The sequence below is a fragment of the Spirillospora sp. NPDC029432 genome, assembly GCF_040703975.1.
Lineage (GTDB): Bacteria > Actinomycetota > Actinomycetes > Streptosporangiales > Streptosporangiaceae > Spirillospora.
The window spans coordinates 1-55,991 of record NZ_JBEZWH010000053.1; the positions used below are offsets into that span (position 1 = coordinate 1).

General features: G+C 74.2%; 56 protein-coding genes and 6 tRNA genes. 37 read left to right on the forward strand and 25 right to left on the reverse strand.

Features of this window, described 5'->3' with window-relative positions; translation table 11 throughout:
• From AB0881_RS30785 to AB0881_RS30810, 6 genes are all read left to right on the forward strand, one after another.
• The coding region (locus AB0881_RS30785) for a cellulose binding domain-containing protein (protein WP_366622521.1) at positions 1–827 on the forward strand (827 nt) is incomplete at its 5' end.
• A gap of 29 nt (positions 828–856) precedes the next feature.
• Positions 857–1,621, forward strand: coding sequence for a fumarylacetoacetate hydrolase family protein (locus AB0881_RS30790; protein ID WP_366622523.1), 765 nt, complete (start codon positions 857–859; stop codon positions 1,619–1,621).
• An 83-nt stretch (positions 1,622–1,704) separates the two neighbouring features.
• The gene (locus AB0881_RS30795; RefSeq protein ID WP_366622525.1) at positions 1,705–2,340 is read left to right on the forward strand and encodes a DUF2461 domain-containing protein; all 636 of its coding nucleotides are present in this window, start codon (positions 1,705–1,707) and stop codon (positions 2,338–2,340) included.
• Between the two features lie 89 nt (positions 2,341–2,429).
• Positions 2,430–2,501 (forward strand) — tRNA-Gln (locus tag AB0881_RS30800).
• 29 nt (positions 2,502–2,530) lie between these two features.
• Positions 2,531–2,603, forward strand: a tRNA-Glu gene (locus AB0881_RS30805).
• Positions 2,604–2,766: 163 nt separating this feature from the next.
• Positions 2,767–2,839, forward strand: a tRNA-Glu gene (locus AB0881_RS30810).
• Positions 2,840–2,979: 140 nt separating this feature from the next.
• Here AB0881_RS30810 and AB0881_RS30815 read toward each other — a convergent pair.
• Genes AB0881_RS30815 through AB0881_RS30860 form a run of 10 tightly spaced genes read right to left on the reverse strand, consistent with a single transcriptional unit; the run spans position 2,980 to position 10,816 of the window.
• The gene (locus AB0881_RS30815) at positions 2,980–3,591 is read right to left on the reverse strand and encodes a TetR/AcrR family transcriptional regulator (protein ID WP_366622527.1); all 612 of its coding nucleotides are present in this window, start codon (positions 3,589–3,591) and stop codon (positions 2,980–2,982) included.
• The gene (locus AB0881_RS30820) at positions 3,588–4,430 is read right to left on the reverse strand and encodes an LLM class F420-dependent oxidoreductase (RefSeq protein WP_366622529.1); all 843 of its coding nucleotides are present in this window, start codon (positions 4,428–4,430) and stop codon (positions 3,588–3,590) included. Before AB0881_RS30820 ends, AB0881_RS30815 begins: the two co-directional genes overlap by 4 nt.
• A gap of 8 nt (positions 4,431–4,438) precedes the next feature.
• Positions 4,439–5,101, reverse strand: coding sequence for a PaaI family thioesterase (locus AB0881_RS30825; protein WP_366622531.1), 663 nt, complete (start codon positions 5,099–5,101; stop codon positions 4,439–4,441).
• 58 nt (positions 5,102–5,159) lie between these two features.
• A complete protein-coding gene (locus AB0881_RS30830; protein WP_366622533.1) occupies positions 5,160–5,555 on the reverse strand; it encodes an NUDIX domain-containing protein in 396 nt (131 codons plus the stop codon).
• A 4-nt stretch (positions 5,556–5,559) separates the two neighbouring features.
• Entirely contained in the window at positions 5,560–6,342 is a 783-nt protein-coding gene (locus tag AB0881_RS30835) for an SAM-dependent chlorinase/fluorinase (protein ID WP_366622535.1), read from the reverse strand.
• A gap of 12 nt (positions 6,343–6,354) precedes the next feature.
• A complete protein-coding gene (locus AB0881_RS30840) occupies positions 6,355–6,651 on the reverse strand; it encodes a DUF202 domain-containing protein (RefSeq protein ID WP_366622537.1) in 297 nt (98 codons plus the stop codon).
• Positions 6,648–7,013, reverse strand: a complete 366-nt coding sequence (locus tag AB0881_RS30845; protein ID WP_366622539.1) for a DUF202 domain-containing protein — start codon at positions 7,011–7,013, stop codon at positions 6,648–6,650. The genes AB0881_RS30840 and AB0881_RS30845 overlap by 4 nt, the downstream gene beginning before the upstream one ends.
• Positions 7,014–7,060: 47 nt before the next feature.
• Positions 7,061–7,690 carry a MerR family transcriptional regulator gene (locus AB0881_RS30850; RefSeq protein ID WP_366622542.1) on the reverse strand — a complete coding sequence of 210 codons (630 nt, stop codon included), beginning with the start codon at positions 7,688–7,690 and terminating at the stop codon, positions 7,061–7,063.
• A gap of 59 nt (positions 7,691–7,749) precedes the next feature.
• Positions 7,750–10,083 (reverse strand): glycoside hydrolase family 3 C-terminal domain-containing protein, encoded by a 2,334-nt coding sequence (locus tag AB0881_RS30855; RefSeq protein ID WP_366622544.1) that lies wholly within the window; start codon positions 10,081–10,083, stop codon positions 7,750–7,752.
• Positions 10,084–10,093: 10 nt separating this feature from the next.
• Positions 10,094–10,816 (reverse strand): IclR family transcriptional regulator, encoded by a 723-nt coding sequence (locus AB0881_RS30860; protein WP_366622546.1) that lies wholly within the window; start codon positions 10,814–10,816, stop codon positions 10,094–10,096.
• Positions 10,817–10,913: 97 nt separating this feature from the next.
• Between AB0881_RS30860 and leuC the strand changes: the two genes are divergently transcribed.
• The 4 genes from leuC to AB0881_RS30880 all read left to right on the forward strand — a co-directional run bounded on the left by leuC (position 10,914) and on the right by AB0881_RS30880 (position 13,673).
• Complete coding sequence (leuC, locus tag AB0881_RS30865) at positions 10,914–12,311, forward strand: 3-isopropylmalate dehydratase large subunit (RefSeq protein WP_366622548.1); 1,398 nt, start codon at positions 10,914–10,916, stop codon at positions 12,309–12,311.
• Positions 12,312–12,325: 14 nt separating this feature from the next.
• Positions 12,326–12,919, forward strand: coding sequence for a 3-isopropylmalate dehydratase small subunit (leuD, locus tag AB0881_RS30870; RefSeq protein WP_366622550.1), 594 nt, complete (start codon positions 12,326–12,328; stop codon positions 12,917–12,919).
• Positions 12,920–13,003: 84 nt separating this feature from the next.
• Entirely contained in the window at positions 13,004–13,237 is a 234-nt protein-coding gene (locus AB0881_RS30875) for a hypothetical protein (RefSeq protein ID WP_366622552.1), read from the forward strand.
• 157 nt (positions 13,238–13,394) lie between these two features.
• Positions 13,395–13,673 (forward strand): HU family DNA-binding protein, encoded by a 279-nt coding sequence (locus AB0881_RS30880; RefSeq protein WP_131758296.1) that lies wholly within the window; start codon positions 13,395–13,397, stop codon positions 13,671–13,673.
• Positions 13,674–13,757: 84 nt separating this feature from the next.
• Here AB0881_RS30880 and AB0881_RS30885 read toward each other — a convergent pair whose 3' ends face one another.
• Together AB0881_RS30885 and cofC are read right to left on the reverse strand one after the other, a co-directional pair.
• Complete coding sequence (locus AB0881_RS30885; protein ID WP_366622555.1) at positions 13,758–13,976, reverse strand: hypothetical protein; 219 nt, start codon at positions 13,974–13,976, stop codon at positions 13,758–13,760.
• A gap of 39 nt (positions 13,977–14,015) precedes the next feature.
• Entirely contained in the window at positions 14,016–14,705 is a 690-nt protein-coding gene (gene cofC / locus AB0881_RS30890; RefSeq protein ID WP_366622557.1) for a 2-phospho-L-lactate guanylyltransferase, read from the reverse strand.
• An 82-nt stretch (positions 14,706–14,787) separates the two neighbouring features.
• On the opposite strand from cofC, the gene AB0881_RS30895 reads away from it, so the two are divergent.
• The 3 genes from AB0881_RS30895 to AB0881_RS30905 all read left to right on the forward strand — a co-directional run bounded on the left by AB0881_RS30895 (position 14,788) and on the right by AB0881_RS30905 (position 17,848).
• A complete protein-coding gene (locus AB0881_RS30895; RefSeq protein WP_366622559.1) occupies positions 14,788–15,579 on the forward strand; it encodes a lysophospholipid acyltransferase family protein in 792 nt (263 codons plus the stop codon).
• 109 nt (positions 15,580–15,688) lie between these two features.
• Entirely contained in the window at positions 15,689–16,678 is a 990-nt protein-coding gene (locus tag AB0881_RS30900) for an NAD(P)H-dependent glycerol-3-phosphate dehydrogenase (protein ID WP_366622624.1), read from the forward strand.
• Between the two features lie 57 nt (positions 16,679–16,735).
• Positions 16,736–17,848, forward strand: a complete 1,113-nt coding sequence (locus tag AB0881_RS30905) for a D-alanine--D-alanine ligase family protein (protein WP_366622561.1) — start codon at positions 16,736–16,738, stop codon at positions 17,846–17,848.
• 72 nt (positions 17,849–17,920) lie between these two features.
• Here AB0881_RS30905 and AB0881_RS30910 read toward each other — a convergent pair whose 3' ends face one another.
• Positions 17,921–18,088, reverse strand: a complete 168-nt coding sequence (locus tag AB0881_RS30910) for a hypothetical protein (protein ID WP_366622563.1) — start codon at positions 18,086–18,088, stop codon at positions 17,921–17,923.
• Between the two features lie 23 nt (positions 18,089–18,111).
• Positions 18,112–20,028: a beta-propeller domain-containing protein gene (locus AB0881_RS30915; RefSeq protein WP_366622565.1), complete on the reverse strand. Its 1,917-nt coding sequence runs from the start codon at positions 20,026–20,028 to the stop codon at positions 18,112–18,114.
• A gap of 150 nt (positions 20,029–20,178) precedes the next feature.
• On the opposite strand from AB0881_RS30915, the gene AB0881_RS30920 reads away from it, so the two are divergent.
• Complete coding sequence (locus AB0881_RS30920; protein ID WP_366622567.1) at positions 20,179–20,811, forward strand: acetamidase/formamidase family protein; 633 nt, start codon at positions 20,179–20,181, stop codon at positions 20,809–20,811.
• 59 nt (positions 20,812–20,870) lie between these two features.
• Positions 20,871–21,350 (forward strand): GNAT family N-acetyltransferase, encoded by a 480-nt coding sequence (locus tag AB0881_RS30925; protein ID WP_366622569.1) that lies wholly within the window; start codon positions 20,871–20,873, stop codon positions 21,348–21,350.
• Here the strand turns inward: AB0881_RS30925 and AB0881_RS30930 are convergent.
• Genes AB0881_RS30930 through AB0881_RS30945 form a run of 4 tightly spaced genes read right to left on the reverse strand, consistent with a single transcriptional unit; the run spans position 21,347 to position 24,832 of the window.
• Positions 21,347–21,769, reverse strand: coding sequence for a carboxymuconolactone decarboxylase family protein (locus tag AB0881_RS30930; protein WP_366622571.1), 423 nt, complete (start codon positions 21,767–21,769; stop codon positions 21,347–21,349). The two genes, AB0881_RS30925 and AB0881_RS30930, sit on opposite strands and share 4 nt — an antisense overlap.
• Before the next feature lie 2 nt (positions 21,770–21,771).
• Positions 21,772–22,635 carry an NAD(P)-dependent oxidoreductase gene (locus AB0881_RS30935; protein WP_366622573.1) on the reverse strand — a complete coding sequence of 288 codons (864 nt, stop codon included), beginning with the start codon at positions 22,633–22,635 and terminating at the stop codon, positions 21,772–21,774.
• Complete coding sequence (locus tag AB0881_RS30940; RefSeq protein WP_366622575.1) at positions 22,632–23,375, reverse strand: SDR family oxidoreductase; 744 nt, start codon at positions 23,373–23,375, stop codon at positions 22,632–22,634. The genes AB0881_RS30935 and AB0881_RS30940 overlap by 4 nt, the downstream gene beginning before the upstream one ends.
• On the reverse strand, positions 23,372–24,832 hold the full coding sequence (locus AB0881_RS30945) for an aldehyde dehydrogenase (protein ID WP_366622577.1): 1,461 nt from the start codon (positions 24,830–24,832) through the stop codon (positions 23,372–23,374). The genes AB0881_RS30940 and AB0881_RS30945 overlap by 4 nt, the downstream gene beginning before the upstream one ends.
• Positions 24,833–25,010: 178 nt before the next feature.
• Between AB0881_RS30945 and AB0881_RS30950 the strand changes: the two genes are divergently transcribed.
• The 7 genes from AB0881_RS30950 (at position 25,011) to AB0881_RS30980 (ending at position 30,191) form a co-directional block, all read left to right on the forward strand.
• On the forward strand, positions 25,011–25,874 hold the full coding sequence (locus tag AB0881_RS30950) for a metal-dependent hydrolase (RefSeq protein ID WP_366622579.1): 864 nt from the start codon (positions 25,011–25,013) through the stop codon (positions 25,872–25,874).
• On the forward strand, positions 25,871–26,887 hold the full coding sequence (locus AB0881_RS30955; protein WP_366622580.1) for a PDR/VanB family oxidoreductase: 1,017 nt from the start codon (positions 25,871–25,873) through the stop codon (positions 26,885–26,887). The genes AB0881_RS30950 and AB0881_RS30955 overlap by 4 nt, the downstream gene beginning before the upstream one ends.
• Positions 26,888–26,973: 86 nt before the next feature.
• Complete coding sequence (locus tag AB0881_RS30960; protein ID WP_366622582.1) at positions 26,974–28,569, forward strand: protein kinase; 1,596 nt, start codon at positions 26,974–26,976, stop codon at positions 28,567–28,569.
• Between the two features lie 235 nt (positions 28,570–28,804).
• Positions 28,805–28,881 (forward strand) — tRNA-Leu (locus AB0881_RS30965).
• 1 nt (position 28,882) lies between these two features.
• Positions 28,883–28,957, forward strand: a tRNA-Leu gene (locus tag AB0881_RS30970).
• Between the two features lie 53 nt (positions 28,958–29,010).
• Positions 29,011–29,093 (forward strand) — tRNA-Tyr (locus tag AB0881_RS30975).
• A 126-nt stretch (positions 29,094–29,219) separates the two neighbouring features.
• Positions 29,220–30,191 (forward strand): glycosyltransferase family 2 protein, encoded by a 972-nt coding sequence (locus AB0881_RS30980; protein ID WP_366622583.1) that lies wholly within the window; start codon positions 29,220–29,222, stop codon positions 30,189–30,191.
• A gap of 7 nt (positions 30,192–30,198) precedes the next feature.
• Here the strand turns inward: AB0881_RS30980 and AB0881_RS30985 are convergent, their stop codons facing one another.
• On the reverse strand, positions 30,199–31,029 hold the full coding sequence (locus AB0881_RS30985) for a glycosyltransferase family 2 protein (protein ID WP_366622585.1): 831 nt from the start codon (positions 31,027–31,029) through the stop codon (positions 30,199–30,201).
• Between the two features lie 62 nt (positions 31,030–31,091).
• Here AB0881_RS30985 and AB0881_RS30990 point away from each other — a divergent pair, with 62 nt between their 5' ends.
• From AB0881_RS30990 to AB0881_RS31045, 12 genes are all read left to right on the forward strand, one after another.
• Complete coding sequence (locus AB0881_RS30990; RefSeq protein WP_366622587.1) at positions 31,092–31,700, forward strand: acyltransferase; 609 nt, start codon at positions 31,092–31,094, stop codon at positions 31,698–31,700.
• A 185-nt stretch (positions 31,701–31,885) separates the two neighbouring features.
• Positions 31,886–36,769, forward strand: a complete 4,884-nt coding sequence (locus AB0881_RS30995; protein ID WP_366622589.1) for a DUF4082 domain-containing protein — start codon at positions 31,886–31,888, stop codon at positions 36,767–36,769.
• Positions 36,770–36,782: 13 nt separating this feature from the next.
• Complete coding sequence (locus AB0881_RS31000; protein ID WP_366622591.1) at positions 36,783–37,874, forward strand: Gfo/Idh/MocA family oxidoreductase; 1,092 nt, start codon at positions 36,783–36,785, stop codon at positions 37,872–37,874.
• The gene (locus AB0881_RS31005) at positions 37,871–38,866 is read left to right on the forward strand and encodes an SDR family NAD(P)-dependent oxidoreductase (protein ID WP_366622593.1); all 996 of its coding nucleotides are present in this window, start codon (positions 37,871–37,873) and stop codon (positions 38,864–38,866) included. Before AB0881_RS31000 ends, AB0881_RS31005 begins: the two co-directional genes overlap by 4 nt.
• A complete protein-coding gene (locus tag AB0881_RS31010) occupies positions 38,815–40,041 on the forward strand; it encodes a glycosyltransferase (RefSeq protein WP_366622595.1) in 1,227 nt (408 codons plus the stop codon). The genes AB0881_RS31005 and AB0881_RS31010 overlap by 52 nt, the downstream gene beginning before the upstream one ends.
• Positions 40,038–41,204, forward strand: coding sequence for a DegT/DnrJ/EryC1/StrS family aminotransferase (locus AB0881_RS31015; protein WP_366622597.1), 1,167 nt, complete (start codon positions 40,038–40,040; stop codon positions 41,202–41,204). Before AB0881_RS31010 ends, AB0881_RS31015 begins: the two co-directional genes overlap by 4 nt.
• Position 41,205: 1 nt before the next feature.
• Positions 41,206–42,462 carry a glycosyltransferase gene (locus tag AB0881_RS31020; protein ID WP_366622598.1) on the forward strand — a complete coding sequence of 419 codons (1,257 nt, stop codon included), beginning with the start codon at positions 41,206–41,208 and terminating at the stop codon, positions 42,460–42,462.
• Between the two features lie 26 nt (positions 42,463–42,488).
• On the forward strand, positions 42,489–43,937 hold the full coding sequence (locus AB0881_RS31025) for a lipopolysaccharide biosynthesis protein (protein WP_366622600.1): 1,449 nt from the start codon (positions 42,489–42,491) through the stop codon (positions 43,935–43,937).
• Positions 43,938–43,992: 55 nt separating this feature from the next.
• Entirely contained in the window at positions 43,993–44,328 is a 336-nt protein-coding gene (locus tag AB0881_RS31030; protein WP_366622626.1) for a hypothetical protein, read from the forward strand.
• On the forward strand, positions 44,253–44,627 hold the full coding sequence (locus tag AB0881_RS31035; protein ID WP_366622602.1) for a hypothetical protein: 375 nt from the start codon (positions 44,253–44,255) through the stop codon (positions 44,625–44,627). Before AB0881_RS31030 ends, AB0881_RS31035 begins: the two co-directional genes overlap by 76 nt.
• On the forward strand, positions 44,627–45,718 hold the full coding sequence (locus tag AB0881_RS31040; RefSeq protein ID WP_366622604.1) for a DegT/DnrJ/EryC1/StrS family aminotransferase: 1,092 nt from the start codon (positions 44,627–44,629) through the stop codon (positions 45,716–45,718). Before AB0881_RS31035 ends, AB0881_RS31040 begins: the two co-directional genes overlap by 1 nt.
• Positions 45,719–45,736: 18 nt before the next feature.
• A complete protein-coding gene (locus AB0881_RS31045; RefSeq protein WP_366622606.1) occupies positions 45,737–46,720 on the forward strand; it encodes a hypothetical protein in 984 nt (327 codons plus the stop codon).
• 19 nt (positions 46,721–46,739) lie between these two features.
• On the opposite strand, the gene AB0881_RS31050 is transcribed toward AB0881_RS31045, so the two are convergent.
• Both AB0881_RS31050 and AB0881_RS31055 read right to left on the reverse strand, forming a co-directional pair.
• On the reverse strand, positions 46,740–48,083 hold the full coding sequence (locus AB0881_RS31050; protein WP_366622607.1) for an O-antigen ligase family protein: 1,344 nt from the start codon (positions 48,081–48,083) through the stop codon (positions 46,740–46,742).
• Between the two features lie 2 nt (positions 48,084–48,085).
• Complete coding sequence (locus AB0881_RS31055; protein ID WP_366622609.1) at positions 48,086–49,018, reverse strand: hypothetical protein; 933 nt, start codon at positions 49,016–49,018, stop codon at positions 48,086–48,088.
• A 188-nt stretch (positions 49,019–49,206) separates the two neighbouring features.
• Here AB0881_RS31055 and AB0881_RS31060 point away from each other — a divergent pair, with 188 nt between their 5' ends.
• Positions 49,207–49,947, forward strand: coding sequence for a hypothetical protein (locus tag AB0881_RS31060; protein ID WP_366622611.1), 741 nt, complete (start codon positions 49,207–49,209; stop codon positions 49,945–49,947).
• Here AB0881_RS31060 and AB0881_RS31065 read toward each other — a convergent pair.
• From AB0881_RS31065 to AB0881_RS31080, 4 genes are all read right to left on the reverse strand, one after another.
• Positions 49,839–50,681 carry a WecB/TagA/CpsF family glycosyltransferase gene (locus AB0881_RS31065; RefSeq protein ID WP_366622613.1) on the reverse strand — a complete coding sequence of 281 codons (843 nt, stop codon included), beginning with the start codon at positions 50,679–50,681 and terminating at the stop codon, positions 49,839–49,841. The two genes, AB0881_RS31060 and AB0881_RS31065, sit on opposite strands and share 109 nt — an antisense overlap.
• Positions 50,678–51,862, reverse strand: coding sequence for a hypothetical protein (locus AB0881_RS31070; protein ID WP_366622615.1), 1,185 nt, complete (start codon positions 51,860–51,862; stop codon positions 50,678–50,680). Before AB0881_RS31070 ends, AB0881_RS31065 begins: the two co-directional genes overlap by 4 nt.
• Positions 51,859–52,485 carry a class I SAM-dependent methyltransferase gene (locus AB0881_RS31075; protein ID WP_366622617.1) on the reverse strand — a complete coding sequence of 209 codons (627 nt, stop codon included), beginning with the start codon at positions 52,483–52,485 and terminating at the stop codon, positions 51,859–51,861. Before AB0881_RS31075 ends, AB0881_RS31070 begins: the two co-directional genes overlap by 4 nt.
• 262 nt (positions 52,486–52,747) lie before the next feature.
• Positions 52,748–53,764: a hypothetical protein gene (locus AB0881_RS31080; protein WP_366622619.1), complete on the reverse strand. Its 1,017-nt coding sequence runs from the start codon at positions 53,762–53,764 to the stop codon at positions 52,748–52,750.
• A gap of 198 nt (positions 53,765–53,962) precedes the next feature.
• Here AB0881_RS31080 and AB0881_RS31085 point away from each other — a divergent pair, with 198 nt between their 5' ends.
• Positions 53,963–55,465: a sugar transferase gene (locus tag AB0881_RS31085; RefSeq protein ID WP_366622620.1), complete on the forward strand. Its 1,503-nt coding sequence runs from the start codon at positions 53,963–53,965 to the stop codon at positions 55,463–55,465.
• Positions 55,465–55,991 (forward strand): UDP-N-acetylglucosamine 2-epimerase (locus tag AB0881_RS31090; RefSeq protein WP_366622622.1); only part of this gene is annotated, 527 nt, incomplete at its 3' end. The genes AB0881_RS31085 and AB0881_RS31090, both read left to right, overlap by 1 nt.

Sequence of the window (55,991 nt, forward strand, 5' to 3'; positions counted from 1 at the left end):
CGCCCGCCGCGCACCACGAGTCGGCGCCGCCCGCCGAGGCCGCGCCGCCGCCCGTGCCGCCGGTGCCTTCTGAGGCGCCCACCCCGCCCACCGGCGCCCCGCCGCCGCTCCCGGTCGGCTTCCCGCAGCCCGCCGCGTCCCCCTCGGGTGGCCTCCCGCCGGGACCGCCGCCCGCCGCGTCCCCGTCCGGCGGCGTGCCGCCGTCCCAGGGCAAGGGGAGGCGGCCGCTCCTGCTGGCCGCCGCCATCGCCGCGATGCTGATCGTGGGCGCCGGCGCCATCGTCGCCGCCATCGTCCTGTCCGGCGAGGACAAGCCCGCGACCCGCGGCGGCCCCGCCGCCGGGCCCGCGGAGTCCACCGCACCGCCCGCCACGCCCACCGGCACGGCCGCGCCGACCGGAACGGCCGCGCCCGCCGCATCGCCCGGCGCCACGGCCCCCGGCGCGGCACCCGCGCCGACGCAGTCCCCGGGCGCCCCCATACCGGCGCCCACCACCGCCCCGGTCGGCCCCGTCGTCCCGGGCAAGGGCATCAGCTACCAGCTCGTCCAGCGCGACCCCGGCTACTACGAGGGCAGGTTCGTCATCACCAACCGGTCGAGCAGGCCCCTGAAGGACTGGAAGATCACTTTCACCGCCCCGGGCGGCAACGTGAAGAACATCTGGGGCGCGCGGCTCGTCCGCAAGGGCGGCACGGTCGAGATCCGGCCCCTCGAGAACGCCCCCGCGATCCAGCCCGGCGCCACCTGGGACGTCCAGTACGGAGCCGAGGGCGCCGCGGCCGACCCGAAGGACTGCGAGCTCAACGGCAAGCCCTGCGGCTTCTGACAAACGACACCCGTACTAGGCTCGACGCCATGCGTATCGCGAGGTTCTCCACCGACGAGGGCATGTCCTTCGGGGTGGTGGAAGAGAACACCATCGCCGCGGTCGCGGCCCACCCCTTCGGGGAGCTGACGTTCACCGGGCAGCGGTTCCCGCTCGCCGACGTGCGGCTGCTCGCCCCGATCCTGCCCAGCAAGGTCATCGCGATCGGCAAGAACTACGCCGATCACGCCCGCGAGATGGGCGGTGAGCCGCCGGCCGAGCCGGTGATCTTCAGCAAGCCGTCCACCGCGGTGATCGGCCCCGGCGAGGCGGTCGCCTACCCCGAGAAGCTCAGCGAGCGGGTCGACTTCGAGGGCGAGCTGGCCGTGGTCATCGGCCGGATGTGCCGGGAGGTGCCCGCCGCCCGCGCCGCCGACGTCATCCTCGGCTACACCGTCGCCAACGACGTCACCGCCCGCGACCTGCAGAGCAGGGACGGGCAGTGGACGCGGGCCAAGGGCTTCGACACCTTCTGCCCGCTCGGCCCCTGGATCGAGACCGAGGCCGACCCGGCCGACCTCGCGATCACCACCACCGTCAACGGGGAGACCAGGCAGGACGCCAGGACGTCCCTGCTGCTGCACGACGTGCCCGCGCTCGTCGAGTACGTCAGCCAGGTCATGACGCTGCTGCCCGGCGACGTCATCCTGACCGGGACCCCCGCCGGCGTCGGCCCCCTGGAGATCGGGGACGAGGTCACCGTCACCGTCGAGGGCATCGGCAGCCTCACCAACCGCGTCGTCGCCCGCGACTGAACCCGGCACACTCCGCCGTCCCCGGCGCGCTTGTCGTACGGCCTCCCTACCCTGGTACGGAGGCCGTACGGCAAGGAGAGATCATGGCATTCGCGGGTTTCAGTGACGAGACCTTCGCCTTTTACGAAGGACTGCTCGCCGACAACTCCAAGACTTACTGGACCGCGCACAAACCCGTCTACGAGAGCAGCGTCCGCGAGCCCCTGGCCGAACTGTGCGCCGAACTCGAAGCGGAATTCGGCCCCGCCAAACTCTTCCGCCCGTACCGCGACGTCCGGTTCTCCCACGACAAGACCCCGTACAAGACCCACCAGGGCGCGCACGCCCTCGGCGGCCTGTACGTCCAGGTCGACGCGGACGGCCTCATGGTCGCCGGCGGCATGTTCGCCCCCGATCCCGACCGGCTCCGCCGCTACCGCGCCGCCGTCGACGCCGACTCCAGCGGCAAGGAGCTGGAGGCCATCGTCGACCGCCTCCGCGCCGCCGGCCTGGAGATCGCCGGCGACCGCCTCAAGACCCGCCCCCGCGGCACCGACCCCGGACACCCGCGCCTCGACCTGCTGCGGCACCGCTCCCTCTACGCCCACGAGGGCTGGCCCGCCGACCCCTGGATGCACACCCGCGAGGTCGCCGACCGCGTCCGCGACTCGTGGCGCCGCCTCCGCCCCCTCGTCGAGTGGGGCAACACCCACCTGGACCCGCCGGGCGACGGCGCCTAATCGTTTTGGTCGAACTCCCAAGGTCCTGTATTCTCTTCGAGGCGCGAGCGACCCGGAGGATCCCGATCCGAAGGGCCCGCTTACCGCACTGGGGTATGGTGTAATCGGCAGCACGACTGATTCTGGTTCAGTTAGTCTAGGTTCGAGTCCTGGTACCCCAGCTGTTCCGGCCGCTTGACGGGCCGGACACGCCCCCGTCGTCTAGTGGCCTAGGACGCCGCCCTCTCAAGGCGGTAACGGCGGTTCGAATCCGCTCGGGGGTACGCGGGACATCCTGCTCGTCGCCTTGATCGGCGACTTCGCCGGGTCTCGGTGTTTGCCCAGGGGGGCGACCCCCTGGAACCCCCGGGTGAAGGCTTCGCCTTCATGTGAGGGGTTGCGCAGGTCGTTCGAGTCGATCCCAGGTTTTCCTGGGGTCGGTTGCATGCCCCCGTCGTCTAGTGGCCTAGGACGCCGCCCTCTCAAGGCGGTAACGGCGGTTCGAATCCGCTCGGGGGTACTTCGGATCTCCTGCTCGTCGCCCTTGCGGGCGACTTCGCCGGAGGATGTGTTCTCCCAGGGGACGACCCCTGGAACCCCGATGTGAAGGCTCCGCCTTCACCACGGGCCGGGATCGTGATCCCGGCCCTTTCGCGTTGGTCAGGACAGGTACGCGGTGATGGCCTCGGAGAGGCCGCGGCGGGACTCGTCCACGTCGGTGAAGGTGCTGAGGTTCTGCTCGTCGCGGAGGCCGCGCAGGGCCGCGGGGAGCAGGCCGCGGATGCGGGCGAGCCTGGTCCTGTCCACCAGGACGCCGTCGAACGCGCGGTCGCAGGTGGCGGACCACTCGGCGTCCCAGGTGGCCAGCGCCGACGCCGTGCGGGGGTACGCGGCCTCCAGGTCCCGCGGGCGGTGGGGGAGCGCGGTGCGCAGGTTGGTCACCGCCTTCGAGGCCGGGCGTTCCAGGGCGTTCCAGAGCATCTCGACCACGGCGTCGACGCGGGCGGCGAGGGTGGCGTTCTCGGGGACCTCGGGGAGCACGGTCTCCCACTTGGTGCCGATGTACTCCAGCATCGCCGCCCACAGGCCGTCCGCGTCGCCGAACTGGTGCTGGATCGTGCCCCACGTCACGCCCGCCTCGCGGGCGACCAGGTTGGCGCTGACCGCGTCCGGGCCGCCCTCCGCCAGGCAGCGGATGGCGAGCCTGAGCAGTTGCTCCCGGGTCTCCAGGCCCCGGCGGTTGAGCTTGGTCCCCTTGGCGCTCAGCGTCATCGGACGCGGCCGGCGAGCCGGCCGATGAACGCCGTCACGTCGTCGGGGGACTTGTCGGGCAGGCCCCAGATGACGTCGGTCACGCCGGCGTCCGCCCAGCGGGCGATCTCGTCGCGGTCGGGACGGCTGGTGGCCAGTAGGGCGATGTCGGGCGCGCCCGCGCGGCCGGCGGCCGTCCAGGCCTTGTGGAGGTCGGCGGCCTTGGCGGGGACGTCCTGCTCGATCGGGGTGGTCATCCAGCCGTCGGCGTTGGCGGAGATCCACTCGAAGGTCTTGGGGCCGGCTCCGGCGCCGATGAGGACGGGGACGTGCGCCTGGGCGGGCTTCGGCCAGGCCCACGAGGGGCCGAAGGCCACGAACTCGCCTTCGTAGGAGGCCTCCTCCTGCGTCCAGAGGGCGCGCATGGCCTCCAGGTACTCGCGCAGGACGGTCCTGCGCTTCTTGGCCGGTACGTGGTGGTCGGCGAGCTCGTCGGTGTTCCAGCCGAAGCCGGCGCCGAGGGTGACGCGGCCGCCGGAGAGGTGGTCGAGGGTCGCGATCGCCTTCGCGAGCGTGATCGGGTCGGACTCGACGGGGAGGGCGACCGCGGTGGCGAGCCGGATCCGGGTGGTGACGGCGGCGGCGGTGGCCAGCGAGACCCAGGGGTCGAGGGTGCGCGTGTAGCGGTCGTCGGGGAGCGTCTCGTCGCCGGTGCCGGGGTGGGCGGCGTCGCGGCGGACGGGGATGTGGGTGTGCTCGGGGACGTAGAAGGTGTCGAAACCGGCGTCCTCGGCCGCCTTGGCGGCCCGTGCGGGCGCGATGCCGCGGTCGCTGGTGAACAGGACGATTCCGTGGCGCATGGTTCTCCCTAGAAGTGGCCGCGGGCCCAGCGCGGGACGATGAAGACGCCCTCGGCCTCGACGGTGGGGCCCTCGGCGTCGGCGATGGAGGCGGTCACGTAGGACTTGAGGCCGTCGACGCGGTCGACGCGGCCCTCGGCCCGGAGCGGGCCCAGCGGCGTCCCCCGCAGGTAGCGGAGCGTCAGCGTGCCGGTGGCGGTCGGGCGGCCGCCCTGGCTGGCGGTCTCGCCCATGAGGTGGTCGAGGATCATGGCGAGGACGCCGCCGTGGACGTTGCCGGGCGGGCCCTCGTACGCGGCGCCCAGCTCGAACGCGGCGCGCGCGCCGTCGGGGCCGTGCTCGATCACCAGCGGCGGCGCGATGGCGTTGCGCAGCCCGATGACCGCGTTGCCCCACGACCAGCTGCGGCCCGACCGGTTGAACCTGATGCCGAACGGTCCGTCGGTCTGCCGTTCCCGCAGGCGGGCGGTGACGGCGTCGATCTCGGCGCGGGCCCGCTCGATCGCCGCGTCGTCGACCTGGGTGCGGATGACGGCGTCCATCAGCTCCCGGACGCTGCCGGCCAGGGGGCCGTAGAGCGCCTCCAGCCGGTCGACCTCCTCGGAGGGGATGTCCTCGACGTGGAAGCCGCTGCCGCTGAGCGCGCTCAGTTCCTGCTCTGTCAGATTCATGGTCCGAGCATCATCACATTGAACCCTCGATGTGAAAAGGGGGACAAGTGGGGAAGTCTCAGGAGAGCAGGCCCTTGGCGGTGGCCAGGTCCAGGGCGGCCCGGGCGGCGGGGGCGAGGAGGGCGCGGTCGGGCGTGCCGATGTAGCGGAACTCGTCCACCTCGCCGGTGGCCCGGATCTCGCCCGCGTACGCGGCGGTGAAGCAGGCCATCCGGACGTGCGTGTGGGCGGGCTGGTCGTGCGCGGCGGCGCGGACGACGCCCAGCTCGCGGAACGAGGCGGGGTCGAGGTCGAGGGCCAGCTCCTCGCGCACCTCGCGGGACAGCGCCGACCAGTCGTCCTCGCCGGGCTCGCGCTTGCCGCCGGGGAGGTAGAGCAGGTCGCGGCCGCGGGAGCGTACGGCCAGCATCCGGTCCCGGGAGACGTGCACCCAGGCGACGACGTCGAGATCCATGCGATCAGTCTGCCCGGCGGAGGGTGAGGACGGCGCCGGCGGCCAGGCCGTAGCGGTCGGCGGCGGAGCCCTGGTTGACCGCCAGGCCGAGCTGTCCCGAGGAGTCCTCCCAGATGAGCGGGGTTCCGGTGGGGACGTCGCCGTAGGTGGAGGCGAACGGGACCGTCTCGGTGGCGGCCAGCGGTGTGCCGGGTGCCACGGGGCCGAGGGCCCGTTCGAGGTCCGCGGGGGTCGCGGAGAGGATCAGGCTGCCGAAGCGGTCGGTGTAGAGGACCGTGGTGCGGAGTCCGCCGTCCTCGATCTCGGGGGCCGGGATGTCCGGCCGTACGAGGTCGCCGGCGCGGGGGCCGAGGTCGGCGATGTCCGTGCCGGTGGCGAGGTGGGCGGCGGCGGGGGAGAAGATGTCGCGGCCGTGGAAGCTCGCCGAGATCTCGGGCAGGCGGTACGCGGGGTTCGCGAGGACGTGCGCCCGCTCCAGGCCGCCGAGCCGCTCGGCGGCGGGGACGAGCAGGCCGTTGTCGGGGCCCACGAGGGTGTCGCCGCGCCCGGTGCGGACCGCGACCGGGCGGCGGGGCGTGCCGACGCCGGGGTCCACGACGGCGACGTGCACGCCCACCGGCAGGTACGGGAGGGACTGCCGCAGCAGCAGCGCGCCCTCGACGATCGCGTACGGGGTGACCTCGTCGCTCAGGACCAGGACGGTGCCGCCGGGCGCGATCCGGTGGATCACGCCGGCGCAGACGGCGGTGTACGCGTGCCCGAAGTCGGTGGTGAGGCTGACGAACATGGCCCCAGGGTCTCAGGCCAGCGCGAGGAGCAGGCCGGTGAGTCCCAGCAGGACGGTGACGGCCGTGGCCAGGGCGACCGAGACGGGGTCCACGGCCGGCGGCGCGGAGGTGCGCCTGACGTGCTGCTTCTGGGTGCGCCGCAGCTGGAGGGAGACGGCGCCGCAGACGGCCGCGGCGGCCAGCGCGGCGCTGGGGGCGGTGGGGGCGAAGCGGACGCAGAGCAGCCCCGCGACGATCAGCGAGAGCGTGGTGCGCGACCAGGCCAGCGCGGTGCGCTCGGGCTGGGCGCCGGGGTCCCAGAGCCTCATCGGGTGGCCAGCAGGGCCGCCAGCAGCACGACGGCGGCCGCGGCCAGGCCGTACGACATGATCGGGGCGAGCCGGGGCGGCGGCAGCGTCTGGCCGCGGCGCAGGGCGCGCTCGGTGCGCAGCCAGCGGCGGAACGCCAGCGCGGCGATCAGCGCGCCGGTGGCGGAGAACGTGATCGCCAGGCCGTTGCGGAGCGGGGCGGCGAGCGCGTCGCCCGCCACCGCCAGTCCGATGCCGCCGGCGATCACGGCCAGCGCGGTGCGGATCCAGGCGAGGAAAGTGCGCTCGTTGGCGAGGGTGAATCGAGGATCGGGGTCCTCGCCCTCGCTGAGGAGCCGGGCGGTCCATCGGGTTTCGGGCATCGAACGTATTTTATGCGACCCAATTCCGACTAATCCGGGTGAAATTCTTAATTCCCATCAAAGTGCCGGGAGGCGGCGTCCTCCTGGGCCAGCCGGTGCAGGGCGGTGAGCACCTGCTCGTACAGGAGCGTGGAGACCAGCAGCGCGTGCACGGAGCGCGTCCCGGGGCCGTCGCGGGCGACCCGCCCGACCTCGTGCTCGGCCATGTCGGCGGCCGCCCGCACGTACGGCCGCAGGTCGGTCAGGGTGATCGGGAAGCCGAGCCGGCGGAGCGCCACGAACGTGCGGGCGAGCAGGTCGCGGGCCGGCGCGTGCGGGCTGACCTGCCAGCCCAGCTCCCGGACGAGCGCGTCGACGTCCTCCCGGGCGGCCCGCCAGTGCGGGTCGTCGGGCACCGCGACGTGCGGCCCGATGGCGTGCTGGGCGGCGCCTAACAGCTCGTGCGGCCCGGCGCCGCCGTCCTCCACCGCCGCCAGGATCCGCCGGATCGCGGCGACCGGCAGGTCGCCGACCTCGCGCAGCGCGCGGATGAGGCGCAGCCGCTCCAGGTGCCCGGCGCCGTACTCGGCCCGCGTGGCCCCCGCGGCCGTGCCCCTGGGCAGCAGCCCCTCGCGGATGTAGAACTTGATCGTCTGAACGGTGAGCCCGCTGCGGTCGCTCAGTTCCGAAATCTGCATGCCCGAGAACCCCCTTCGGCACCCCATTCCTAGCGCCATTCCGGTGCTCGGTACCCGCACTATCCAAAGGGGGTCGCGGGTATCTCCGTGTCGAGGCGGAGGTCGGCGACGGAACGGCCGGCGTGGAGGCGGTACGGGCCTTCCAGGCGCGGGTCCAGGGCGACCGGGACGGTGATCGTCTCGCCGGGACCGGCCGTCGCGGCGGCGAAGCCGGCGAGGCGGACCGGAAGGGCGGGGCCCGAGGCGTAGCACTGGACGATCTCGCGCCCCGGCCGGTTGCCGGTGTTGCGGACCGTCACCTCGGCGGCGCCGCCGGCCGCGGTCACCGACTCGTACTCCCAGGTGGTGTAGCCGAGGCCGTGGCCGAACGGGTACGCGACGTCCTCGGGGACGTAGTGCCGGTAGCCGATCGCGGTGCCCTCGGCGTACTCCAGGGTGCCGTCCGGGCCGGGGAGCGGGGACAGCACGCCCGTCCGGGTGACCGGGAACGTGGTCGGCAGCCGGCCGGCGGGCTCGGCGGCGCCGGTCAGCACGTCCGCGATCGCGTCGCCGCCCTCCTGGCCGGGCAGCCAGGCCCACAGGACGGCGGCGACCTCGTCCCGCCAGGGCATCAGCACCGGGGCGCCGGCGTTGACGACCACGACCGTGCGGGGGTTGGCGGCGGCGACGGCCGAGACCAGCTCGTCCTGGCGGCCGGGCAGCGCCAGGTCCGTCCGGTCGAAGCCCTCGCTCTCCACGTCGTCGTTGGTGCCGACGACCACCACGGCGGTCCCGGCGGCGCGGGCGGCGGCGACGGCGGCGGCCAGCTCCTCGTCCTCGGACATGCGGGGCTCGTGGTGGCCGATCCCGAACGCGACGGCGAACGCCTCCCCGGGCAGGGTGTGGCGCAGCTCGACCGGCACGGGGCGCCCGGCGGGCAGCTCCACCCGGACGCGGTGCTCCGGCGGCTTCATCAGCGCCTCGACCATGTCCCCGCCCACGGGGTCGAGCGTGACCCGGTGGACGTCGTCACCGACGCGCAGCTCGAAGTCGCCCGTCCCGGCGGCGGCACAGGTGTGGACGCCGCCCGCGGCCGGGGTGAGCGTCGCGCTGATCGTGATCTGGGCCGTGCCCTCGGGGATGCTCTCGGCGAACGCGAGGAGGTGCGCGGTCCGGCGCTCCTCGGAGCGCAGGACGGCGCCGGCGGCGTCCAGGTAGTCGACGCGGGCGGGGGCCCGCAGCGGCGCGAGCCGCTCGTGCGGGAACACGCCGGCGTGGACGGTGATCTCCGCGTCCGGGCCGAGCGCGCGGCGGAGCCCCTCGTACGGCGTCACGACATGGTCCGGGTCCACGTGCGCGCTGCCGCCGCCCTGCGGGTTGAACCGGACGGCGTTGGGCCCGATCAGCGCGACGCTCCGGGTCGCCCGCAGGGGCAGCGTGCCGTCGTTGCGGAGCAGGACCATCGACGTGGCGGCCAGCCGGCGGAGACGGTCGCGGGCGTCGTCCGGCGTGGTGGCGGGCGGCGGGGCGGGGACGCCTTCGAGGGCGCCGACGCGGGCCGCGAGGCGCAGCACGCGCAGGACCTTGTCGTCGATCAGCTCCTCGGGGACGCGCCCCGCGCGGACGGCGGCGGCCAGATTCTCCCGCCACGGGCTCCACGGCAGGCCCGGCATCTCCAGGTCCGTGCCGCCCAGCGCGGCGGCCTCGGTGGAGCGGACGGCGGTCCAGTCGGAGACCACCACGCCGTCGAAGCCCCACTCCTCCTTGAGGAGACCGGTCAGCAGGGGGCGGTTCTCGGTCATGGTGGCGCCGTTGACCCGGTTGTACGCGGCCATCACCGCCCACGCGCCGGCCCGTACCGCCTCCTCGAACGGGCGCAGGTACAGGTCGGCGAGCGTGCGGTCGTCGATCCGGGCGTCGTACGACATCCGGCCGGTCTCGGAGTCGTTGCCGACGAAGTGCTTGACGGTGGCGGCGACCCCGGCCGACTGGACGCCGCGGACGAACGCCGCCGCGATCCGGGCGGTGAGCAGCGGGTCCTCGGAGTAGTTCTCGAAGTGCCGGCCGCCGAGCGGGGTGCGGTGCAGGTTGAGTGTGGGCGCCAGCAGGACGTGCACGCCCTTGTCGCGGGCCTGGGCGCCGGTGAGCCGCCCTGCCTCCGCGGCGAGTTCGGGGTCCCAGGTGGCGGCGAGCGCGGTCGGGTTGGGGAACAGCAGGCTCGTGTCCCGCCCCCAGACGGTCCCGCGCACGCCGGACGGGCCGTCGGACAGCACGATCCGGGCGAGGCCGATCTTCCCGGCCGGGTGCAGGGTCCAGAAGCCGTCCCCGGTCAGGAGGCGCACCTTCTCGTCGAGGGTGAGGAGCGCGACCCGCGCGCGCAGGTCGGCCTCGGCCCCGCCGGTCTCGCCCTTCATGGCCGCCTCCTCAGCGGACGGTGGTGCGGCGCATCGACTCGGAGATCTTCTCGGCGGCGGCCATCACCGGCCCGGCGTGCATCCGGCCGGGGGAGCGGGAGAGCCGTTCGAGCGGGCCGGAGACCGAGACCGCCGCGATCACCCGGCCGCCGGCGCCGCGGACCGGCGCCGAGACAGAGCCTACTCCCTGTTCGCGCTCGCCTACGCTCTGTGCCCACCCGCGCCGCCGTACGGACGAGAGCGTCGTGGCCTCGAACTTGGCGCCGCGCAGCCCCCGGTGCAGCCGGTCGGGCTCCTCCCAGGCCAGCAGGATCTGCGCGGCCGACCCGGCGGTCATCGGCAGCGCCGCCCCGACCGGGATCGTGTCGCGCAGGCCGCTGCTGCGCTCGGCGGCGGCCACGCAGACCCGCACGTCGCCCTGGCGGCGGAACAGCGAGGCGCTCTCGCCCGTGAGATCGCGCAGCTGCGCCAGGATGGGCTGCGCGATGGCCAGCAGCCGGTCCTCGCCGGCCGCCACGGCCAGCTCCGCCAGCCGCGGGCCGAGGACGAAGCGGCCCTGGCCGTCGCGGTGGACGAGGCGGTGGTGCTCCAGCGCGACGGCGAGCCGGTGGGCGGTCGGCCGGGCGAGCCCGGTGCTCTGGACGAGCTGTGCGAGCGAGGCCGGACCGGCCTCCAGCGCGTTCAGAACGAGAACGGCTTTGTCAAGTACGCCGACTCCGCTAGAGTTGTCCATGCCTTGATATTGTCGTCTCGCAGATTGAGATGCAAGCCGAGGTGACCGAGACCACGGAGCCCCGTGGCGCCAGTTTCAAGCAGACGAGGTGGGAGCGATGGGCCGCACACTGGCCGACAAGGTGTACGACGCGCACGTCGTACGACGTGCCGAGGGCGAACCGGACCTCCTCTACATCGACCTGCACCTGGTCCACGAGGTCACCAGCCCGCAGGCGTTCGACGGGCTGCGGATGAACGGCCGCAAGGTCCGCCGCCCCGAGCTGACGATCGCCACCGAGGACCACAACGTCCCGACCACCGACCTGCTCAAGCCGATCGCCGACCCGGTGTCGCGCACCCAGGTCGAGACGCTGCGCAAGAACTGCGCCGACTTCGGCGTCCGGCTGCACCCGATGGGCGACGACGGCCAGGGCATCGTGCACGTCATCGGCCCGCAGCTGGGGCTGACCCAGCCGGGCATGACCGTGGTGTGCGGCGACTCGCACACCTCCACGCACGGCGCGTTCGGCGCGCTCGCCCACGGCATCGGCACCAGCGAGGTCGAGCACGTCCTGGCCACCCAGACCCTGCCGCAGATCAAGCCGAAGATGATGGCCGTGACCGTGGACGGCGCGCTGCCCGAGGGCGTCACCGCCAAGGACCTGATCCTGGCGATCATCGCCCGGATCGGCACCGGCGGCGGCCAGGGCCACATCATCGAGTACCGCGGCGAGGCGATCCGGTCGCTGTCGATGGAGGGCCGGATGACGGTCTGCAACATGTCCATCGAGGCCGGCGCCCGGGCCGGGATGATCGCCCCGGACGAGACCACGTTCGAGTACCTCAAGGGCCGCCCGAACGCCCCCCAGGGCGAGGACTGGGACCGCGCCGTCGAGTACTGGAAGTCGCTGCGCACCGACGACGACGCGGTCTTCGACAAGGAGGTCGTGATCGACGCGGCCGAGCTGACGCCGTTCGTCACCTGGGGCACCAACCCGGGGCAGGGCCTGCCGCTGGGCGAGTCCGTCCCCGACCCCGCCTCGTTCGCCGACCCGGTCGACCGGCAGGCGGCCGAGCGGGCGCTGGAGTACATGGGCCTGACCGCCGGCACCCCGCTGCGCGAGATCAGGGTCGACACCGTCTTCGTCGGCTCCTGCACCAACGGCCGCATCGAGGACCTGCGCGCCGTCGCCGGGATCCTGGACGGCCGCAAGGTCGCCGACGGCGTCCGGATGCTGGTCGTCCCCGGCTCGATGAAGGTCAAGAAGCAGGCCGAGCAGGAGGGGCTGCACGAGGTCATCTCCGCGTCCGGGGCCGAGTGGCGCGAGGCCGGCTGCTCGATGTGCCTGGCGATGAACCCCGACAAGCTCACGCCGGGCGAGCGCAGCGCCTCGACGTCCAACCGCAACTTCGAGGGCCGGCAGGGCCCGGGCGGCCGCACCCACCTGGTGTCGCCCGCCGTCGCCGCCGCCACCGCCGTGACCGGCACCCTGACCGCGCCCGCCGACCTCTGAGGGATCCCACGACCATGGAAGCGTTCACCACCCACACCGGCCGCGGCGTGCCGCTGCGCCGCAGCAACGTCGACACCGACCAGATCATCCCGGCCGTCTGGCTCAAGCAGGTCAGCCGCACCGGCTTCGACAAGGGGCTGTTCTCGGCCTGGCGCGAGGACCCGGAGTTCGTGCTCAACAGGCCCGAGTACGCGGGCGCCAGCGTCCTGATCGCCGGGACCGACTTCGGCACCGGCTCGTCCCGCGAGCACGCCGTCTGGGCGCTCCAGCAGTACGGCTTCAAGGTCATCATCGCGCCGCGGTTCGGCGACATCTTCCGCAACAACTCCACGAAGATGGGGCTGCTGCCGGTGGTCCTGCCGGTCGAGACCGTCGAGGCGCTGCAGGCCCGCGCCGAGGCCGACCCGGCCGCGGAGATCACCGTGGACCTGGCGGCCCGCGAGGTGCGGGCCGGCGACATCACGGCGCCGTTCGAGATCGACGACTACACGCGCTGGCGGCTCATGGAGGGCCTGGACGACATCGGCCTGACGCTCCGGTACGCCGACGACATCGCCGCGTACGAGCGCGACCGCGCGCCCTGGATGCCGGTCACCGCGGACCGGTAGGACCCCCGCCTGTACGAGCGTGTCTCCGCACAGAGGACAATTCCTTGTAGTGCGGAGACACGCTCGACGCTTTGGAGGGTTGCATTGAGCACGGTCCCATGGACCGGACCCGAGTACGACGATCCGGCGCTGGCGTGGCTGGCCGAGCAGCTGAAGGTGGCCCACCGGCTGGTGGCGCCGCTGCCGCCCGAGCCCCGGCGGCGGCTGATCCGCCAGCTCCTGGCGATCACCGATCTGGCCAAACGCGACCCCGGCCTGGCCTCCCGCAGGCTGGAAACATTCCTCGCCGATTTCCGCCGGGCGCCGGAGGGCCGCTAGCGTGCGGGGTGGCCGGATCCGGTCCGGCGCCCGGCGAGACGGGGGCGAGACCGACCAAAACGCCTGCGACACGGCAACTATTGCTTGCAGGTGATTGTGTCGGTGCTATGGGTCCCTTAGTTTCGTTCGGGCAAGGGGGGAACTAGAGGAGTAACCCATGAACAAGCGTGAGCTGGTCGACGCCATCTCTGACCGGCTGGGCAGCAAGAAGGCCGCAGCCGAGGCCGTCGACGCGATCCTGGAGACGATCCAGACCGCCGTCGCCAAGGGCGACAAGGTCGCGATCACGGGGTTCGGTTCGTTCGAGAAGGCCGACCGGCCTGCCCGTACGGCTCGGAACCCCGCGACGGGCAAGACCATCGACGTTCCCGCGACGTCCGTGCCCAAGTTCAAGGCGGGCGCGGACTTCAAGAACCTCGTGGCGGGCAAGAAGTAACGCCCTCGTCAGCGCCCGGGGCCGCACTGCGCGGCCCCGGGCGCTCGCGTGTGTCCGGGGTCCGCCGCGGCCCGTCCCGGCCGGCTACCCGGGCCGTTCGGGAAGCGGGAACGTCGACAGGGTGATCGCGCGGACCCGCCCGTCGTCCTCGCCCACGGCCAGGTTGACGCGCTGGCCGAAGCGCAGCAGCCGCAGCCCGCCCGCGGCGAACGCCGCGGCGTCGAAGGGCAGCTCGGTCCCGTCGTCGAGCAGGACGCTGCCCGTACGGGTCTCCGCGTCGTAGGTGCGCACCGTCCCCTGCATGCCGGCCAGCCTAGCCGGGCGGAGTCCGGCGGCGGGGGCTCACGCCGGGGCGCGCAGCGCGGGCAGCAGCGCGGCGACCGCGGCCGTCCGCGGGCCGGTGCCCAGCTCCAGCGCGGCGCGCAGATCGTCCAGGGTGTCCACGTCCCGCCGGACGCTGTCGATGCCGTCCGGCCGCAGCTCCCGCGCCCCGCGCGCCCGGTGCGCGGCCCGCGAGCCGCCGCCGAACGCGGGCGCGAACGGGACGCCCGGCCGCGCCGCGTACAGCGTGGTCCCCACCCCGGCCGCGTCCGGCACGAACGATTCGGGCGCGCGCGCCGCCCCGTCCAGCACCCGGCCCAGCTCGCCGGGGCGCAGCGCGGGCAGGTCCGCGGAGATCGCGCCGATCCCCGTCGCGGGGGCGGCCTCGCGGGCCCGGCGCGCCCCGTAGACCAGGGCGGGGTTCAGCCCCGCGTCCGGCTCGTCGGGGACGATCCGCGCCCCCAGCGCGCCCAGCTCGGCCGCCGGTACCGGGTCGTCGGTGACAACGATCACATGCCGGACCCGGTCGCAGCGCAGCGCCGCGGCCACCGTGTCGGCCGCGACCGCCAGGGCCAGATCCGCGCGGTGCGGGCCGGCCGCGGCCGCCAGCCGGGACTTCGCCCTGGCCAGGACCTTGACCGGGACGACGAGCGACCACTGGAGATGAGGCGCGCCGCGCTCTGCTGTAGAACTGCGCTCTGCTGTAGACATGGCGACTCGACACTATGCGCAGTCGAGCACGACACTTGAGGACGCCCCACGCACACGTGGGCCCGACCGAGGAGGGATGGGCATGAGCCACGCCTATTCGCCGGCATGGCGAAGGTTCACCATCGTCATCCTTCGCCCCCTGCTCCACGGGCTGCTGAAAAGGGACTGGCGGGGGCAGGAGAACGTGCCCCGGGAAGGCGGCGTCATCATCGCCGCCAACCACATCTCCGAGGCCGACCCCCTCGCGCTGGCCCACTTCGTGTACGCGTCGGGCCGCTACCCGGTCTACCTGGCGAAGTCCACGCTGTTCGACGTGCGCTTCATCAGGGCCGTGCTGCGCGGCACCGGGCAGATCCCCGTCTACCGGGACCGGGCCGACGCGGCGCTCGCGCTGGAGGACGCCGCCGAGGCGCTGCGCAACGGCCAGTGCCTGATGTTCTACCCGGAGGGCAGCTGCACCCGCGATCCGGAGCTGTGGCCGATGACCGGGCAGACCGGCGCGGCGCGGATGGCGCTGACCACCGGCGCCAAGGTCGTCCCGGTGGCGAGCTGGGGCGCGCACGAGCTGCTGCCGTACAAGAAGGCCGAGCAGCGCGGGCTTGCGGGTAGTTTGAAGAAGGGCTTCCATCCGTTCCCGCGCAAGCGGATGCGGGTGATCGCCGGTCCGCCGGTCGACCTGTCGCGGTACGAGGGCAGGCCCCTCGGCAAGGACACCTTGCGCGAGGCCACCGACGAGATCATGCGCGCCATCGCCGGGCTGCTCGGAGAGCTGCGCGGCGAGACGCCGCCCGAGGAGCTGTACGACCACCACAAGGTCCTCGAACAGCGCCGGGGGGCGGCGGGCAGGGCGGGCACTGGAGAGGAGGCGTCATGACCGAGCGGAGCGAGGGAATGATCGCGGTTCTTGCCGGCGGTTCTCGGGGGGCGTCTCCCGAGGGGGAGGCACTGTGAGCCTGGCAGCTCGGCCGGCGCGGGCGGCCGTCATGGGCGCGGGTTCGTGGGGGACCACGTTCGCCAAGCTGCTGTGCGACGCCGGGAGCGAGGTCACGCTCTGGGGCCGCCGCCCCGGCCCGGTCCGGGCGGTGAACGAGCGGCACGAGAACCCCGACTACCTGCCCGGCGTCGAGCTGCCGGCGGGCCTGCGCGCCACCACCGACGCGGCCGAGGCCCTGGACGGCGCCGACTTCGTGGCGCTGGCCGTGCCCGCCCAGACGCTCCGGGAGAACCTCGCCGCCTGGGTGCCGCTGCTGCCGCCGGAGTCGGTGCTGGTGAGCCTGATGAAGGGGATCGAGCTCGGCACGTCCCGCCGGATGTCGGAGGTCATCGGCGAGGTCGCGGACGTGCCCGCCGAGCGGGTCGCGGTCTTCAGCGGCCCCAACCTCGCCCGCGAGATCGTCGCCGGCCAGCCCGGCGCCGCGGTGGCCGGCTGCGCGGACGAGGACGCGGCGCTGCGCCTGCAGGCGGCCGCGATGACGCCGTACTTCCGCGTCTACACCAGCACCGACGTGGTCGGCTGCGAGCTGGGCGGCGCGGTCAAGAACATCGTCGCGCTGTGCGTCGGGATGGCGGTCGGGCTGGGCTTCGGCGACAGCACCCAGGCGGTGCTGATGACCCGCGGGCTGGCCGAGATCACCCGGCTGGGCGCCGCGCTGGGCGCCGACGAGCACACCTTCGCCGGGCTCGCCGGGATGGGCGACCTGGTCGGGACGTGCAGCTCGCCGCTGTCGCGCAACCGCACGTTCGGCGAGAACCTCGGCCGCGGCATGACGCTGGACGAGGTGATCGCGGTGACCAGGCAGACCGCCGAGGGCGTGAAGTCCTGCACGCCGGTGCTGGAGCTGGCCCGCAAGCACAACGTGGAGATGCCGATCACCGAGGCGGTGGTGTCGGTGCTGTACGGCGGCGTGCCGCTCAAGGACGCCGCGATGGCGCTGATCTCCCGCTCGCCGAAGGCCGAGCGCTATGGCATGTGAGCCGGCGGCGGGGCGCTCGTGGCCGGTACCGGCTGGGCAGCGGTAGGGTCGGGCGTCATGGCGCAGCCTTCATCCAAGATCCGAGTGGCCGTGGTGTTCGGCGGGCGCAGCTCCGAGCACGCCATCTCGTGCGTGACCGCGGGCGCGGTCATGGCGGCGATCGACCGCGACCGCTACGAGGTGGTGCCGGTCGGGATCGCCCGCGACGGCCGCTGGGTGCTGGCCCCGGCGGACCTTCCGCTGGCGATCGAGGACGGCCGGCTGCCCGAGGTGACCGGGGAGGGCGAGGCCCTCGCGCTGCCGTTCGACCCCGACAGCCGCGGCCTGATGGTCGTCGAGCCGGGGCAGGTGCCCCGGACGCTCGGCGAGGTCGACGTGGTGCTGCCGCTGCTGCACGGCCCGTACGGCGAGGACGGCACCATCCAGGGCATGCTCGACCTGGCCGGGGTCCGCTACGTCGGCGCGGGCGTGCTGGCCAGCGCGGTCGGCATGGACAAGGGCTTCATGAAGCTGGTCTGGCAGTCGCGCGGCCTGCCGGTCGGCCCGTACGTCCTGGTCGGCGACCGGGAGTGGCGGCGCGAGCGCAAGCGCAAGATCGACGAGATCAAGGAGCTGGGCTGGCCGGTCTTCGTCAAGCCCGCCCGCGCCGGCTCCAGCATGGGCATCACCCGGGTCGTCCGCGAGGAGGACCTGGAGGCCGCGGTCGAGACCGCCCGCGAGCACGACCCCAAGGTGATCGTCGAGGCGGCGGTCGAGGGCCGCGAGATCGAGTGCGGCGTGCTGCAGGGCCTGGACGACGGCCCGCCCGAGGCGAGCCTGCCCGCCGAGGTCGTGATAAGCGGCGACCAGGGGTTCTACGACTTCGAGACCAAGTACCTCGACAGCTCGCTGCGGCTGGACATCCCGCCGCGGCTCGACCCGGCCGCGATCGAGGAGGTCCAGCGGCTGGCGGCGCAGGCGTTCGAGGCCCTGGACTGCGAGGGGCTGGCCCGCGTCGACTTCTTCCACACCCCCGACGGCCGGTGGGTCCTGAACGAGATCAACACCATGCCGGGCTTCACCCCGGCGTCGGCGTTCCCGCAGATGTGGGCGGCGAGCGGCGTGGACTACCCGGCCCTCGTCGACCGGCTCATCCAGACCGCGCTCCAGCGCTCGACCGGCCTGCGCTAGCCGCCGCCGGCCGGCCCGCCGGCGTGCTCGGCCCGGTCCCCGGCACCCCCACGGGCCGGGGACCGGGCCGGGTCAGGTGGTGACCGCCGCGATGGCCACGAACAGCTCCACGCCGTTCTCCAGCTCGACGCTGAACACGCCCGGCTCGCCCGGGACGGCGCTCGCCCGGACGGCGCCGGGGAAGCCGGCGGCGGCCTCGACGAGGTAGCGGAGCAGATCGTCGATGTTCTCCCTGGCCACGTGCGGTCCCTTCTTCCGGTGCGTCAGAATTCCAGCCGGCCGCGGTCGGCCAGGGTCGCGGCGTCGCTGGCCCGCGCGCCGCCGTCCGACAGCGTCCACAGGGTGTCGCCGACGACGAGCGAGCGCAGGATTCGGCCGGCGGGTCCGCCGTCCGGGGGCTCGACCGCTCCCAGATGATGGACGCCCGTACCGTCCACCCGGAGCACGAGGGCGCCGCCCGAACCCGTCCGCCGGGTGACGGGGACGACCGTCAGCCCCGTCTTCGGCCAGTAGAGGAACGCGTGCGGGTCGAACTCGGCCGCCGCGCTGGAGCCCGGCAGCCGGAATGCCCCCACCCGCTTCGGGGCGCCGGCGACGTCGAACAGCGAGATCTGCGTGCCCTTCGTCCGGCCCTGGCCGTCGGCGTCCTGCCCGACCCCGATGAGCCGGCCGTCGGCGGTGGGGTGCAGGTACGCCGAATAGCCGTTGATCTTGAGTTCGCCGGTCGTCCGCGGCCGCCGCGGATCGCGGAGGTCGATCACGTACAGCGGATCGACCTGCCGGAACGTCACCACGTACGCGGTGGGGCCGATGAAGCGGACCGAGTAGATCCGCTCGCCCTTGCCGAGCCCGTCCACGTCCCCTATCCGGGTGAGGCGGGCGCCGCGCTGCGCCAGCACGTACACCGCGCTCTGCGAGGACCGCCGCTGCGAAGGCGGCGCCTCTCTGAGACGCGGCTCCGCGGCGCTGCCCGGGGATGTGGTGGCGATGCGGAGGTTCCCGCCGTGCTCGGACAGCGAGTACTGGTTGAGCAGCAGGCCGGGCACCGAGCCGGACGCCGCGTACCGGGGACGCCCCGGGCCCGCCGTCGCGAACTTGTGCACGTCCGTGCTCGCCGCCGGCTCTACGGAACCGCCGGACTGACCGGGCTCGCCGAGCCGGTGGCTGGTGACGTACAGGCTCGACCCCGTGCCGTAGACGGTCTGGCCGTCGGCGGCGACGCTCACCGCGGCCGGGTCGCCGAGGTCCCGGGCCAGGTCGAGGGTGAGCACCGACAGCATGGTGGTGCCGGTGTACGACGCGGGCCGGCTCACCTGCTCGCACGGCGTCCGGTACGCCTTCGCCGGGCCGGTCCCGTTCCGTATCTCGAAGGACGGGAGCCAGGCGTCGAGCGGGGCGGACCGGACGATCGCCCGGTTGCGCTCGGTCGCGGCCCGCTCGGACTCCGGGCCCTCGGGCAGCGCGGGGAAGTCGATCCTTGGCGTGGACGTCACCACGACGCGCGCGATCGAGCCGGTCTGCCGGGCGTCGAGGTAGCCGGCGGGCGTGGTCAGCGAGCCGACGACCTTCGGCTCGGCGGCCAGATCGACCAGCGTCAGTTCCGTCCGCCCGTGCGGCGCGACGGGCTTGCCTCGCGCCGCGAATCCCGGGTCCAGCGGCGTTCCGCCCCGCGACAGGACGAGCGCGCGGTCACCGCTGAGCAGCAGCCGCTTCTCGCCGGAGAGACCGGAGAGACCGGAGCGGCCGGGGAGGTCGAGGCTGTGCACGAGCTCGCGGGTGGCCGGGTCGATCACGTGCAGCCGCCCCTTGGCCAGAGCGACGATGCGGCGGCCGTCGGTCTTCACCAGGTCGGGCTCGTCGGCGCCCGCCTCGTGCGCGTTCGTCCGCGAGTGCTCGGGTGCCTTCCGCGCGGCGGCGGGCGCCTCCGGCGCGGCGAGCGCGCGCTCCTGCCCGCCGCCCGCGTCCGGGAGCACGCCGGGCCGGGGGCGGTGCTCGCCGAGGCCGTACGGGCCGACCCGGCGTCCGGCGGCGGCGCGCAGGTCCGCCAGCAGGCCGGCGCAGCCGTCGTACGCGACCAGGCGCATGGGCGGCGGCCCCGGGTCCGGTGCGGACACCGGCTCGCCGGAGCAGGCCGTGAGGAGGACGGCCAGCGGCACCGCCACCGTCCATCGGGCACGCATGGGCCTTAGATGCACGGCCGCAGCGAAAGGTTCCCGCCGATTCCGGTGAACCGGTCCTAACCCGTTCGTCAGCACGCGGAAACCGGTCCGAAACAGCGGCAACGCAAGATCATTCCTGTTCGCCGCCGACCGTTCCCGGAAGGACCCGCCTTGGCGCCCACGCTCGCCGCAGCCGCCCCGCCCTCCGTGCGCTTCTCCGAAGCCCACGGAGCCCACGGAACCCACGGAGCCCGCGAACGCTGGCACCCCGACGTCCCGGCCACCCGCGCGGTGCCCGGCCACGACCGCTGGCATCCGGACATCCCCGCCGTGGCCGAGATCATCACGGGCGGCTCCGTGCGGCTGGAGTGCGAGCCCGCCGGGCCGGGGGAGGAGCCGCTCCTGTGCGGGCCGCTGGCCGTGGTCGGCGCCGAGCCGGGCGACGTGATCGTGGTCGACGTCGTCGGGGTGGGCCGCTCGGACGGCGTGTACGCCCCGTACGGCCACCCGGGCGTCATCGGCTGCGCGCCCGCCGCGGGGGAGCCGGTGGGCTCCCGGGCGCGGGGCCGCGACGTCGGCGGCTGCGGCATCGCGCCGCTCGGCCCGGGCGCGCGCATCCTGCTGCCCGTGCACGTCCGCGGCGCCAAGCTGTCGGCCGGCGACCTGCACTTCCCGGCGAGCGGCGCGGCCGACTGCCGGACCGAGGGGCGGCCGGGCTGGATCGACCTGCGGGTCAACCTCACGCGGCAGGGCGTCGCCCGCTTCGGCGTCGCCGGCCCGCTGCTGATGACGGGCCCGGTGTGACCCGGAACGCGTGCCGCCGGGGGCAGCGCCGGACCGGCACGGTCGCCTAGGGTGGCACTGTGATCGTTCGCCCGGCCGCCACCGCCGACATCCCCGAGCTGACGCGCCTGCGCGAGCTGCTCTTCCGGCGCGCCCTGGAGACAGCCGAGTCCACGGAGTCCGACGAGCCCGCCGCGGGCGCGGACTGGCGCGAGGAGTTCGCCCGCGACGTCAAGGAGCGGCTCGGCGACACCCTCGGCGTCTTCGTCGTGGACGGCGACGAGGGCGGGCTGGCGGCCTGCGGCCTCGGCGTCGTCGAGTACCGGCTGCCGGGCCCGTACCAGGGCGGCGCGCTGGCCGGGTACGTGCTCGGCATGGTCACCGATCCGGCCTACCGGGGCCGCGGCTACGCCCGCATGATCATGCAGGAGCTGCTGGCCTGGTTCGGGAACCGCGGCGTCACCCGGGTCGACCTGCACGCCCCGGCCGAGGCGGCCGCGCTGTACCGGTCGATGGGCTTCCGCGAGCACCAGGTCGCCCTCACCTGGCACGCGCCCTAGCCCGCCTGGCCAGCCCCGCCCGCCTCGCCCTCTTTCGCCTCGGTTTCCTTCTCCTTCTTGCGCTGGGCCCGCTCGTGCTTGGCGATCAGCGTGTCGATCTGCACGCAGAGCTTGGAGCCCAGCGGCCAGCCCACGTAGTGCAGCAGGAAGATCCCGATCTCGCGCAGCTCGTCCGCGGACACCTCGCCGTTGGCGAGCGCGGCCGGGATCTGGATGTCCAGGACGTCGTTGAGGCCCTGCCCGGCGAGCATCCCGATGAGCAGGAGCCGCCGGTCCCGCAGGCTCAGGCCGGGCCGGGTCCAGATCTCGCCGAACAGGTGGTCGGCGGTGAGGGCGAAGAAGTCGCCGTGCCCGTCGCCGACCTCCCAGCCGTACACCCGCCCCATCATGTCCAGGCCGCGCCGCCGCCGCTCGTCCACGCTCAGTCTCCGTTCTCGTCGGTGTTCCCGGCGGTGTCCCCGGCGACGAGGCCGAGGCCCGCGGCGAAGCGGTCGAGGGCCAGCCGCGCGAACGGCGCGTCCACCCCCAGCTCCTCGGCCAGCTCGATCGCCAGCGACAGGTCCTTCTCGCCGAGGCCGCGCACGTTGGCGAGGATCCCGTACAGCTCGTCGTCCGGCTCCATCGGCGCGGTGGTGCCGCGCAGCATGATGGAGCCGGGCCCGCCGGTGATCGCGTCGGTGTGCCGGACGACCCGGCCGAGCTTGCGCAGCGACACCCCGGACGCCTCCGCCAGCCGCTGCGCCTCGGCCGCGGCCGTGAACGCCACGAAGTGCAGCAGGTTGCGGGCCAGCTTCGTGCGGGTGCCGGACCCGACCGGGCCCATGTGCAGGACCAGCTCGGCCCACGTCCCGAACGGCTCGCGGCACTTCTCGAACGCCTCGTCCGTACCGCCGACCATGACCGCCAGCGTCCCGGCGCTCGCGCCCATGAACCCGCCGCTGACCGGCGCGTCCACCACCTCGATGCCGTACGGCGCGGCGCGCCCGGCGAGCTCCTCGGCGGTACGGGCGCCGATCGTGGAGTGGATCGCCAGCACGCTCCCGGCCCGCGCGGACGCGAGGATCTCCGCGCCGACCTCGCGGACCTGCGCGTCGTCGCGGACCATCACCGAGATCAGGTCGGCGTGCCGGGCGACCTCGGCGACGCTGCCCGCCGCCCGCGCGCCCGCCTCGACCAGCGGCCGGACGGCGTCCGCCGACACGTCGTACACGACCAGCCCGTGCTCGACCAGGTGCCGCGCCATCGGCGCGCCCATCTGGCCGAGCCCGACGAACCCGACCGTCATGCGCGGAACACCTCGCCGCCGTCGACGTTCACGATCTGCCCGGTGATCCAGCCGGCCGCGTCCGAGAGAAGGAACAGGCAGGCGCCCACCAGGTCCTCGGGGGTGCCCATCCGCTTGATCGCCATCTTGTCGCGGACGATCTTCTCCGACATCCCGCCGGGGACCGCCTTGCGGTTGGCGGGCGTGTCGATCGGGCCGGGCGCGATCGCGTTCACCCGGATGTTCATGCTGCCCAGTTCGTGCGCCAGCTGCTGGGTGATGCCGTTGACCGCGACCTTGGCGAGGCCGTAGAAGCCGGAGTACTGCCACGCCGCCGTGGACGACTGGTTGACGATCGACCCGCCGCCGCGCGCCTGCATGTGCGGGTAGCAGGCCCGCGCGCACAGCAGCGCGCCGTCCATGTTCACCGACATGAACTTCTTGTAGTAGTCCCAGTCGACGGTGAACAGGAAGTCCAGCTTCATGCCGCCGAAGATGGCCGCGTTGTTCACCAGGTGGTCGATGCCGCCGTAGGTGTCGACGGCGGCGCGCGCCATCGCCTCCACCGACTCGGGGTCGGACACGTCGGTGCGCACGAACAGGCCCTTGACCTCCTCGGCGACCTCGCGGCCCGTCTCGTCGACGTCCGCCACCACGACCGACGCGCCGGCGTCGGCCAGCGCCCGCGCGTAGGCCGCGCCGATGCCCTGCGCCGCCCCGGTGACGATCGCCACCTTGCCCTCGAAGCCTCCGCCGCTCACTGCACGCCCTCCGCGATCGCCTTGATCTCCAGGTACTCCTCGAAGCCGGCCGCGCCCATCTCGCGGCCGATGCCCGACTGCTTGTAGCCGCCGAACGGGACGTCCGCGCCGTACCAGACGCCGCCGTTCACGCCGACCGTCCCGGTGCGGAGCCGCGCCGCGACGCCGCGGGCGCGCTCGACGTCGGTGCCGTACACCGCGCCCGACAGGCCGTACGGCGAGTCGTTCGCGATCCGCACCGCGTCGTCGTCGCCGTCGTGCGGGAGCAGCACCAGGACGGGGCCGAAGATCTCCTCGCGCGCGGTGCGGGCGTCGTTGGTGAGGCCGGTGATGAGCGTCGGCTCGATCCAGAAGCCCCGGTCGCGGCCCTCGGGACGGCCGCCGCCGCACGCGAACTCGCCGCCCTCCTTCAGGGCCAGCTCCAGGTAGCCCTCGATCCGGTCGCGCTGCCGCGCCGAGATGACCGGGCCGCACATCGTGCCGTCGTCGTTCGGGTCGCCGGCGCCCACCGATCGCAGCGTCCGGGAGATGATCTCCGTGGCCTCCGCGTACCGGTCCCGCGGCACCAGGATGCGGGTGGTGAGCGCGCAGCCCTGCCCGGCGTGCGCGACGCTGGAGAACGCGGCGTACGAGCAGGCCGCCTTCAGGTCCGCGTCGTCCAGCACCACGAACGCCGACTTCCCGCCGAGCTCCAGGAAGACCTTCTTCAGGGTCGCGGCGGCGGAGGTCATGACGGCGCGGCCGGTCGCGGTCGATCCGGTGAACGACACCAGGTCCACCCGCGGGTCCTCGGCCAGCTGCGCGCCCAGCGCGTGGTCGGACGAGGTGACGATGTTGACGACGCCGGGCGGGATGTCGGTCTCGTTCGCGATGAGGACGCCGAGCACGGCCGCGCACCAGGGGGTGTCGGGCGCCGGCTTGAGCACCACGGTGTTGCCCGCCGCCAGCGCCGGGCCGAGCTTGGCCAGGTTGATCTGGTGCGGGAAGTTCCACGGCGTGATGGCGCCGACCACGCCGACCGGCTCGCGGACGATGCGGCGGTGGCTGGGCATGCCCATCGGCTCCGCGCGGCCGAGGTCCCGCGTCCATTCGTACGACTCGGCGAGGTCGGCGAACCAGCCCAGGTCGTCCACCGGGCCGTCGAGCTGCGCGCCGGTGGTCAGGAAGCGGGGCGCGCCGACCTCGGCGATCGTCATCTCGCGCAGCTCGTCGGAGTGCCGCCGGAGGGCGTCGCGCAGCTGCCGCAGGCAGCGGACCCGGAGCGCGACGTCCCGCGCCCAGCCGGACTCGTCGAACGCCCGCCGGGCCGCGGCGATGGCCCGGTCCATGTCGGCGGCGGTCGCGTCGGCGGCGGCGCCGAGGACCTCGCCGGTCGCGGGGTTGAGGGTGTCGAACGTGCCGCCGGACCCGCCGGTCAGCCGCCCGTCCACGAGGAGGGGGGAGGGAAGGGGAAGCAAGCGATCGGTAGTTCTGGACACTTGTCCAGACTACAGTTCAGTCCCCGCCGGAACGCAAGGGACCGCTTCGTGTGATTCGCTCCGGCCGTACCGGCGGAGTGAGTAGCGTCACGGAGGCGGATCCCCGGGTCGGTGCTACCGTGTTGGACGAAGTGTCAATAGCCCCCGGGGAGGTCTCATGTCCCTCGCCGAGCCGGAGAACATCGTTCTGCGCGCCCGTGACGTCCGCTTCGACTGGTCGGACGTGCCGCTGCACTGGATCCCCGGGGATCCCGCGGCCACCCACCTCATCAACGTCCTGCACCTGCTGCTGCCCGCCGGCGAGGAGTGGTTCGTCCGGGTGTTCACCCAGGCGCTGCCGCACGTCCGGGACGAGCGCCTCAAGCAGGACGTGCTCGGCTTCATCGGCCAGGAGGCCGTGCACGCGGCCTCCCACGACGCGGTGCTCGACCACCTGGTGGAGCAGGGCCTCGACGTGCGGCCGTTCGTCCGGCAGATCGAGTTCATGTTCGAGGGCCTGCTCGGCGACCGCGACCTCGACGGCGACCGGGCCCGGGTCTGGCTGAACGAGCGGGTCGCCATCATCGCCGCCATCGAGCACTTCACCGGCGTGCTCGGCGACTGGATCCTCAACGCCGGGGCGCTCGACCGCGCGGGCGCGCACCCGATGATGCTCGACCTGCTGCGCTGGCACGGCGCCGAGGAGGTCGAGCACCGGCACGTCGCCCACGACATGTTCATGCACCTGGACGGCTCGTACCCGGCGCGGGTGCGGGCCATGGCGCAGGTCTGCGTGATGTTCGCGAGCCTCTGGCAGCGCGGGCACCGGTTCATGATGGCCCGCGACCCGCTGGTGAAGGGGCGTCCCAAGGGCGGCCTCCACCACCTGCGCCGCGCCGGCCGGGCGGGCCTGACGCCCGACCGGAAGATGGTCGCCGCGTCGGTCGTGCGGTACCTCAAGCGCTCCTACAGCCCCCTGAACGAGGGGTCCACCAGCCAGGCGCTGGCGTATCTGGCCTCGTCCCCGGCGGCGCGCGGATGATCCCGCCCGACCTGCGCGGGCGGCGCGCCCGCGACCCGTTCTGGGTGACGGTGAACGCGGTCTTCAACGGCATCCAGCGGGTGCGGTCGGTGCGCGCCCCCGTGATCCCGTACGTGCGGCCCGTCGACCGGACGTTCCCCCTGGTCGTGCGGAAGGTCCGGGCGGAGGCGGCGGGCGTGGTGAGCCTCCGGCTGGCCGCACCCGACGGCCGGGTGCTGCCGCGCTGGCAGCCGGGCTCCCACCTGGACCTGCGGCTGCCGTCCGGCCTGCGCCGCCAGTACTCGCTGTGCGGCGACCCCGCGGACCGGCGCGCGTACCGGATCGCCGTACGGCGGATCGCGGACGGCGGCGGCGGATCCGTCGAGATGCACGGGCTGGCGGAGGGGGCGCCGCTCGTCGCTGAGGGGCCGCGGAACGCGTTCCCGTTCCTGGCGAGGGAGCGCTACCTCTTCATCGCGGGCGGCATCGGGATCACGCCGATCCTGCCGATGGTGGAGGCGGCGCGGGCGATGGGCGCCGACTGGCGGCTCGTCTACGCCGGGAGGACGCGCGCGTCGCTGCCGTTCCTGGACGAGCTGCCCGCCGGCCGCGTCACCGTCCGGACCGACGACGAGCACGGCGTCCCCGGTGCGGAGGAGCTGCTGAAGGACGCGCCGGGCGCGGCCGTCTACTGCTGCGGGCCCGCCCCGATGATCGACGGCGTCCGGGCGGCGTTCGACCACGGGAGCGCGACCCTGTTCTACGAGCGGTTCGCGCCGCCCGCCGTGTCCGGGGAGCCGTTCGAGGTGGAGCTGCGGCGCAGCGGGCTGACGCTGGCGGTGCCCGGCGACCGGTCCGCGCTCGACGTGATCAGGGAGGCGCTGCCGGACGTCCCGTACTCCTGCCGCCAGGGCTTCTGCGGCACGTGCCGCACCGGGCTCCTGGAAGGCGCGACGGACGCCCCCGGCGAGGACGGCTCCACGCTGATCTGCGTGTCGCGCTCCCGGGGCGGGCGGATCGTTCTCGATCTGTAGAAGGCGCCGCGTCAGGGCCACCGCTGTCTCTCCGGTATGCGAACCTTGTGGGGCTTGCCGCGCGCCGACCAGGAGGAGAACGCATCGTGCCGGGCCCGTCGTACCAGGAACGCCTGCCGGCGCGCATCGGCCCGTACACGGTCGAGGACCGCCTGGGCGAGGGCGGCATGGGCACGGTGTACCTGGGCGCCGACGACTCCGGCCGCAAGGTCGCGATCAAGGTCATCCGGTCCGAGCACGCGGCCGACCCGATGTACCGGGCGCGGTTCGAGGCCGAGGTCGCCGCGGCGCAGCGGGTCCGCCCGTTCTGCACCGCGCCGGTGCTGGACGCCGACCCGCACGCCGACCCGCCGTACCTCGTCACCGAGTTCGTCTCCGGCTCCAGCCTCAAGGACGCCGCGCCGCTGCACGGCGCCGACCTGGAGGCGCTCGCCGTCGGGATGGCCTCCGCGCTGACCGCGATCCACGACGCCGGCGTGGTGCACCGCGACCTCAAGCCCGCGAACGTGCTGCTGTCGCCGTACGGCCCCCGCGTCATCGACTTCGGCATCGCGCGCGGCGTCGAGTCGACCCGGCTGACCATGACCGGCGGGCTGGTGGGCACCCCGGCGTTCATGTCGCCCGAGCAGCTCAACGGCAAGGACGTCACCGCCGCCTCCGACGTCTTCTCCTGGGGCGCCACGCTGGCGTTCGCGGCCAGCGGCGCCCCCTGCTTCGGCGGCGACACGCTGCCCGCGATCATCCACCAGATCATCAGCGGCGAGCCGAACCTGAACGGACTGGACGGCACCCTCCGGTCCGTCGTCGAGGCCGCCCTGGCCAAGGACGCCGCGGACCGCCCGACCGCCCAGCGCCTCCTGGAACGCCTCGTCTCCAGCGCCGGCTCGCAGCGCGACGGGAACGGGCAGGGGAACGGGCACGGAAACGGGAACGGCGCCGGGCCGAGCACCCAGCCGGGACGGCACCGGGCCACCGACCCGGGCACCGGCCCAGGCGCCGGGCCGGGCACGTCGTCGTTCCAGGCGGGGGCGCCGCTGCCGCCGCCCGCGCTGGGGTCGGACGAGTCGGCGGCGCTGGTCGAGCGGCAGTACCGGCTGGCCGCCGAGGCGGGCGACATGGCGGCCATGTACAACCTGGGCGTCCTGCTCAACTGGCGAGGCCAGACGGCCGAGGCCGAGTACTGGTACCGCCGGGCGAACGGGGCCCAGACGTACGGCGGCCAGGGCCACGCGCAGCAGCCGCCGTACGGGCGGCAGCCGTACGGCGGGCAGACCCACGCTCCGCAGGGCTACGCGCAGCAGGCGTACAACCAGCCCTCTTATTCCCAGCACTCTCAGCACGCCCAGCCCGTCCAGCGGCCCCACGGGGCCGCGTACCAGCCCGCGCACGCCCGCCCGGCCGGCGGCTACAACCAGCAGCCGGCTGCGGACCCGTACAAGCCGGTCCGCACCAACAGCTCCGCCGTCTACGCCCTCACGTTCGGCATCGTCGGGCTCGTCACCTGCGGCCTGCCGTCGATCCCCGCGATCATCGCCGGACATATCTCATGGGGCCAGATGAAGCGCAACGGCGAGAAGGGCATGGGCCTCGCCGCGACCGGAATCGCGCTGGGCTATGTCATGGTCGCGCTCTGGCTGCTGATCCTCATCGGCGTGCTGGCCGACGACGGCAGCAGCAATTGATTCCGATTTAATCGGGAAAAGGGATTGCGCTTCCCGCGGCCGGCTGGCACTCTAGATCACGTCGGCCCGGAGGACCGGGGCGACGGAGAACCCCGAGAGGAGGACCGGCCATGAAGCGACTGCTATATCGACTGCCCGAGGCGTCGCTCGCCCTCCCCGGCCGGTATCCCATCTCCTGAGCTCCACCCGGCCGCGCGCGGATCGCAGTGACGCCCTACCTCGATCGCTCGCATGCGCGGCTCTACTCCAACAGGCAGAGAGACCACTCTCAGGAAGTGGATGTTCCGGGTTCGAATCCCGGGAGCCGCACCATGCCCCCGTCGCCCAATTGGCAGAGGCGCCTGCCCGAGGAGCAGGAATGGTGCGGGTTCGAATCCCGCCGGGGGTACTGGTGAGCATTTCCAATAAGGCTTGTGGAAATGCGCCGACAATTGAATGCAAGGGGCGGCGCCGACGCGGGAGAGTCGGGCCTGGCTGTAACCCAGGTGCCTCGCGCTGAGTGGGTTCGAATCCCACCCGCCCCACCCGCCCCACCATTCCTCACCATTCCTTGCCACTCCCCGGGCTGACCACGATCGGTCAGGGACCGGATGCCCGCCGCCCGGTGCGCGATTCTTGGACCGCCGGACGGGTCGCGGGGGAGGTCTCTGGTGGACGACGAGGTGCGCTTCACCCGTACGGGCCTCCCGCCGGACGGGGTGTCCGTCATCGTCGTGACGTACCGCAGCACCGCCCATCTGGAGGAGTGCGCGGCCGCGCTGCGGCGGGCGGTGGGCGGCGAGCCCGCCGAGCTGATCATCGTGGACAACGACTCCGGGGACGGCACCGCCGACGCCGCGCGCAGGCTCGCGCCGGACGCGCGGGTCGTCGAGAGCGGCCGGAACGGCGGGTTCGCGTACGGCTGCCACGAGGGCGCGGCCCGGGCGAGCGGGGAGTGGCTGGTGTTCGTCAACCCCGACGCCGTCCCCGCGCCCGGCAGCATCGCCGCGCTGGTCGCCGCCGCGCGCGCCGATCCCCGCGCCGGGATCGTCGGCGGGCGCTGCGTGGCCGCGGACGGCACGACGGACCCGCGCAGCTGGTGGGGCCGGCCGACGCGGTGGTCGGCGTTCTGCTTCGCGACGCTGCTCGGCTCGGCGTTCCCGGGCAACCGGTTCCTGGACCCCGAGTCGCCCCGGCCGTGGTCGGCGGAGACGCGGCGGGTGCCCGTGGTGACGGGCGGGTTCATGCTGGTCTCCAGGCGCGCGTGGGACGAGACCGGCGGCTTCGACCGGTCGTTCTTCATGTACGGCGAGGACGCCGACCTGTGCCTGCGGGCGGCGGGGCTCGGCTACCGGCCGATGGTCACCGGCCGGGCCGTGTTCCGGCACGAGGTCGGCGGGTCGTCGACGAGCACGGGGAAGCTCGTGCTGCTGTTCACGGGCAAGGCGACGGTGCTGCGGCGGCACGCGGGCGCGGGCGCGGTGCGGCTGCTCGCCGCGGGCGTCCTCGCCCGGGCCGTGCTGAGCCGCGTGCTGAGCGCCCGTCCCGAACGGCAGGGCCGGCCGACCGCCAAGGGCGAGGACTGGCGCGTCCTGTGGAGCCGCCGCCGGGAGTGGACGAAGGGATGGGCCCGTGCCGGATAGGAGCGGTTCAGCCGCGGCTGCTCTCGTCCCGCTGCCATCCGGCGGCGGATCCGGCGCGCGCGGCGCGGCGCCGGGCGATGACGGCGACGGCGAGGAAGACCGCGAGATGTGGCAGCAGCCAGGGCTCGCGGCGCGCGATGGCGGCGAGGTCGGCCGTCCCGGTACGGGCGGAGCCGCCGGGCTGGTCGAGGCCGGCGGCCTCCAGCTGGTCGGTGCCCGCGGCGGCGCGCTGGCGGCGCCGCAGCAGGTCCCCGAACGTCCGGGGCGGATGCACGACCACCTCGGCGGTCCCGACGACGGCGCGCTCGGCGGGCGCGAACGCCAGCGACGCGGCCAGGTCGTCGGCGGTGACCCGGGGCAGCGCCGCCAGCCGGGCGTGCCCCTCGGTGCCGACGGCGATGACGCCGCGCCCGAACAGGCCGCGGCGGATCTCGGGCAGCCGCGTCCACACCGCGTAGTAGGCCCGGACGGGCCACGGGCGGCCGGTCATGGCCAGCCGGCGGGCCGGGGCGGCGGCCAGCGTGCCGGGGTGCTCCAGCGCGGCGGCCAGGGCCCGGACGTCGCGGGTGCGCAGCTCGACGTCGGCGTCCACGTACAGGCGCGGGAAGCGGCGCGCGGCGGCGTCCCCGAGCCGGAGCGCGGCGGCCTTGGAGGCCTCCGGCGTCTCCACGACCCGGACCGCGGCGCCGAATGACGCGGCGACGTCCGCGGTCGCGTCGGCGCACCCGTTCGGCACGACGACGATGTCCAGCTCGCCGGGCCGCGCCGACTCCAGCAGCCCGCGCAGCAGCCGGCCGAGGACCCGCTCCTCGTCGTGCGCGGGGATCACGATGCTCACCACAGAGTCTTCACCACAGTGCCCTCACCACGACAGGTGAGTATGGACCACGGAGGTGTCCGATGGGTGTCCGGATTCAGCCGAGCGCCGACGTCGACGAGCGCGCGGAGATCGGCGACGGGACGGCGGTGTGGCATCTCGCCCAGGTGCGCGAGGACGCCGTGCTGGGCCGCGACTGCATCGTCGGGCGGGGCGCGTACGTGGGCCCGGGGGTGCGGCTCGGGTACGGCGTCAAGCTGCAGAACCACGCGCTGGTGTACGAGCCGGCCGTGCTGGAGGACGGCGTCTTCATCGGCCCGGCGGCGGTGCTGACCAACGACCTCTACCCGCGCTCGCTGGACGTGGACGGCCGGGTCAAGCGGCCGGACGACTGGGACGCGCGGGGCGTGACGGTGCGCGAGGGGGCGTCGGTCGGGGCCCGCGCGGTCTTGGTGGCCGGGGTGACGATCGGCCGCTTCGCGCTGGTGGCGGCGGGCGCGGTGGTGGCGCGGGACGTCCCGGACTTCGCGCTGGTCGCCGGCAGCCCGGCGCGGCGGATCCGCTGGGTGGGCCGGGCCGGGGTGCCGCTGGAGGAGATCGGGACCGGGCACGGCGAGGTCATCTGGAAGTGCCCGCGCACGGGCGAGGAGTACGCCGAGCGCGCCGGACGCCTGACCTCGGCGGCCAGATGACGCGGTAGGCCGGGACCGGCCAGACCGCCGACGAATGCCCGGCAGGCACTTATAGTCGAAATGCTTTCGGTACGGGGTGCTTTTATCGAGCTCGGTATTCGGGGCGGGGCCGGTCCTTCCCGGGTGCCCGGTGGTCCTGCTCACGGTGGGATCACAAGGGGGCACGCTGTGAGGTCACGGTCGTCATGAAAGCGTGCCGTAATCGTGTCCGCATCAGGGTGCGTATCGGGGCGAGACTCGGCCTGCTCCTCGGGTTCGCCCTGGTAGCAGGCGCTCTCGCAACTCTGTCGACCCCTTCGGTACGGGCCGCGGCCGGCCCCTGCGACCCCGGCGGCAATCCGGTGGCCTGCGAGAATTCCAAGCCCGGCGCGCCGCCTTCGGAATGGGAAAAGGCGTCCGGTGCCGGACAGACGATCGAGGGTTTCACGACCCGGTTCAGCGTCAACGTCGGTGAGACGGTGCGGTTCAAAATCAACACGCCGGCCACCGGATACTCGCTCTCCATTTACCGTATGGGTTATTACGGCGGTAATGGTGCGCGTAAGGTCGCCGGCGTCTCACCCGCCGTGACGCTGCCGCAGCGGCAGCCGGCCTGCCAGGCCGACGACGCGTCCGGGCTGGTCGACTGCGGAAACTGGGGCGTGTCGGCGAGCTGGCCGGTCCCGCAGGACGCGGTGTCGGGCATCTACTTCGCCCATCTCGTCCGGACCGACGGCGAGGACGACGACAACCACATCGTGTTCGTGGTGCGGAACGACGCGAGCCGCTCCGACATGGTGTTCCAGACCTCCGACACCACGTGGCAGGCGTACAACAAGTGGGGCGGCAACAGCCTCTACGCCGGCGACAGCACGGCCGCGGCCGGGCGCGCGGTGAAGGTGAGCTACAACCGGCCGTTCGGCACCCGCGAGGACACCCCCTGGGGGCGCGACTTCGTCTTCGCCAACGAGTACCCGATGGTGCGCTTCTTGGAGGCCAACGGCTACGACGTCTCGTACATCGGCGGCCTGGACGCGGACCGGCGCGGGGAGCTGATCAAGAACCACAAGGTGTTCCTGTCGGTGGGGCACGACGAGTACTGGTCGGGAGGCCAGCGCGCCAAGGTGGAGGCGGCCCGCGACGCCGGGGTGCACCTGGCGTTCTTCAGCGGCAACGAGGTCTACTGGAAGACCCGCTGGGAGAACGGCATGGGCGGGGCGGCCGAGGCCGACCGCACGCTGGTGGTCTACAAGGAGACCCGCGCCAACGCCAAGATCGACCCCGATCCGGAGTGGACCGGGACCTGGCGGGATCCCCGCTACACGCAGCCGCCCAACGGGGCGAGTCCCGAGAACGGCCTGACCGGGACGATCTTCACGGTGAACTGCTGCGGCGTCGCGCTGAAGGTCCCGGCCGCCGACGGGAAGATGCGGTTCTGGCGGGACACTCCGGTGGCCCGGCAGGCCGCCGGGCAGACGATGACGCTGGTCGACCAGACGGTCGGGTACGAGTGGGACGAGGACCTCGACAACGGCTCGCGGCCCGCCGGCCTGTTCCGCATGTCGACGACCACCGCGGACGTCCCCGAGAAGCTCATCGACTACGGCTCCGAGGTTGCGCCGGGAAGGGCGACGCACTCGCTGACGATGTACCGTGCGCCCAGCGGCGCCCTGGTCTTCGGCGGCGGCACCGTGCAGTGGTCGTGGGGGCTGGACGCCGTCCACGACGGCCCGTCCGACGCGCCGACCTCGCCCGACCCCAACATGCGGCAGGCGACCGTCAACCTGTTCGCCGACATGGACGCGCAGCCGTTCACCCTGCAGAGCGGCCTGATCAGGGCGGCCAAGTCGGCCGACACGGCACCGCCGGTGTCGGCGGTGACCTCGCCGGTCGCCGGGGCGGAGGTGGTGAACGGCCGGACGCTCACGATCACCGGCACCGCCGCGGACGCGGGCGGCGGCCAGGTCGGCGGCGTCGAGGTGTCGGTGGACGGCGGGCTGACCTGGCGGATGGCCAAGGGCCGCGCGAGCTGGTCGTACACGTGGGACGCCACCGGCAACGGCCCGGTGACGGTCAAGTCCCGTGCGGTCGACGACAGCGGCAACATCGAGACGCCGGGCGCCGGGACGACGTTCGACGTCGGGTGCCCGTGCCGGCTGTTCGGCGACTCGGCCGTGCCGGCGCGCCCGGCCGACAGCGACACCGGGCCGACCGAGCTGGGCGTGAAGTTCAGGGCGGCGTCGGACGGCTGGATCACGCAGATCCGCTTCTACAAGGGGCCGGGCAACACCGGCACGCACGTCGGCAGCCTGTGGGACGAGCACGGGAGGAAGCTCGCGGCCACGACGTTCACCGACGAGTCCGACACCGGGTGGCAGACGGCGTCGTTCCCCACGGCCGTCAAGGTGGACGCGGGCACGACCTACGTGGCGTCGTACTTCGCGCCGAACGGCCGGTACGCGGCCGATCCCGGCTTCTTCGCCCTCGCCGAGCACCGGGCGCCGCCGCTGACCGGGCTCAAGGCCGACGTCCCCGGCGGCAACGGCGTCTACCGCTCCGGCCAGCCGGGCTTCCCGGTCGGGACGTTCAAGGGCGGCAACTACTACGTGGACGTCACGTTCGTCACGGTGAAGCCGCCGGACACGATGAGGCCGACGGTCGTGGACAGCACGCCGTACGGCGGCTCGTCCAGCGTAAAGACCTCGGCGAGGCCGACCGTCACGTTCAGCGAGCCGGTCCGGGCGGGCTCGCCCGCGTTCACGCTGAAGGACGGAACGGAGACGATCCCGGGGAGCGCGGTCCTGGACGAGTCCAGGACCGTCCTGACGTTCACGCCGTCGTCGCCCCTGCCGTACGGCACCAGGCTGACGGCCGCGGTGAGCGGGGCGGCGGACGACGCCGGCAACACGATGGAGGACTTCGGGTACGCGTTCACGACGGCGGAGCGGACGGTTCCGGGGCAGTGCCCGTGCAGCATCTGGCCCGACGACGCGGCCCCGGCCGTCGAGGGCGTGCACGACGGCGGCCGGGAGATCGAGCTCGGCGTGCGGTTCACCGCCGACCGGGACGGCACCATCAGCGGCATCCGCTTCTACAAGGGGCGCAACAACGACGGCCCCCACGTCGGCACGCTGTGGGACGCCGTGGGCAACCAGCTGACCACGGCGACGTTCGGGAGCGGGTCGACGATGGGCTGGCAGGAGGTCGAGTTCTCCAGCCCGGTGCCGGTGCGGGCGGGGCAGCGGTATGTCGCCTCGTACCACGCGCCCAAGGGCTGGTACTCGGCCACGTACAACGGGCTCGGGAGCGCGGTCGACAACCCGCCGCTCCAGGCGGTCGCGAACGGCAACGGCGGCGGGAACGGCGTCTACAAGTACGGGCCGCGGAGCTTCCCCGACCAGTCGTACGGGGCGACGAACTACTGGGTGGACGTGCTGTTCAACCCGCCGCCCGACGAGACGCCCCCGGCCGTCGCCAGGAGCGGCCCGTCGAACGAGGCCACCAGCGTCCCGACGGGGGCGAAGGTGTCGGTGACGTTCGACGAGCCGGTGCGCGCGGGCACGCCGGTGCTCGCCCTGGCCGGGCCCAGCGGGCAGCCCGTGGCGGGCACGGCCGCGCTGGACGCCGCGGGCCGGACGGTGACGTTCACGCCGTCCGCCGGGCTCGCGGCGGCGACGCGGTACACCGCGAGCGTGTCCGGCGCCCGGGACGCGGCCGGCAACACGATGAGCGGCACCGCGCGGTGGTCGTTCACCACCTCGGGCGCCTGCCCGTGCACGATCTTCCCGAGCGACGCGGTGCCGGGGACGCCGGCGGAGAACGACGGCCGCGCGATCGAGGTCGGCGTCAAGTTCACCCCCGCCCGGGCCGGGTGGATCTCGGGCGTCCGGTTCTACAAGGGGCCGGGCAACACCGGGACCCACACCGGCTCCCTGTGGACCGACACCGGCGGCCGGATGGCGCTGGGGACGTTCACGAACGAGACCGCGTCGGGCTGGCAGACGCTGACGTTCTCGGCGCCGGTGGCCGTGGAGGCGGGGAAGACCTATGTCGCCTCGTACCACGCGCCGAACGGGCGCTACGCGGCCGACGCGGGCTTCTTCACGGGGCCGTATGACAACGCGCCGATGCGCGCACCGGCCACGGCGAGCGTCCCCGGTGGCAACGGCGTCTACGCGTACAGCGCGACGTCGCGCTTCCCCGCGAGCACATGGGGCGGGGCCAACTACTGGGTGGACGCGGTCTTCACCGACGCCGACCCGGGCGACTCCACCAGGCCGACCGTACGGTCGGTCGATCCGGCGGACGGGGCGACGAGCGTGCCGCGCGCGGCCCGACCGAAGGTGACGTTCGACGAGCCCATGCAGGGCGGCACCGTCCAGTTCACGGTGACCGGGCCGGGCGGCGCGCCCGTCGGCGGCACGGTGTCGTACGACCCGACGAGCAGGACGGCGACGTTCACGCCCGCCGCCCCGCTGGCCTGGACGGCGGAGTACACCGCCACCGTCCAGGGGGCCGAGGACGTCGCGGGCAACGCGATGGAGTCGCCGAAGACGTGGTCGTTCACGACGGCGAAGCAGCCCGGTGCGCCAGGGCAGTGCCCGTGCTCGATCTGGCAGGACGAGGCGTCACCGCAGATAGCGAGCGTGGACGACGGAGGATCCGTCGAGCTCGGCCTGAAGTTCCGCACCGACACCGCCGGCTGGATCACCGGGGTGCGCTTCTACAAGGGGCCGGGCAATACCGGGGCGCACACCGGCAGCCTGTGGGACAGGGACGGGAACAGGCTGGCGACGGCCACGTTCGCGAACGAGTCGGCCGCGGGCTGGCAGGAGGTCAGGTTCGCCACGCCCGTCCAGGTGGCGGCGGGAACGACCTACGTCGTCTCCTACCACGCCCCCAACGGCCACTACTCGGCGAACGTGGACGGCCTCCAGAACCAGGGCGTGGACGCGCCGCCGCTGCACGCCCTCCAGTCCGGCGTGGACGGCGCCAACGGCGTCTACCGGTACGGCACCAGCGGGCACCCCACCACCGCGTCCACCTCCAACTACTGGGTCGACGTCGTCTTCACCACCACGGAACCGTGAGGAGCAACCCGCCTTGACACAGAGCGACTTGGCACGGGGCGAGAAGCCGGCCGGCCTGGCGGTGATCGGCGCCGGCTACTGGGGCCCCAACCTCGTCCGGACCGCGCAGGCCACCCCGGCGCTGCGGCTGGAGTGGCTGTGCGACCTGGACGAAGAGCGGGCGCGCGCCGTCCTCGGCGGCTACACGACCGTGCGGACGACGGCCTCGTACCAGGACGTCCTGGACGATCCGGCCGTCGCCGCCGTCGCCATCGCGACCCCGGCGGCGACGCACTTCGACCTCGTGCGGGCGGCGCTGGAGGCCGGCAAGCACGTCCTGGTCGAGAAGCCGCTGACGCCGACCGTGCACGAGAGCGCGAAGCTCGTGGACCTGGCGCGGCGGTCCGGGCTGGTGCTGATGTGCGACCACACGTACTGCTACACCCCGGCCGTGCGGAAGATCCGCGAGCTGGTGCGCGGCGGCGAGATCGGCGAGATCCAGTTCGTCGACTCGGTCCGGATCAACCTCGGGCTCGTCCAGCCGGACGTGGACGTGCTGTGGGACCTCGCGCCGCACGACCTGTCGATCCTCGACCACGTGCTGCCCGAGGGCGTCACCATGGACGCCGTCGCCGCCAGCGGCGCCGACCCGATCGACGCGGGCCGGCTGTGCATGGCGCACCTGTCGGTGTGGCTGTCGACCGGCGTGATGGCGCACGTCCACGTCAACTGGCTCAGCCCCACCAAGATCCGCACCACGGTCATCGGCGGGTCCCGGCGCACGATCGTCTGGGACGACCTCAACCCCGTCCAGCGGCTCGCGGTGTACGACCGCGGCGTCGACCTCGCCCCGGCCGGCTCGCTCGATCCGGCCGAGCGGCACCAGGCGCTCATCTCGTACCGCGTCGGGGACGTCCTGGTCCCGGCGCTGCCCGAGCGGGAGGCGCTGCGCGAGGTGATGGCCGAGTTCGCGGCGGCGATAGCGGAGGGGCGCCGGGCCCGTACCGACGGCGGCGCGGGACTGCGGGTCGTCGCGCTGCTGGAGGCCGCCAGCCGCAGCGCCGCCGCGGGCGGCCGGCTCGTCCCGGTCTCGGAAGTCAACGTCCCTGTAGAGGAGAACGCATGATCGCAGGATCCCGCTGCCTGGTCACCGGCGGCGCCGGCACGATCGGCTCCACCATCGTCGACCAGCTGGTGGCGGCGGGCGCCGCCGAGGTGATCGTGCTCGACACGTTCACCCGCGGCCGGCGAGCCAACCTGGCCGCGGCGGTGGCCGCCGGCGGCGACCGGGTCCGGGTGGTAGAGGGCGACATCCGCGACCGCGCGCTCGTCCGGGCGCTGCTGGAGGGCGTGGACGTCCTGTTCCACCAGGCCGCGATCCGGATCACGCAGTGCGCGCAGGAGCCGCGGCTGGCGCTGGAGGTGCTGGTCGACGGGACGTTCGAGGTGGTCGAGGCCGCCGCCGACCGCGGCGTCCGCAAGGTCGTGGCGGCGTCGTCGGCGTCGGTGTACGGCATGGCCACCGAGTTCCCCACGACCGAGACCCAGCACCCGTACGCCAACGACACCTTCTACGGCGCGGCCAAGGCGTTCAACGAGGGGATGCTGCGCAGCTTCCACGCGACGCGCGGGCTGGACTACGTGGCGCTGCGCTACTTCAACGTGTACGGGCCGCGGATGGACGTCCACGGCCTCTACACCGAGGTGCTGATCCGCTGGATGGACCGCATCGCCGCGGGCGAGCCGCCGCTGATCCTCGGCGACGGGCTCCAGACGATGGACTTCGTCTACACCGAGGACATCGCCCGCGCGAACCTGCTGGCCGCCGAGAGCGACGCCACCGACGCGGTCTTCAACATCGGCACCGGCACTGAGACCAGCCTCCGCGAGCTGGCCGGGGCGCTGCTGCGCACGATGGACGCCGCGGACCTGGGCCTGGAGTTCGGCCCGGCGCGCGCCGTGAACGGCGTCGAGCGGCGGCTCGCCGACGTGTCCGCCGCCCGCGAGCGGCTCGGCTGGAAGCCCCAGATCGGCCTGGACGAGGGGCTGCGGCGGCTGGTGGCGTGGTGGCGGGCCGAACGGGCGGCGGCCGGCGGCCCGGGGACGGCCGGCGCGTGATCGTCTACTTCGGCGGCACGGCGTACGACGGCGTGGCGGGCACCGACCGGCAGCTGGCCGAGCGGCTCGCCGCGATGGCGCCCGTCCTGTACGTCGATCCGCCCGTCTCGCTCCTGACGCCGCTGCTGCGCCCGCACCTGGCGGCGTCGCTGAAGGGGCCGCCGCTGCGCCGGGAGGGCCGCGACCTGTGGCGGCTGATCCCGCGGGTGCCGCCCGGCGCGTACCGCCCGGGGACGCGCCGCGCCGCGACCGCGCTGACCCGGCGCGCGGCCCGGGAGGCGGCGGCGAAGCTGGCGCGGCGGGTGACGGCCGTCGTGATCGCCCGCTACGACGACCTCCTCGGCGCCGTCCCGGGCGCCCGCACGGTCTTCTACGCCACCGACGACCTGGTGGCCGGGGCCGACCTGGTACGGCTGCCCCGGCGGCGGCTGGAGGAGGCCCGCGACCGGCTGCTGGCCCGCGCGGACGCGGTCGTGGCCGTGTCGCCGCCGCTGCGGGACGACTTCCGCCGGCGCGGCCGGGACGCGGCGCTGATCCCGACCGGCTGCGCCCCTTCGGCCTACGACGGGATCAGGTCGGCGCCGTGGCCGTCCGACGTCCCCCGCCTGGACCGGCCGGCCGCCGGGTTCGTCGGCCACATCAACGCCCGCATCGACCTCGCCCTCCTGGAGGGCGTGGCCGCGGCCGGGCACCCGCTGGTCCTGGTCGGCCCGCACGACCCGGCGTACGAGCCCGCCCGCTTCGCGGCGCTGGCGGCCCGGCCGGACGTGCACTGGACCGGCCGCAAGGGCTTCGCCGAACTGCCGTCCTACATGCGGACGATCAAGGTGGGGCTGACGCCGTACGCCGACGGCGCGTTCAACCGGGCCAGCTTCCCCATCAAGACGCTCGACTACCTCGCCGCCGGGCGCGCCGCCGTCGCGGCGGACCTGCCCGCCACCCGCTGGCTGCGCGCCGGCCCCGAGGGCGCCGAGCTGATCCGTTCCGAGGGCACGGCCGCCGGGTTCGTCCGCGCGGTCGGCGCGGAGCTGGCCGCGGAGAACGCCCCGTCCCTGGTCGAGCGGCGGCGGCGGTTCGCCGCGCGGCACGACTGGGACCACCGCGCGCGGGCGCTGGCCGAGGTCCTCGGCATCCGGCCGCCCGCCGCCGACAGAGAGGAGGTGCCCGCGCCGTGATCCCCGTGATCAGGCCCGTGCTGGGCGAGGAGGAGGCCGCGGCGGCGGCCGAGGCCGTACGGTCGGGATGGGTGGCCCAGGGGCCGCGCGTCGCCGAGTTCGAGGGCGCGTTCGCCGCCCGCGTCGGCGCCGGGCACGGCGTCGCCACGTCGTCGTGCACGACCGCGCTGCACCTGGCGCTGCTGCTGGCGGGCGTCGGGCCGGGGGACGAGGTCGTCGTGCCGTCGCTGTCGTTCATCGCGACCGCGAACGTCGTCCGGCACGCGGGCGCCGAGGCGGTGTTCGCCGACGTGGACCCCGCCACCGGCAACCTGACCGGCAAGACCGTCGAGGTCGCGCTGACCGGCCGGACCCGCGCCGTGATCGCCGTCGACCAGGCCGGGGTGCCGGTCGACCTCGACGGGATCCGCGCCGTCTGCGACCCGCGCGGGATCACCGTGGTCGAGGACGCCGCCTGCGCGGCAGGCTCGGTCTACAAGGGCCGCCCCGCCGGCGCGGGCGCGGACCTGGCCGCGTGGTCGTTCCACCCGCGCAAGCTCCTGACCACCGGCGAGGGCGGCATGCTCACCACGCCCGACGCCGCCCGGGCGCGGCGGGCGCGGCGGCTGCGCGAGCACGGCATGAGCGTGAGCGCCGCCGAGCGGCACGCCAGCGCCGAGGTGGTGATCGAGGAGTACGCCGAGACCGGCTTCAACTACCGGATGACCGACCTCCAGGCCGCGGTCGGCCTCGTCCAGCTGACCCGGCTGGACGCGATCGTCTCCCGCCGCCGCGCCCTGGCGGCCCGCTACCACCGGCTGCTGGCCGGCGTCCCCGGGCTGGAGTGCGTGCGCGACCCCGCGTACGGGCGCGCCAACTTCCAGTCGTTCTGGATCCTGCTCCCCGACGACTTCCCGCCGGACCGCGACGACCTGCTGCGCCGCATGCTGGCCGCGGGCGTCTCGGCCCGGCGCGGCATCATGGCGGCGCACCGCGAGCCCGCGTACGCCGGCGTGCCGGCCGACCTGCCCGTCACCGACCGGTTCACCACGCGCTCCCTGATCCTGCCGCTCTTCCACGACATGACCGGCGAGCAGCAGGACCGCGTCGTCGAGACGATCGCCGACGCCGCCCTTGCCGGGGGCCGCGGGGGGCCGTCCTCCCGCAAGGACACGGCGGTGTGAGGTGAAGATCCTGGTCTACCCGCACGACATGGCGATCGGCGGCAGCCAGCTGAACGCGATCGAGCTGGCCGCCGCGATGCGCGAGCTCGGCCACGCCGCCGCGATCGTCAGCGAGCCGGGCCCGCTGGTGGACCGGGTGCGCGCCGAGGGCCTCGAACACTTCACGCTGGACTCCGGGCGCCGCCGCCCCGCCCCGGCCACCGTGCGGCGGCTGCGCGCGCTGGTGGACGAGCACGGCTTCGACGTCGTGCACGGGTACGAGTGGCCGCCCGGCCTGGAGGCGTTCCACGCGGTGCGGAACCGGCGCGGCGCCGCCGCCGTGTGCACGGTCATGTCGATGGCGGTCGCGCCGTTCCTGCCGCCCTCGCTGCCGCTGGTGGTGGGCACGGAGCGGATCCGGCGGGAGGTCCTGGACCGGCGCGGCCGGCGCCCCGGGGCGGTGCACCTGATCGAGCCGCCGGTGGACGTGCGCGCCAACGCGCCCGGCCATCCCGACGGCGAGTTCCGGCGGCGGTTCGGCCTGGAGCGCGGGCCGGTCGACGTGGTCGCGGTGAGCCGGCTCGCGGCCGAGCTGAAGCTGGAGGGCCTGCTCACGGCCGTGGAGGTGGCCGGGCGGCTGGCCGCCGAGACCCCGCTGCGGCTGGTCATCGTCGGCGACGGCCCGTGCCGCGACCGCGTCGAGGAGCGCGCCGCCGAGGTCAACGCCCGGGCGGGCCGCCGCGTCGTGGTGCTCACCGGCCAGGTGGACGACCCGCGCCCGGCGTACGCGGCCGCGACGATCGCGCTCGGCATGGGCGGCTCGGCACTGCGGGCGATGGCGTTCGCCCGGCCGCTGATCGTCCAGGGCGAGCGCGGCTTCTTCGAGCCGCTCACCCCCGAGACGAGCGGGACGTTCCTCGAGCAGGGCTGGTACGGCGTCGGCGGCGCGGGCGCCGACCGGCTGGAGGCCGTCCTGCGGACCCTGATCGGCAGCGCGGAGCGCCGCCGCGAGCTGGGCGAGTACGGCCGGAGCCTGGTCGTCGAGCGGTTCAGCCTGGAGGCCGCCGCCCGCGTCCAAGAACGGATCTACGAGCAGGCCCTGGAGGCCGCCCGTACCGGCGCCGGCCTGGCCGTACGGCGGGACGCGGCGAGCACGGTCGGCCGGGTGCTGGCGTACAAGCTTGAGCGCCGCGCCCGCAAGCTCCGCGGCACGGTCGCCCTCGACGACTTCAACGCGGTCGCGAAGGCCGAGCCGAGTCCCCGGGCGAGCCCTCGGTGAGCCGACCGGGGAGGCCGAGGTTCGCCGTGGGGGAGGACGACTCCCTCTTCGGGAAGGCGTCCCGGGCGCTCGGCTGGAGCCTCGCCAACACGGCGGCGGCGCGGCTGGGGACGCTGGCGATCGGCATCGCGCTGGCCCGGCTGCTCGGCCCGGCCGAGTTCGGCGTGTTCGCGGTGGCGATGGTCGCGCTGCTGGCCGTGCTCAGCTTCAACGAGCTGGGCGTCAGCCTCGCGATCGTGCGCTGGCCCGGCGACCCGAAGGAGATCGCCCCGACCGTCGCGACGATCTCGGTGGTGTCCAGCTGCCTGGTTTACGCCGGGTGCTTCCTGGGCGCGCCCGCGTTCGCCGCCGCGATGGGCGCGCCGGGCGCGACCGGCGTGATCCGCCTCCTCACCCTGAACGTGGTGATCAACGGCCTGGTCGCGGTGCCCGCCGCGCTGCTCCAGCGCGGCTTCCGCCAGGACCGCAGGGCGCTGGCCGACCAGGTCAACAACTGGGGCGGCGCGCTGGTGTCGATCGGCCTGGCGGTGACCGGGATGGGCGCGCTGAGCCTGGCCGTCGGGCGGCTGGCGGGCGCGGGCGCGTCGGCCGTGCTGCTCGCGTGGGCGGCGCCCGGACCGCCGCGGTTCGGGTTCGATCCGGCGGCGGCGCGGGCGCTGCTGCGGTTCGGGCTGCCGCTGGCCGGGTCGAGCGTCGTGGTGTTCGCGGTCGGCAGCGTGGACCAGCTCGTCGTCGGGCACCTGCTGGGCCCGACCGCGCTCGGGTTCTACGTGCTCGCGTTCAACCTCTCCAACTGGCCGGTCACGATGTTCTCGCAGCCGGTGCGCGCCGTCGCCCCGGCCGCGTTCGCCCGGCTCCAGCACGACCCGCCCGCGCTGCGGCGCGCGTTCCAGTCGACCGCCGGGCTGCTGGCGGGCCTGACCCTGCCGGTCTGCCTGCTGCTGGCGGGCGCGGCCGACCCGCTGATCCGGCTGGTGTACGGGACGAGCTGGGAGCCCGCGGCGGCCGTGCTGCTCTGGCTCGCGGTGCTCGGCGGGCTGCGGATCATGTTCGAGCTGGTCTACGACTACCTCGTCGTGCTGGCCCGTACGCGGGCGCTGCTCACCGTCCAGGTCGTCTGGCTGGCGGCGCTCGTCCCCGCGCTGGTCGCCGGGACCCGGCTGGACGGCCTCGCCGGCGCGGCGGCCGCGCACGTGCTGGTGGCCGCGCTCGTCGTCCTGCCCCTCTACCTGTGGGAACTCCGCCGCGCGGGGATCCCCGCACCGCGCTTCCTGGCCCGTACCGCGCCGCCCGCGCTGCTGGCGGCCGGGGTCGGGCTCGCCGCCTGGAGCGCGCACGTCCTGATCCCCGCCGATCCGATCGCGCTGGCGGTCGCGGGCACGGCCGCGCTCGCGGCGCTCGGCCTGCTGCTCCGCCCGATGCGCACCGCCCTGCACGGGCTGCGAACCATGGAGGCCGCCGATGCCCGAGCCTGACCGCGAGCCGACTGACCACGGGCCGCCCGACCACGGGCCGCCCGAACTGGTGATCATGGGGGCGGGCGGGTTCGGCCGCGAGACCGCGCAGGCGGTGGCCGTCCTGCCGTCCCGCACGGTGGCCGGGTTCGCCGACGACGACCCCGCCCGGCACGGCACCCTGGTCGACGGGCTGCCCGTCCTCGGCGGCGTGGCGAAGTCGCGAAGAGCACCGCCGCCCTGCTGGTCGTCTGCACCGGCAACCCGCGCGACTACGGCAGCCGGGCGCGGATCGTCCGGGGGCTGGGGCTGCCCGCGCACCGGTACGCGACCGTCGTGCACCCGGCGGCGTCGGTCGCGCCCTCGTGCCGGATCGGCGCGGGCTCGGTCGTGCTCGCCCAGACCGTGCTGACCGCGTCGGTACGGGTCGGCGCGCACGTCGCCGTCATGCCGCACGTCACGCTCACCCACGACGCCGAGATCGGGGACTACGCCACGATCGCGTCCGGCGTCCGGCTGGGCGGCGGCGTGACGGTCGGGACCGGCGCCTACCTGGGCGCCGGCGCGCTGGTCCGGGAGGGCGTCACGGTCGGGGCCGGCGCCCTGGTCGGCATGGGCGCGGTCGTGCTGCGCGACGTACCGCCGGGCGAGGTGTGGGCGGGCTCCCCGGCCCGCCGCCTGCGCCCCGCACCCCATCGGGAGGAGAACTGATGACGGACGTCCCGTTCGTGGATCTGGCGGCGGCGCACGCCGAGGTCGAGGAGGAGGTGCTCGCCGGGTTCCGGCGGGTGCTGGCGGCGACGGCGTTCGTGCAGGGGCCGGACGTGGAGGCGTTCGAGCGCGAGTACGCCGCGTTCACCGGCGCCGCGCACTGCGTCGGCGTCGCCAACGGCACCGACGCGCTCGAACTGGCGCTGCGCGCCCTCGGGGCCGGGCCCGGCTCGGAGGTCGTGCTGCCCGCCAACACGTTCGTCGCCACCGCCGAGGCCGTGGTCCGCACGGGCGCGCGGCCGGTCCTGGTGGACGCCGAGCCCGAGCACCTGCTGATGGACCCGGCCGCGGCGGCGAAGGCGGTCCGCCCGGAGACGGCGGCGATCGTGCCCGTCCACCTGTACGGGCGGCTCGCGCCGGCGGCGCCGCTCCTGGAGCTGGGGCCGCCCGTGCTGGAGGACGCGGCGCAGTCGCAGGGCGCGCGGATCGCGGGGGAGGGGCTGTTCGGCGCGATCGCCGCGACCAGCTTCTACCCCGGCAAGAACCTCGGCGCGTACGGCGACGCGGGCGCGGTCGTCACCGGCTCCGCCGAGCTGGCCCGGACGGTGCGGCTGCTGCGCGACCACGGCAGCGAGCGCAAGTACCGGCACGAGATCGTCGGCTTCAACTCGCGCATGGACACCCTCCAGGCCGTCGTGCTGCGCGCCAAGCTGCGCCGCCTGGCGGCCTGGAACGGCCTGCGCCGCGCCGCCGCCGCCCGCTACGCCGAACTGCTCGACGGCATCCCCGGCCTGGTGCTACCAGCGCCGGCCGGGGAGGAGCACGTCTGGCACCTGTACGTCGTCCGCGTCACGGAACGGGACCGGGACGAGGTCGCGGAGCGGCTCGGCGAGCTGGGCGTGCGGTGCGGCGTCCACTACCCGGTCCCGGTGCACATGCAGCCGGCGTTCCGGTACCTCGGCCACGCTCCCGGCGACTTCCCGGTCGCCGCTGCCGCCGCCGGCGAGATCCTGTCGCTGCCGATTTTCCCGCAGATCACCGCGGTGCAGCAGGAACGGGTCGCCGCCGCCCTCCGCAAGATCCTCGGCTGACCGCTGAAGGAGGCCCCCATGGCCCTGCTCAGGAGAACGCTGGCGCCCGCGCTCGCCGCAGCGTGCGCGGCCGCCGGGCTCGCCGCCTGCTCGGACGGCGGATCCGGCCGTACGGCGAAGAGCACCCGCACCGCGAAGGCGCCGCCGACGGCCACGCCGAGCCCCAGCCCGAGCGGCGCGGTGTCCGTACCGCCGCTGCAGATCAAGAGCCCGGCGCCCGTCGGCGGCGAGGGCTCCCGGCTCACCTGGCCCACGCTGGACATGGTCGGCGTGCCGCGCGGGAAGCGGCTGCGCTCCAGCGGGCCGATCACCGTCCGGAAGAACGGCACGGTGATCGACGGGCTGCGGGTGAGCACCGAGATCAACGTGGACGCCGACGACGTCACGATCCGCAACACCCGGGTCCTCGGCTCGGGCCAGTGGGCGATCATCCAGCGCAAGGGCCGGTCGGGGCTGCGGATCGAGAACAGCGAGATCAGCGGGGACGGCCGGACCAAGACGCAGTACGGCATCCTCAACCAGGGCGGGATGGTGACCGCCCGCAAGGTGCACGTCCACACCGTCAGCAACGGGATCGTGACCGACCACGGGCTGGTCGAGGATTCGATGATCCGCAAGCTGAAGGAGTATCCGGGCGACCACGTGACCGCGTTCCAGTCCAACGGCGGCCCGGCACCGGGGCTGTCCCTGGTCGTCAGGCACAGCGTCCTGCTCAACCCCGTCGCGCAGACCTCCGCGGTCTCGATCTACCAGGACTTCGGCCGGGCGCACGATGTGACGATCACCGGGAACCTGCTCGGCGGCGGCGGGTACGCGCTGTACGGCGGCAAGGGGCGGTTCGGCACCCCCACCAACATCAAGATCACCCGGAACGCGTTCACCCGCGACCACTTCGGGAAGGGCGGCCGGTACGGCCCCGTCACCGCGTGGGACCCGGCCGGGCAGGGCAACGTCTGGAAGGACAACGTGTGGGCGGACACCGGCAGGCCCGTCCGGCCCTGACCCGCCCTGGAGGCACCGCTCAGGAGGCGCGGGTCATCCGCCACAGCGCGCCGCAGCAGCCCAGGCACAGGAACGTCAGGCTCGCGGCCATCGGGAAGCTGAACGCGTCGAACGTCGCGTACGACGCCGCCGCCACCGCCATCGACGCGGCGAAGCACTGAGCGAGATGCCGGGTCTCCGGGTCGGCGCTCGCCTTGCGCGCCTTCCGCGCCAGCGTCCAGCCCGACAGCAGCACGACCAGCAGCACCGCCAGCCCGGCGATCCCGGTCTCCACCAGCGACAGCAGGTACTGGTTGTCGAGGATCCGGTACGTCTGCGGCAGGTACGTCCCGAAGCCCTGCCCGAACCAGGGCCGGGGTGCCACCGCCTCCCCGATGACCGCGTAGTCGTTCGTCCGCGTGGTCGTGCTGGAGTCGCTGCCGATGGACGAGACGAGGCTGGTCAGCGTGCCGATCAGGCCGGGGACCACGGCGCGCAGCGCCACCGACAGCAGCCCGACGATCAGCAGCGCCCAGACCCGCCACATGGCCGGCCACACCGGCAGCACGACCAGGCCCACGACCGCCATGCCGAGCATCGCCGACCGGGACACCGTCATCGGCAGCACGATCATGATCAGCGCCACCGGCAGCCAGCCGCGGAACCGCCGCCCCTTCTCGGCGTGGATCGCGCCGTGCAGCGCCAGCGGCAGCAGCATCGCCATCACCACCCCGAACTCGATGGGGTGCGTGGCCGTCGCCATCGGCCGGTTGAACTCCTCTCGCTGCAGCACCGAGGTGTACGACGTGGACGTGGTCAGCCCCGGGAACGCCAGGTAGCCGGCCAGGTCGACGCCGGTGAAGAACTGGAGGGCGCCGACCGCCGCGATGAAGCCGCCGCCCGCGACCAGCCTGCGCCGCACCGCCTCCAGCCGTTCCAGGTCCGGGATCCCGTCGGCGGCCAGCAGCGCGACGCCGATCCAGCCGAGCATCAGGATCAGGCCCCGGTCGGCGCCGTTCGCCTCCAGGCCGGGCAGGTTGCGGCCCATCGCCGCGGCGTACGCGGCCAGGATCGAGCAGGCGAACAGCACCATCACCGAGCGGACCGGCTGCGGCCCGCGCAACGGCGTGGTGCGGGCCGTGATCATGGAGCTGAGGTACCAGCCGAGGCAGAGCACCGCCATGATCCCCGCCGGGGTGCCGGCGGCGCCGAGCGGGCCGACGACGAAGCGCGCGGGGACCACCGTCAGCATCAGCACGAACGCGCTGAGGACGGTGACCGCGTCCACCCGTCCGGGCAGCGGCCGCGTCCCCGCCGGATCCGCGATCAGCGTGCCCGGCGGTCCCGTGGAGGAGGCCGTCGAGGAGGCCGGGGTGGGGGCCAACTTCAGCGTCCGGGCCTGCGGTAGCGCCCGGAGGAGCCGGACCGCGCCGCAGCCTTCTCCTTGGAGGCGTTCTCAGCGGACCCGGCCGACCCGGCCGTCCCCGCAGGTTCGGCGGGCCGCTTCGGGCGGTCCTTGGGAGCGGCCTTGGTGTCGTCCTGCCGCTTCGTCCCGTTCGCCTTCTTGGCGAGCGGTACGTCCGGCAGCGTGACGCCGTTGGGCGAGGGCTCCGGGGCGGCCGGGCCGTCGTCGTACCCCGTCGCCGGGCTCGCGGGCTCCGGGCCCTCGCCGCCCGCCCCCGTCCCTGCCCCGGCGCCGCCGCCCGCGCGGACGCGCCTGCGGCGCTCGGAGAACACCTCGGCGAACAGCGGCACCGCCACCGTGAGCGCCAGCCCGACGAACAGCACCATCACCAGCGTGCGCATCTTCGCGGTGGGCGCGAGCGTGGCGGCCGGGCTCGCGGTGACGACGTTCGCCCGGATCTGCGCCCGCTCGGCCACGCCCTCCTTGGCCTGGAGCTGCGCGAGCCGCTGCGGGATCGCCGCCACCAGGGCGTCCAGCGTCCCCTTGGTGACCTTCTCGTCCGGGCCGGTGACGTCCACGGCCAGCACCGGGCCGGTGGAGTCCTGCGCGACGCCGACCTCGTACTCGGCGGTCAGGCCCCGGCCGCGCAGCTCGGCGGCGGTGCGGTCGTCCATCATCTCCCGGCCCACCACCTCGGCGGTGATGGTCAGCGAGCTGTCGAAGATCAGCCACGGGTTGCCGCCGGCCTCCCGCGCCTGGAACGGGGAGGCCAGGAACACCACGCTCGCCTTGGCCTCGTACGTCCACGGCGTCAGCACCGCCGCCGCGGCGACGCCGCCCAGCGCGAGCAGCAGCAGCGGCACCGTCAGCAGCCAGCGCCGCAGCAGGATGCCCATCCAGTCGAGTAGATCCACCAGTCCCCCTAGGCGGGCTCGCCGAGGCGGGCGAGCACGTCGATCATCACCATCGTCCGCAGCGGCCGGGCGCGCGTCACCCGGATGGCCACACCTGGCGAGCGGCGGCCGCCGCGGCCGGCGGCGTGCGACGATGGCCGGTACGCGGCGGGTGAGGCGGGACGGGACCGGACGGGCGGGGGGTGCTCGTGACCATTCGTGACTTCGGCGCCGCGCTGTGGCGCAACCGGCTGGTGGCCCTCGCGGTCGCCGCGCTGACGCTGGCGGCGCTGCTCCACGTGAAGACGGCGGCGCCCGACTACGAGCAGCGCTCGGCCATCACGCTGCTCTCGCCGCGCTCGCCGTTCCCCCGCAACGCCTACGCCAGCTTCACCCCGGCCATGGTGACCAACGCCGAGATCTCGGTGCGGATCCTGAGCTCGGAGCAGGGCCGCCGGCTGGTCCTCGCCGCCGGCGGCCGCGGCGAGTTCCAGGTGCTGCTCGCCAACCGCGGCAACCAGGAGATGCCCATCCACGACCAGCCGCACATCACGGTGGCGGCGCGGGACGCCACCGCCGCGGGCGCGCAGCGCACGCACGCGGCGGTGCTCCAGGTGCTGCGGCGGCAGTTGCTGGACCGGCAGAGTGCCCAGGGCGCCGCGCCCGGCTCGCTGATCTCCTGGCAAGTGACGGCGGGGACCGGCCGGGCGGTGCCGCTGACCGGCCGCCCGTCGCGGCGGCTGCTCGCGGTCGCGCTGCTGGGCGGCATGATCATGCTGTACGCGGCGGTCGCCGCCGACCGCCGGCGGAACGGGAACGGGAGCGGGGGGCCGGGCCGGGGTCACGGGCTCTTGGCCCCCGGAGGCCGCGGCCTGACGATCCCGCGCAGGTTCTCCCGTACCGCGGCCAGCCCCACCAGCGCGACGAACGTGAAGTTCGTGGTGAAGTAGCGCGGGCCCAGCCGCAGCGGCTCCTGGATCACGCGGTACAGCCACTCCAGGCCGTGCCGCTGCCACCACACCGGCGCCCGCCGCACCTCCCCGGCCAGCACGTCGAACGTGCCGCCGACGCCGTGCGCCACGTACGCGCCCGTGCGCGCCGCCCAGTCCCGGATGAACAGCTCCTTCATCGGCGAGGAGACGCCGATGAAGAGGAGGTCCGTGCGGGCCTCCCGGATCTCGTCGGCGATGGCGGGCGCCTCGGCGGTGGAGAAGTAGCCGTGCCGGGACCCGGCGACGACCAGCCCGGGGAAGCGCCGCCGCACCTCGGCGACCGTGCGTTCCAGCACCTCGGCGCGGGCGCCGAAGAAGAACACGCGGTCGCCGCGCCGCTCCGCCTCGGGCAGCAGCGCCAGCATCAGGTCGATCCCGGCCACCCGCTCGGGCAGCGGCGCCCGCAGCAGCCGCGACGCCCACACCACCGACTGCCCGTCGGCGAGCACGAGGTCGCAGTCCAGCACCGCGCCGCGCAGGTCCGCGTCCCCGCGCAGCCGGACGATCTTGGCGGCGTTCAGCACGCCGATCGTCACCGGGGACCGCTCCTCGACGGCCTTCACGCAGGCCGCCACCGTCTCGTCGATGGTCAGCGGATCCAGATGCACGCCGAGGAACTCGCGGCGGTCGCCGGGGCGCCGGCCGCCGGCCCCGCCCCTCGTCCGGTCGGAATCGGGAACGTCGCGGGTCATCGATCCTCCAGCCAGGAGTAGAGGAGCCAGCCGAGCTCGTAGGGGCGGCACTCCCGGTCGACCGCGCCGGGCGGGAACACCCGGTCGAGCGCCGCGGCCCGCCAGCGGGGGTGGAGCATCGTCGTCGCGGCGCGCGCGCCCCGTACCGCCTTGCGGGGGTCGGCGCGCGCCACCTTGCGCCAGGTCATCACCGGATCGCCGGGCATCAGCGGGACGCCGGTCTCCGGCGGGCGGGCCAGCCAGCCGACCCCGCGGGCGATCGCGTCCATGTGGCCGGGGCCGCCGGCCGCGGCCAGGTCGAGCAGCGCCATCGGCGCCATCGCGTGCTGGTGCACGCTGTAGACGGGGTAGCCCTCGACGACGCCGCCGGTACGGGCGTCGTAGTGCCACCACCACTGCCCCTCCGGCCCCTGCGCCGCGCAGATCCCCGCGGCGACCTTCCCGGCCGCCTCCAGCGACTCGCCGTCGCCGAGCCGGGCGAGCGCCTGGATCGGGTAGACCTGGTCGGCGAAGCAGCCGACGTGGGCGCGGTAGCGGGGGACGAGGCCGCGGCCGCCCACCTCGTGGGGGTACAGCGCCCGGCCGCGCAGCCCGTCCAGCAGCCGCCGCCGCGCCTCGCCGAGGTGCCCGCTCCCGTGCGCGGCCGCGTCCGCCGCGCCGGCGTCGCGGGCGGCGGCGAGCGCCGAGACCACCCAGGCGGCGTCCACGGTGTACACCGGCCCGCGGCCGGGGCGGTCGGCGCCGGCGAGCCGTTCGAGCGCCTGGGGCAGCCCGTCGTGCCCGGTCTCCGCCGCGGCCCAGCACACCAGCGCGATGTCGCCGAGCGAGGTGACGGCCCGCGCCCCGGTGTCCTTCAGCCGGGCCAGCAGCACCCCGGCCAGCTCGGCGGCCGTCCGCCCGCCCAGCGCCGCGCGCTGCCCGTCCTCGGGCAGCAGCCGCGCGCCGAGCGCCACGATCGCCGCGTACCGCAGGCTCCGCCCGGCCGGTACGGCGCCGTTCCCGCCGGGCTCGCCGCGCATGGTGAAGACGAACGGGGCGGCCCCGTCATCGCCGCCGCCGTCGGGTGCCGACCGCATCCGGGGCAGGCCGCGCACCGCCTGCGCCAGCAGCCCGCCGATCACTTCGCGGGCGGCCGCGTCCGTCGCGTCCAGGGCCCGCAGCCGGGGGGTGTCGAGGTTCACGAGCGCTTCACCGCGATCAGCGACTTGGTGAGCCCGGCGACCTTCTCGCCGACGATCCGCGAGTGCGGGAAGTACTCCCGCATCTCGGTACGGCTCAGCAGCTCCACGTCCAGTACCGCGCGCAGCGCCGCGGCCCGGTCCTCGGGCGGCGTGTGGACCAGCGGCCAGTGCCGCGCCACGGTCGCCCGCGCCGGCGGCGGCAGGAACTGCATGCCGGGGCAGACCCAGTGCGGCTCGACCGGGAAGTACCGGTACGGCGTCTGCACCCAGTGCCGGTCGGCGAGCCGGTGCACCGCGGCGGCGAACATCCGGCGGCGCGCGTGCCCGCCCAGGTGCTCCAGCACCGAGTTGGAGATCACCAGGTCGTACCCGCCGGCCAGGATCTCCTCCGGCAGCTCGCACGCGTCGGCGTGGTCGGCGCGCAGCCAGGGCGGCGGATCCGCCGGCGGCTTCTCCAGGTTCACGATGTGCACGCGGGCCGGCCGTACCGGGGCGCGGTGCCAGGATTCGGCGGTGCCGCCCAGATCGATGACCGACATCCGGTCCAGCCCCGGAAAGGCGGCGCACAGCCAATCCCAGCGGCGGGCGCGGTAGCGCGCCCCGAGAGAACCCGGTGCGTCCACGAAACGATTACGCAATGCGTGCAGTCGACTCAACGCATCTCCCCGAACGGCTCCCCGTGACGGCCCAATATTGCGACCGTTCTACCGGGAAAAGCCACCTGGTCAAGTGGCCTACTTTGGACAGAGCGGCGTGTGAACTGGCCGGAATCGGCACGCCAGACCAGTGGAAATTCGCCGAATAGTCGCCCTGCCGAAATTGTTGCGCACCGAATGCGGGCGACTACAGAATCCGGTTCCGGGGTGCGCCGCGGGGGCCGCCGGATCAGCGGATCACGGCCGGCGAGAAGGCGCTGGCCAGCAAGATCCGGGGCGCGCCGGTGCCGTCGGCCGGGACCGTCCAGATCTCGGTGGACCGGCCGCGCAGCCGCCCGTACGCGACGCTCCGCCCGTCCATCCAGATCACCTGGTCGTCGATCGACGCGGTTTCGGCCAGCGCGGTCTCCTTCATGCCGCGCAGCTCCAGCACGTGCAGCCGCCATGGCCGGGATGGGTCACCGGTCGCCTTCTTGAACGCCAGCCGCGTCCCGTCCGGCGACAGCGACGGGCACTCGACGTTGGTCCGCACCGTCCACATCGCCTGCGTGCTGACCCGGCCCTGCACCAGGTAGGTCACGCCCTTCGTCTTCGCGGTGGCGTAGAAGCGGTCGTCGTCGCCGGTGAACGTCACGCCCCAGTAGTTGAGGTCGACGGACGTGTTCGGCCTGCCGTCCTGGAGCAGCGTGAAGCGTTCCAGGTCGGGGATGACGTGGCCGGTCCTGGTGTCCAGGATCCCGGTGCGGGTCGACAGGTTCGCGCCGGCGTACGAGTCGCCGCTGACGAACACCGTCCAGGAGATCATCCGGCCGCTGGGCGACACCTGCGCCCGGCTCGGGGAGCCCGGGATCGGGATCTTCCGCGTGACCGCACCGCGCCGGTCCAGGGCGAGCGCGTACGCCTGCGTGTGGGCGCCGCGCTCGACCGTGAGGCAGGCGCCCGTGCCGTTCCTGGCGTGGACGCGGACGCACGGCAGGTCGCTGACGGTGCGGGTGCCGCCGGGCGCCGTGACCGGCACGCTCGCCATCCGGCCGCCCTCCGGGCCCGGCGCCGCGTTGCGGAAGAGCAGCGTTCCGGCGCGGGCGAGGTCCAGCCCGCCCGCTCCCGCGCCGGTCCCGGCGCCGCCGCCCGCCCCGCCGTCACCGCGCGGGAACAGCAGGGCGGTGACGGCCACCGCGGCGACGGCCGCCGCCGCGGCCGCCGCCGGCGCGGTACGGCGGCCGGGCATGCGGCCGGACGCCTTCATCGAACCTGCCCGGCGGTGTCGAACATGCGCGTAAGGCTAAGTGCGGCATCCGGCGCCGCCGCTTTCTCGTCCGAATCCGGCCACCGGCATCGCTATTGACCACGTATTACTGATCCACTTCGCGATCCCGGCCCTGTCCGGAGTCGGCCTTTTAACTTCCTTTTACCATCGTCGACTGGAAGCTTAACGGGTCGGTCAATGTTCTTTCTGGCAACGGAGAGGGTGACGGGGGATGACCGGGTGAGCGTCATCGGCCATACCGGCACGGGTGTTCGGCCCGACCGGGGAAGGCGGGCGGCGGGGCGCGACGGGTGGGTTTCACGCTATGTTCGCCTCGCCATTGCCGTGGATTTCTGCTGTGCACTCACGGCCGGCCTCGCCGGTTTCGTGTTCCGTTTCGGAGACCAGACTCTCGCGTACCGGCCGGACGTCGTGCTGGCGGCCGGCCTGCCGCTGCTGTGGGTCGGCTGGGCGGCGGCGGCCCGCGCGTACGACCCCCGGTTCTTCGGGATCGGGTCCGACGAGTACCGCCGCATCCTGAACGCGGGGATCAGCCTCACCGCCGCGGTGGCGATCGCCTCGTACGCCACCAAGGCCGAGGTCGCCCGCGGCTACGTGGTCATCGCGCTGCCGCTGGTCACGGCGCTGACCCTCGCCGGCCGCTACCACCTGCGCAAGGGCCTGCACCGGCGGCGGGGGCGCGGCGACTGCCTGCGCCGGGTCGTGGCCGCCGGGCACCGCGAGGCGGTGGACGAGCTGATCCGCGAGTTCGGCCGCGCCCCGTACCACGGGATGCGGATCGTGGCCGCCTGCCTGCCGGCCGGTGACGGCACCGCGGACCTGCTCGGCGGCGTACCGGTCGAGGGCCGGCTGGACGAGGTCGCCGACGTCGTGGCGCGGACCGGCGCGGAGACCGTCGCGGTGCTCGCCTGCCCCGAGCTGGCCGGCGTCGAGCTGCGCCGGCTGGCGTGGCGGCTGGAGAAGAACGACACCGAGCTGCTGGTCGCGTCCGCGCTGCTCGACATCGCCGGGCCGCGCACCACGATCCGCCCGGTCGCCGGGCTGCCCCTCCTGCACGTCGACCACCCCGAGCTCGCCGGCGTCCGGCGCGTGTTCAAGGGCATGTTCGACCGGGCCGTGGCCGCCGCCGCGCTCGTCCTGCTCGGCCCGCTCTGGGGGCTGATGGCCCTGCTCATCCGGGTCGACGACCCGGGGCCGGCGCTCTACGCGCAGGAGCGCGTCGGCCGCGGCGGGCACCGGTTCCGGATGCTGAAGTTCCGCACGATGGTCGTCGGCGCCGACCGCCGCCGCGACGAGGTGGCGACGGCGGGCGGGCGCAACGGCGTCCTGTTCAAGCTCCGCGACGACCCCCGCGTCACCCGGCTCGGCGGCCGGCTGCGCCGTTTCTCGCTGGACGAGCTGCCGCAGCTGGTCAACGTGCTGCGCGGCGAGATGTCCCTGGTGGGCCCGCGCCCGCCGCTGCCGGACGAGGTCGACCGGTACGGCGAGGACGTCCACCGGCGGCTCGCGGTCAAGCCCGGGATGACCGGGCTGTGGCAGGTCAGCGGCCGTTCCGACCTCCCCTGGGACGAGGCCGTTCGGCTGGACCTGCGCTACATCGAGAACTGGTCGCTCGCCCTCGACACCCAGATCCTCTGGAAGACGATCGCCGCCGTGGTCCGCGGCCAGGGCGCCTACTGATGGCAGGGAACGAAATGATCATCCTCCATGTGCTCGGCGCACGCCCGAACTTCGTCAAGGCGGCGCCGGTGATCGACGCGCTGGCGGCCCGCGGGGCCGCGCAGGCGGTGGTCCACACCGGCCAGCACTACGACGAGAAGATGTCGGAGATCTTCTTCCGCGAGCTGGGCCTGCCCGAGCCCGACGTCAACCTCGGCGTCGGCTCCGGCGGCCACGCCGCCCAGACCGCCGCGCTGATGACGGGCCTGGAGGGCGAGTTCCTGCGCCGCGCGCCCGGACTCGTCGTCGTGTACGGCGACGTGAACTCGACGATCGCCGCCGCGCTGGTCGCGGCCAAGCTGCACATCCCGGTCGCGCATGTGGAGGCCGGGTTGCGCAGCTTCGACATGACCATGCCCGAGGAGGTCAACCGGCGCCTGACCGACCAGCTCTCGCAGCTGTGCCTGGTCACCAGCCCCGAGGCGATCGGCCACCTGGCGGCCGAGGGCATCGATCCGGGCCGCGCGCACCTGGTCGGCAACCCGAT

Bases quoted from the DNA above. Each gene is read 5' to 3' on its own strand.
- AB0881_RS30790 (WP_366622523.1), top strand. From the start codon at position 857: ATGCGTATCGCGAGGTTCTCCACCGACGAGGGCATGTCCTTCGGGGTG.
- AB0881_RS30795 (WP_366622525.1), top strand. From the start codon at position 1,705: ATGGCATTCGCGGGTTTCAGTGACGAGACCTTCGCCTTTTACGAAGGA.
- AB0881_RS30815 (WP_366622527.1), bottom strand. From the start codon at position 3,591: ATGACGCTGAGCGCCAAGGGGACCAAGCTCAACCGCCGGGGCCTGGAG.
- AB0881_RS30820 (WP_366622529.1), bottom strand. From the start codon at position 4,430: ATGCGCCACGGAATCGTCCTGTTCACCAGCGACCGCGGCATCGCGCCC.
- AB0881_RS30825 (WP_366622531.1), bottom strand. From the start codon at position 5,101: ATGAATCTGACAGAGCAGGAACTGAGCGCGCTCAGCGGCAGCGGCTTC.
- AB0881_RS30830 (WP_366622533.1), bottom strand. From the start codon at position 5,555: ATGGATCTCGACGTCGTCGCCTGGGTGCACGTCTCCCGGGACCGGATG.
- AB0881_RS30835 (WP_366622535.1), bottom strand. From the start codon at position 6,342: ATGTTCGTCAGCCTCACCACCGACTTCGGGCACGCGTACACCGCCGTC.
- AB0881_RS30840 (WP_366622537.1), bottom strand. From the start codon at position 6,651: ATGAGGCTCTGGGACCCCGGCGCCCAGCCCGAGCGCACCGCGCTGGCC.
- AB0881_RS30845 (WP_366622539.1), bottom strand. From the start codon at position 7,013: ATGCCCGAAACCCGATGGACCGCCCGGCTCCTCAGCGAGGGCGAGGAC.
- AB0881_RS30850 (WP_366622542.1), bottom strand. From the start codon at position 7,690: ATGCAGATTTCGGAACTGAGCGACCGCAGCGGGCTCACCGTTCAGACG.
- AB0881_RS30855 (WP_366622544.1), bottom strand. From the start codon at position 10,083: ATGAAGGGCGAGACCGGCGGGGCCGAGGCCGACCTGCGCGCGCGGGTC.
- AB0881_RS30860 (WP_366622546.1), bottom strand. From the start codon at position 10,816: ATGGACAACTCTAGCGGAGTCGGCGTACTTGACAAAGCCGTTCTCGTT.
- leuC (WP_366622548.1), top strand. From the start codon at position 10,914: ATGGGCCGCACACTGGCCGACAAGGTGTACGACGCGCACGTCGTACGA.
- leuD (WP_366622550.1), top strand. From the start codon at position 12,326: ATGGAAGCGTTCACCACCCACACCGGCCGCGGCGTGCCGCTGCGCCGC.
- AB0881_RS30880 (WP_131758296.1), top strand. From the start codon at position 13,395: ATGAACAAGCGTGAGCTGGTCGACGCCATCTCTGACCGGCTGGGCAGC.
- AB0881_RS30885 (WP_366622555.1), bottom strand. From the start codon at position 13,976: ATGCAGGGGACGGTGCGCACCTACGACGCGGAGACCCGTACGGGCAGC.
- cofC (WP_366622557.1), bottom strand. From the start codon at position 14,705: ATGTCTACAGCAGAGCGCAGTTCTACAGCAGAGCGCGGCGCGCCTCAT.
- AB0881_RS30895 (WP_366622559.1), top strand. From the start codon at position 14,788: ATGAGCCACGCCTATTCGCCGGCATGGCGAAGGTTCACCATCGTCATC.
- AB0881_RS30900 (WP_366622624.1), top strand. From the start codon at position 15,689: ATGGGCGCGGGTTCGTGGGGGACCACGTTCGCCAAGCTGCTGTGCGAC.
- AB0881_RS30905 (WP_366622561.1), top strand. From the start codon at position 16,736: ATGGCGCAGCCTTCATCCAAGATCCGAGTGGCCGTGGTGTTCGGCGGG.
- AB0881_RS30915 (WP_366622565.1), bottom strand. From the start codon at position 20,028: ATGCGTGCCCGATGGACGGTGGCGGTGCCGCTGGCCGTCCTCCTCACG.
- AB0881_RS30935 (WP_366622573.1), bottom strand. From the start codon at position 22,635: ATGACGGTCGGGTTCGTCGGGCTCGGCCAGATGGGCGCGCCGATGGCG.
- AB0881_RS30950 (WP_366622579.1), top strand. From the start codon at position 25,011: ATGTCCCTCGCCGAGCCGGAGAACATCGTTCTGCGCGCCCGTGACGTC.
- AB0881_RS30955 (WP_366622580.1), top strand. From the start codon at position 25,871: ATGATCCCGCCCGACCTGCGCGGGCGGCGCGCCCGCGACCCGTTCTGG.
- AB0881_RS30990 (WP_366622587.1), top strand. From the start codon at position 31,092: ATGGGTGTCCGGATTCAGCCGAGCGCCGACGTCGACGAGCGCGCGGAG.
- AB0881_RS30995 (WP_366622589.1), top strand. From the start codon at position 31,886: ATGAAAGCGTGCCGTAATCGTGTCCGCATCAGGGTGCGTATCGGGGCG.
- AB0881_RS31005 (WP_366622593.1), top strand. From the start codon at position 37,871: ATGATCGCAGGATCCCGCTGCCTGGTCACCGGCGGCGCCGGCACGATC.
- AB0881_RS31030 (WP_366622626.1), top strand. From the start codon at position 43,993: ATGGGGGCGGGCGGGTTCGGCCGCGAGACCGCGCAGGCGGTGGCCGTC.
- AB0881_RS31040 (WP_366622604.1), top strand. From the start codon at position 44,627: ATGACGGACGTCCCGTTCGTGGATCTGGCGGCGGCGCACGCCGAGGTC.
- AB0881_RS31045 (WP_366622606.1), top strand. From the start codon at position 45,737: ATGGCCCTGCTCAGGAGAACGCTGGCGCCCGCGCTCGCCGCAGCGTGC.
- AB0881_RS31065 (WP_366622613.1), bottom strand. From the start codon at position 50,681: ATGACCCGCGACGTTCCCGATTCCGACCGGACGAGGGGCGGGGCCGGC.
- AB0881_RS31080 (WP_366622619.1), bottom strand. From the start codon at position 53,764: ATGAAGGCGTCCGGCCGCATGCCCGGCCGCCGTACCGCGCCGGCGGCG.
- AB0881_RS31085 (WP_366622620.1), top strand. From the start codon at position 53,963: ATGTTCTTTCTGGCAACGGAGAGGGTGACGGGGGATGACCGGGTGAGC.